The sequence below is a fragment of the Candidatus Omnitrophota bacterium genome, assembly GCA_028699255.1.
Classification (GTDB): domain Bacteria; phylum Omnitrophota; class Gorgyraeia; order 2-01-FULL-45-10; family 2-01-FULL-45-10; genus FEN-1322.
Map to the genome: position 1 here is coordinate 113,367 of JAQVUX010000004.1, position 54,975 is coordinate 168,341.

Annotated in this window: 60 protein-coding genes, 4 tRNA genes, 1 other RNA gene and 1 riboswitch (1 of these 66 cut by a window edge); of the genes, 61 read left to right on the forward strand and 4 right to left on the reverse strand. The window is 46.0% G+C overall.

Annotated features, from left to right (window positions below):
- The 40 genes from PHS46_04630 to PHS46_04825 form a co-directional block, all read left to right on the forward strand.
- Nucleotides 1-105 carry the 3' portion of an Lrp/AsnC family transcriptional regulator gene (locus tag PHS46_04630; protein MDD3905805.1) on the forward strand. The gene continues 381 nt to the left of window position 1, outside the view, so only the last 105 of its 486 coding nucleotides appear in the window; its start codon lies beyond the left edge, outside the window; the stop codon is at nucleotides 103-105.
- A gap of 40 nt (nucleotides 106-145) precedes the next feature.
- Nucleotides 146-1,327: an aminotransferase class I/II-fold pyridoxal phosphate-dependent enzyme gene (locus tag PHS46_04635; GenBank protein MDD3905806.1), complete on the forward strand. Its 1,182-nt coding sequence runs from the start codon at nucleotides 146-148 to the stop codon at nucleotides 1,325-1,327.
- A gap of 72 nt (nucleotides 1,328-1,399) precedes the next feature.
- Nucleotides 1,400-1,846, forward strand: coding sequence for a peptidoglycan-binding domain-containing protein (locus PHS46_04640; GenBank protein ID MDD3905807.1), 447 nt, complete (start codon nucleotides 1,400-1,402; stop codon nucleotides 1,844-1,846).
- A 16-nt stretch (nucleotides 1,847-1,862) separates the two neighbouring features.
- Entirely contained in the window at nucleotides 1,863-2,216 is a 354-nt protein-coding gene (locus tag PHS46_04645; protein MDD3905808.1) for a hypothetical protein, read from the forward strand.
- Nucleotides 2,213-2,647, forward strand: a complete 435-nt coding sequence (locus PHS46_04650) for a hypothetical protein (GenBank protein MDD3905809.1) — start codon at nucleotides 2,213-2,215, stop codon at nucleotides 2,645-2,647. The genes PHS46_04645 and PHS46_04650 overlap by 4 nt, the downstream gene beginning before the upstream one ends.
- A gap of 19 nt (nucleotides 2,648-2,666) precedes the next feature.
- Nucleotides 2,667-3,488: a DUF4912 domain-containing protein gene (locus tag PHS46_04655; protein MDD3905810.1), complete on the forward strand. Its 822-nt coding sequence runs from the start codon at nucleotides 2,667-2,669 to the stop codon at nucleotides 3,486-3,488.
- 5 nt (nucleotides 3,489-3,493) lie between these two features.
- A complete protein-coding gene (locus PHS46_04660; protein ID MDD3905811.1) occupies nucleotides 3,494-5,083 on the forward strand; it encodes a DUF1957 domain-containing protein in 1,590 nt (529 codons plus the stop codon).
- Nucleotides 5,084-5,095: 12 nt separating this feature from the next.
- Nucleotides 5,096-6,742 (forward strand): glycoside hydrolase family 57 protein, encoded by a 1,647-nt coding sequence (locus PHS46_04665; GenBank protein MDD3905812.1) that lies wholly within the window; start codon nucleotides 5,096-5,098, stop codon nucleotides 6,740-6,742.
- A 50-nt stretch (nucleotides 6,743-6,792) separates the two neighbouring features.
- Nucleotides 6,793-6,978 (forward strand): DUF2934 domain-containing protein, encoded by a 186-nt coding sequence (locus tag PHS46_04670; GenBank protein MDD3905813.1) that lies wholly within the window; start codon nucleotides 6,793-6,795, stop codon nucleotides 6,976-6,978.
- An 85-nt stretch (nucleotides 6,979-7,063) separates the two neighbouring features.
- Nucleotides 7,064-7,660, forward strand: coding sequence for a MarC family protein (locus tag PHS46_04675; protein MDD3905814.1), 597 nt, complete (start codon nucleotides 7,064-7,066; stop codon nucleotides 7,658-7,660).
- Between the two features lie 7 nt (nucleotides 7,661-7,667).
- Entirely contained in the window at nucleotides 7,668-8,684 is a 1,017-nt protein-coding gene (locus tag PHS46_04680) for a hemolysin family protein (protein MDD3905815.1), read from the forward strand.
- Nucleotides 8,685-8,703: 19 nt separating this feature from the next.
- A complete protein-coding gene (gene nikR / locus PHS46_04685; protein ID MDD3905816.1) occupies nucleotides 8,704-9,159 on the forward strand; it encodes a nickel-responsive transcriptional regulator NikR in 456 nt (151 codons plus the stop codon).
- A gap of 61 nt (nucleotides 9,160-9,220) precedes the next feature.
- Nucleotides 9,221-10,195, forward strand: a complete 975-nt coding sequence (rfaD, locus tag PHS46_04690; protein ID MDD3905817.1) for an ADP-glyceromanno-heptose 6-epimerase — start codon at nucleotides 9,221-9,223, stop codon at nucleotides 10,193-10,195.
- Nucleotides 10,196-10,213: 18 nt separating this feature from the next.
- A complete protein-coding gene (locus PHS46_04695; GenBank protein MDD3905818.1) occupies nucleotides 10,214-10,561 on the forward strand; it encodes a hydrogenase maturation nickel metallochaperone HypA in 348 nt (115 codons plus the stop codon).
- Between the two features lie 29 nt (nucleotides 10,562-10,590).
- Entirely contained in the window at nucleotides 10,591-12,018 is a 1,428-nt protein-coding gene (locus PHS46_04700) for a carbohydrate porin (GenBank protein MDD3905819.1), read from the forward strand.
- A 14-nt stretch (nucleotides 12,019-12,032) separates the two neighbouring features.
- Entirely contained in the window at nucleotides 12,033-12,716 is a 684-nt protein-coding gene (gene cbiM / locus PHS46_04705) for a cobalt transporter CbiM (protein ID MDD3905820.1), read from the forward strand.
- Nucleotides 12,716-13,051 carry a PDGLE domain-containing protein gene (locus PHS46_04710; protein MDD3905821.1) on the forward strand — a complete coding sequence of 112 codons (336 nt, stop codon included), beginning with the start codon at nucleotides 12,716-12,718 and terminating at the stop codon, nucleotides 13,049-13,051. Before cbiM ends, PHS46_04710 begins: the two co-directional genes overlap by 1 nt.
- Nucleotides 13,051-13,908 carry a cobalt ECF transporter T component CbiQ gene (cbiQ, locus tag PHS46_04715; GenBank protein MDD3905822.1) on the forward strand — a complete coding sequence of 286 codons (858 nt, stop codon included), beginning with the start codon at nucleotides 13,051-13,053 and terminating at the stop codon, nucleotides 13,906-13,908. Before PHS46_04710 ends, cbiQ begins: the two co-directional genes overlap by 1 nt.
- Nucleotides 13,905-14,723: an ATP-binding cassette domain-containing protein gene (locus PHS46_04720; GenBank protein MDD3905823.1), complete on the forward strand. Its 819-nt coding sequence runs from the start codon at nucleotides 13,905-13,907 to the stop codon at nucleotides 14,721-14,723. The genes cbiQ and PHS46_04720 overlap by 4 nt, the downstream gene beginning before the upstream one ends.
- A 74-nt stretch (nucleotides 14,724-14,797) precedes the next feature.
- Nucleotides 14,798-15,346, forward strand: coding sequence for a sigma-70 family RNA polymerase sigma factor (locus tag PHS46_04725; protein MDD3905824.1), 549 nt, complete (start codon nucleotides 14,798-14,800; stop codon nucleotides 15,344-15,346).
- Nucleotides 15,343-15,783, forward strand: coding sequence for a zf-HC2 domain-containing protein (locus PHS46_04730; protein MDD3905825.1), 441 nt, complete (start codon nucleotides 15,343-15,345; stop codon nucleotides 15,781-15,783). Before PHS46_04725 ends, PHS46_04730 begins: the two co-directional genes overlap by 4 nt.
- Nucleotides 15,784-15,801: 18 nt before the next feature.
- Nucleotides 15,802-16,359 carry a hypothetical protein gene (locus PHS46_04735; GenBank protein ID MDD3905826.1) on the forward strand — a complete coding sequence of 186 codons (558 nt, stop codon included), beginning with the start codon at nucleotides 15,802-15,804 and terminating at the stop codon, nucleotides 16,357-16,359.
- A gap of 15 nt (nucleotides 16,360-16,374) precedes the next feature.
- Nucleotides 16,375-17,040 (forward strand): DUF6515 family protein, encoded by a 666-nt coding sequence (locus tag PHS46_04740; GenBank protein MDD3905827.1) that lies wholly within the window; start codon nucleotides 16,375-16,377, stop codon nucleotides 17,038-17,040.
- A 134-nt stretch (nucleotides 17,041-17,174) separates the two neighbouring features.
- Nucleotides 17,175-18,839, forward strand: coding sequence for a glycosyltransferase family 39 protein (locus PHS46_04745; protein MDD3905828.1), 1,665 nt, complete (start codon nucleotides 17,175-17,177; stop codon nucleotides 18,837-18,839).
- Nucleotides 18,836-19,534 (forward strand): glycosyltransferase, encoded by a 699-nt coding sequence (locus PHS46_04750; protein MDD3905829.1) that lies wholly within the window; start codon nucleotides 18,836-18,838, stop codon nucleotides 19,532-19,534. The genes PHS46_04745 and PHS46_04750 overlap by 4 nt, the downstream gene beginning before the upstream one ends.
- Before the next feature lie 180 nt (nucleotides 19,535-19,714).
- Nucleotides 19,715-20,566 carry a ChbG/HpnK family deacetylase gene (locus PHS46_04755; GenBank protein MDD3905830.1) on the forward strand — a complete coding sequence of 284 codons (852 nt, stop codon included), beginning with the start codon at nucleotides 19,715-19,717 and terminating at the stop codon, nucleotides 20,564-20,566.
- Nucleotides 20,567-20,629: 63 nt separating this feature from the next.
- Entirely contained in the window at nucleotides 20,630-21,082 is a 453-nt protein-coding gene (smpB, locus tag PHS46_04760) for an SsrA-binding protein SmpB (protein ID MDD3905831.1), read from the forward strand.
- Between the two features lie 15 nt (nucleotides 21,083-21,097).
- Nucleotides 21,098-21,545: a transfer-messenger RNA gene (ssrA, locus tag PHS46_04765) on the forward strand.
- Between the two features lie 353 nt (nucleotides 21,546-21,898).
- Nucleotides 21,899-21,983: transfer RNA gene (locus tag PHS46_04770), tRNA-Leu, on the forward strand.
- Between the two features lie 305 nt (nucleotides 21,984-22,288).
- Nucleotides 22,289-23,398, forward strand: coding sequence for an N-acetylmuramoyl-L-alanine amidase (locus tag PHS46_04775; GenBank protein MDD3905832.1), 1,110 nt, complete (start codon nucleotides 22,289-22,291; stop codon nucleotides 23,396-23,398).
- A 1-nt stretch (nucleotide 23,399) separates the two neighbouring features.
- Nucleotides 23,400-24,197: a glutamate racemase gene (gene murI / locus PHS46_04780; protein ID MDD3905833.1), complete on the forward strand. Its 798-nt coding sequence runs from the start codon at nucleotides 23,400-23,402 to the stop codon at nucleotides 24,195-24,197.
- A 2-nt stretch (nucleotides 24,198-24,199) separates the two neighbouring features.
- A complete protein-coding gene (queD, locus tag PHS46_04785) occupies nucleotides 24,200-24,556 on the forward strand; it encodes a 6-carboxytetrahydropterin synthase QueD (GenBank protein ID MDD3905834.1) in 357 nt (118 codons plus the stop codon).
- A gap of 21 nt (nucleotides 24,557-24,577) precedes the next feature.
- Nucleotides 24,578-25,285 carry a 7-carboxy-7-deazaguanine synthase QueE gene (locus PHS46_04790; protein ID MDD3905835.1) on the forward strand — a complete coding sequence of 236 codons (708 nt, stop codon included), beginning with the start codon at nucleotides 24,578-24,580 and terminating at the stop codon, nucleotides 25,283-25,285.
- Between the two features lie 4 nt (nucleotides 25,286-25,289).
- Entirely contained in the window at nucleotides 25,290-25,679 is a 390-nt protein-coding gene (gene queF, locus PHS46_04795) for a preQ(1) synthase (protein ID MDD3905836.1), read from the forward strand.
- A gap of 33 nt (nucleotides 25,680-25,712) precedes the next feature.
- Nucleotides 25,713-26,555, forward strand: a complete 843-nt coding sequence (locus PHS46_04800; GenBank protein ID MDD3905837.1) for a fumarate hydratase — start codon at nucleotides 25,713-25,715, stop codon at nucleotides 26,553-26,555.
- Entirely contained in the window at nucleotides 26,552-27,100 is a 549-nt protein-coding gene (locus tag PHS46_04805) for a FumA C-terminus/TtdB family hydratase beta subunit (GenBank protein MDD3905838.1), read from the forward strand. The genes PHS46_04800 and PHS46_04805 overlap by 4 nt, the downstream gene beginning before the upstream one ends.
- Nucleotides 27,072-27,815: a ribonuclease PH gene (rph, locus tag PHS46_04810; protein ID MDD3905839.1), complete on the forward strand. Its 744-nt coding sequence runs from the start codon at nucleotides 27,072-27,074 to the stop codon at nucleotides 27,813-27,815. The genes PHS46_04805 and rph overlap by 29 nt, the downstream gene beginning before the upstream one ends.
- On the forward strand, nucleotides 27,800-28,393 hold the full coding sequence (rdgB, locus tag PHS46_04815) for an RdgB/HAM1 family non-canonical purine NTP pyrophosphatase (protein MDD3905840.1): 594 nt from the start codon (nucleotides 27,800-27,802) through the stop codon (nucleotides 28,391-28,393). The genes rph and rdgB overlap by 16 nt, the downstream gene beginning before the upstream one ends.
- Nucleotides 28,394-28,517: 124 nt before the next feature.
- A tRNA-Pro gene (locus PHS46_04820) sits at nucleotides 28,518-28,594 on the forward strand.
- A 760-nt stretch (nucleotides 28,595-29,354) separates the two neighbouring features.
- Nucleotides 29,355-29,600 carry a GIY-YIG nuclease family protein gene (locus PHS46_04825; protein ID MDD3905841.1) on the forward strand — a complete coding sequence of 82 codons (246 nt, stop codon included), beginning with the start codon at nucleotides 29,355-29,357 and terminating at the stop codon, nucleotides 29,598-29,600.
- Nucleotides 29,601-29,692: 92 nt separating this feature from the next.
- On the opposite strand, the gene PHS46_04830 is transcribed toward PHS46_04825, so the two are convergent.
- The 4 genes from PHS46_04830 to PHS46_04845 all read right to left on the reverse strand — a co-directional run bounded on the left by PHS46_04830 (nucleotide 29,693) and on the right by PHS46_04845 (nucleotide 31,553).
- Entirely contained in the window at nucleotides 29,693-30,316 is a 624-nt protein-coding gene (locus PHS46_04830) for an ImmA/IrrE family metallo-endopeptidase (protein MDD3905842.1), read from the reverse strand.
- A 3-nt stretch (nucleotides 30,317-30,319) separates the two neighbouring features.
- The gene (locus tag PHS46_04835; protein MDD3905843.1) at nucleotides 30,320-30,688 is read right to left on the reverse strand and encodes a helix-turn-helix domain-containing protein; all 369 of its coding nucleotides are present in this window, start codon (nucleotides 30,686-30,688) and stop codon (nucleotides 30,320-30,322) included.
- Between the two features lie 105 nt (nucleotides 30,689-30,793).
- Complete coding sequence (locus tag PHS46_04840) at nucleotides 30,794-31,168, reverse strand: hypothetical protein (GenBank protein ID MDD3905844.1); 375 nt, start codon at nucleotides 31,166-31,168, stop codon at nucleotides 30,794-30,796.
- The gene (locus PHS46_04845; GenBank protein ID MDD3905845.1) at nucleotides 31,146-31,553 is read right to left on the reverse strand and encodes a zinc ribbon domain-containing protein; all 408 of its coding nucleotides are present in this window, start codon (nucleotides 31,551-31,553) and stop codon (nucleotides 31,146-31,148) included. Before PHS46_04845 ends, PHS46_04840 begins: the two co-directional genes overlap by 23 nt.
- A 36-nt stretch (nucleotides 31,554-31,589) precedes the next feature.
- A riboswitch (cyclic di-AMP (ydaO/yuaA leader) is annotated at nucleotides 31,590-31,759 on the forward strand.
- A 146-nt stretch (nucleotides 31,760-31,905) separates the two neighbouring features.
- Here PHS46_04845 and kdpF point away from each other — a divergent pair.
- The 21 genes from kdpF to PHS46_04950 all read left to right on the forward strand — a co-directional run bounded on the left by kdpF (nucleotide 31,906) and on the right by PHS46_04950 (nucleotide 54,706).
- Complete coding sequence (kdpF, locus tag PHS46_04850) at nucleotides 31,906-31,998, forward strand: K(+)-transporting ATPase subunit F (GenBank protein ID MDD3905846.1); 93 nt, start codon at nucleotides 31,906-31,908, stop codon at nucleotides 31,996-31,998.
- Between the two features lie 76 nt (nucleotides 31,999-32,074).
- On the forward strand, nucleotides 32,075-33,820 hold the full coding sequence (gene kdpA, locus PHS46_04855; GenBank protein MDD3905847.1) for a potassium-transporting ATPase subunit KdpA: 1,746 nt from the start codon (nucleotides 32,075-32,077) through the stop codon (nucleotides 33,818-33,820).
- Nucleotides 33,817-35,880: a potassium-transporting ATPase subunit KdpB gene (kdpB, locus tag PHS46_04860; GenBank protein ID MDD3905848.1), complete on the forward strand. Its 2,064-nt coding sequence runs from the start codon at nucleotides 33,817-33,819 to the stop codon at nucleotides 35,878-35,880. The genes kdpA and kdpB overlap by 4 nt, the downstream gene beginning before the upstream one ends.
- Nucleotides 35,881-35,941: 61 nt before the next feature.
- On the forward strand, nucleotides 35,942-36,520 hold the full coding sequence (gene kdpC / locus PHS46_04865) for a potassium-transporting ATPase subunit KdpC (protein ID MDD3905849.1): 579 nt from the start codon (nucleotides 35,942-35,944) through the stop codon (nucleotides 36,518-36,520).
- A gap of 14 nt (nucleotides 36,521-36,534) precedes the next feature.
- The gene (locus PHS46_04870) at nucleotides 36,535-38,721 is read left to right on the forward strand and encodes a sensor histidine kinase KdpD (GenBank protein MDD3905850.1); all 2,187 of its coding nucleotides are present in this window, start codon (nucleotides 36,535-36,537) and stop codon (nucleotides 38,719-38,721) included.
- A gap of 188 nt (nucleotides 38,722-38,909) precedes the next feature.
- Nucleotides 38,910-39,392 carry a WbuC family cupin fold metalloprotein gene (locus tag PHS46_04875; GenBank protein MDD3905851.1) on the forward strand — a complete coding sequence of 161 codons (483 nt, stop codon included), beginning with the start codon at nucleotides 38,910-38,912 and terminating at the stop codon, nucleotides 39,390-39,392.
- Nucleotides 39,392-40,801 carry an HD-GYP domain-containing protein gene (locus tag PHS46_04880; GenBank protein ID MDD3905852.1) on the forward strand — a complete coding sequence of 470 codons (1,410 nt, stop codon included), beginning with the start codon at nucleotides 39,392-39,394 and terminating at the stop codon, nucleotides 40,799-40,801. The genes PHS46_04875 and PHS46_04880 overlap by 1 nt, the downstream gene beginning before the upstream one ends.
- Before the next feature lies 1 nt (nucleotide 40,802).
- A complete protein-coding gene (locus PHS46_04885) occupies nucleotides 40,803-41,582 on the forward strand; it encodes a DUF4239 domain-containing protein (protein ID MDD3905853.1) in 780 nt (259 codons plus the stop codon).
- A 37-nt stretch (nucleotides 41,583-41,619) separates the two neighbouring features.
- Entirely contained in the window at nucleotides 41,620-43,284 is a 1,665-nt protein-coding gene (locus tag PHS46_04890) for a GH3 auxin-responsive promoter family protein (GenBank protein MDD3905854.1), read from the forward strand.
- Nucleotides 43,285-43,324: 40 nt separating this feature from the next.
- The gene (locus tag PHS46_04895) at nucleotides 43,325-45,376 is read left to right on the forward strand and encodes an ATP-dependent helicase (GenBank protein ID MDD3905855.1); all 2,052 of its coding nucleotides are present in this window, start codon (nucleotides 43,325-43,327) and stop codon (nucleotides 45,374-45,376) included.
- Between the two features lie 51 nt (nucleotides 45,377-45,427).
- Nucleotides 45,428-45,503 (forward strand) — tRNA-Arg (locus tag PHS46_04900).
- An 83-nt stretch (nucleotides 45,504-45,586) separates the two neighbouring features.
- A complete protein-coding gene (locus PHS46_04905; protein MDD3905856.1) occupies nucleotides 45,587-46,657 on the forward strand; it encodes a hypothetical protein in 1,071 nt (356 codons plus the stop codon).
- Between the two features lie 17 nt (nucleotides 46,658-46,674).
- On the forward strand, nucleotides 46,675-47,133 hold the full coding sequence (locus PHS46_04910) for a hypothetical protein (protein ID MDD3905857.1): 459 nt from the start codon (nucleotides 46,675-46,677) through the stop codon (nucleotides 47,131-47,133).
- Between the two features lie 19 nt (nucleotides 47,134-47,152).
- Entirely contained in the window at nucleotides 47,153-48,229 is a 1,077-nt protein-coding gene (locus tag PHS46_04915) for a DUF362 domain-containing protein (protein ID MDD3905858.1), read from the forward strand.
- Nucleotides 48,226-50,658 (forward strand): AsmA family protein, encoded by a 2,433-nt coding sequence (locus tag PHS46_04920; GenBank protein ID MDD3905859.1) that lies wholly within the window; start codon nucleotides 48,226-48,228, stop codon nucleotides 50,656-50,658. The genes PHS46_04915 and PHS46_04920 overlap by 4 nt, the downstream gene beginning before the upstream one ends.
- A 659-nt stretch (nucleotides 50,659-51,317) precedes the next feature.
- A tRNA-His gene (locus PHS46_04925) sits at nucleotides 51,318-51,392 on the forward strand.
- Nucleotides 51,393-51,826: 434 nt separating this feature from the next.
- Entirely contained in the window at nucleotides 51,827-52,399 is a 573-nt protein-coding gene (locus PHS46_04930) for a nucleotidyltransferase domain-containing protein (GenBank protein MDD3905860.1), read from the forward strand.
- Entirely contained in the window at nucleotides 52,389-52,856 is a 468-nt protein-coding gene (locus PHS46_04935; protein MDD3905861.1) for a HEPN domain-containing protein, read from the forward strand. The genes PHS46_04930 and PHS46_04935 overlap by 11 nt, the downstream gene beginning before the upstream one ends.
- A gap of 21 nt (nucleotides 52,857-52,877) precedes the next feature.
- Complete coding sequence (locus PHS46_04940) at nucleotides 52,878-53,141, forward strand: hypothetical protein (protein MDD3905862.1); 264 nt, start codon at nucleotides 52,878-52,880, stop codon at nucleotides 53,139-53,141.
- 583 nt (nucleotides 53,142-53,724) lie between these two features.
- Nucleotides 53,725-54,045 (forward strand): hypothetical protein, encoded by a 321-nt coding sequence (locus PHS46_04945; protein ID MDD3905863.1) that lies wholly within the window; start codon nucleotides 53,725-53,727, stop codon nucleotides 54,043-54,045.
- Entirely contained in the window at nucleotides 54,026-54,706 is a 681-nt protein-coding gene (locus tag PHS46_04950) for a GSU2403 family nucleotidyltransferase fold protein (protein ID MDD3905864.1), read from the forward strand. The genes PHS46_04945 and PHS46_04950 overlap by 20 nt, the downstream gene beginning before the upstream one ends.
- Nucleotides 54,707-54,975 lie beyond the last annotated feature (269 nt).

The window sequence follows — 54,975 nt, forward strand, 5'->3', positions numbered from 1 at the left end:
AATGTCCGCGGGACCGCGACTCATTTCATATTAAAAAAATACAAAGAAGACGGGGATATATTAAAACAGCCGCAGTCCTCGAAGCGCCCGGCGATCACATTGTAAATGTAAAAGATCTATGTTCGTAAAACGATAAGGTTATTTTATGAGTATGAAAATATCTAAACTGGTCGAACAGATACCGCCGTCGGGGATACGGGTATTTTTTGAGCTCGTCCTTGGCATGAAGGACGTCATATCTCTGGGCGTCGGCGAACCGGATTTTGTCACGCCATGGAATATCAGAGAGCGGGCCATATATTCTCTCGAGGAAGGCTACACGTCCTATACCTCGAACAAAGGTATGGTAGAGCTTCGCCGCGAGATATCGCGCTACCTTAAACGCAAACACGGACTGGACTATGATCCGGAGGAAGAGATACTGGTTACGGTCGGTGTGAGCGAAGGATTTGATCTGGCCGTAAGAGCGATAACCGACAGAGGCGATAAGATACTTATCCAGGAGCCTGCCTATGTTTCATACGGGCCTGTTTCGACTATCTGCGGCGGTAAGCCCGTTCCGATAAAGACATTCCCCGAGGATGATTTTAAAGTAACATCGCGCCAGATATTGAAGTCCTGCGATAGGAAGACGAAGGCGATGGTATTAAGCTATCCAAACAATCCTACGGGCAATTCCTATTCGAAGAAAGAATTAAAAGCGATCGCAGGCGCGGTTGTGAGAAAAAACCTTATTGTTATAAGTGACGAGATATATTGCGATCTCACTTACGATTTTGAGCATACAGCTTTTGCTACATTGCCCGGGATGAGGGCTCGGACGATATATTTGAACGGATTCTCGAAGGCATTCGCGATGACCGGATGGAGGATAGGCTATGCCTGCGGCCCAAAAGAAATAATAGCCGCGATGACAAAGATACATCAGTATACTATGATGTGTGTGCCGATAACCTCGCAGATGGCCGCGATGGAGGCTCTGAGGAACGGGGAGAAGTCCGTGCAGGAGATGAAGCGCGAATACAGGCGCCGTCGCGAATTCGTCATCGCGCGATTGAATGAGATGGGTCTTTCGTGCCACAAGCCCGAGGGGGCGTTTTACGCTTTCCCGTCCATAAAGAAGTTCGGGCTGTCATCGCTTGAGTTTTCGAGCCGTCTTCTTAAAGAAGAGAAGGTGGCGGTTGTGCCCGGCACGGCATTCGGCAGTTGCGGTGAAGGATATGTAAGAATATCCTACGCTACCGGTTTTGATAAACTGAAAGAGGCCATGAACAGGATGGAGAGATTTTTACAGAATGTTACTAATGCGCCGCCTTCTGCCAGATAGGGCTTGACAAAGCGATATGTCGGGGTATAATTTTATTGTATATTATGACAGTATATAAAAAAGGAGGAGTAAATGAACAAAGCATTTTTAATGATAGCCGTCGCGGCATTGGTCATTATGCCGCTTGCAGTTTTTGGTTGTAAGGGTAAAGTTGAGAAAGCTCAAGGCCTGGAAACGAGTGCAGTGATGCCCGAAGCGATGACTCCGGCCGGCGATACGCTTGCCACACCGGAACCATCTCAGGTAGTAGCGACGGAAACTATACCTCCGTCTGCGGCCCCTCAGTTATCCACAGAGCCGGTTGTACAGCCTGTTAAGACGAGCGTCGATAATAGGAATAAGGATATTCAGACTGCATTAAAGAACGCGGGATTTTATGCCGGCTCCATAGACGGAAAGATAGGACCTAAGACGAAAAAAGCTATAGGCGAGTTCCAGAAATCTAAAGGATTGAAAGCTGACGGCAAGGTTGGGCCTAAGACATGGGCCGAACTCGAAAAATATTTAGTCCAACAGTAAAAAGGAGGAGTTTTTAATGAAGTCCCTGAAATTATTCCTGGTGTTTGTACTTGCCGCATCTCTCGTATCGCTGGCGGGTTGCGGTGTACCGAAAGATAAATACGAAGCGCTTCTTAATGAAAAGATTGCGCTGGAAGAAAAAGTATCCGTTCTGACCGCCTCAAAAGATGCGCTCAGGAAAGAGTATGACAGTCTGTTGCAGGATAAAATGGACCTGGCGACCAAACTGGAGACGATTAATAACGAGAAGACCGCGCTTAAGGGCGAATACGATAAAATACTCGACGAGAAGGTCGTTCTCAAGGCGGCTTATGATAAGCTTGTAGCCGGCACTAATAAAGACGCTGTGAAAAAGGAGGGGTCTTTATGAAGAAGTACGTATTAAGCGTATTATTACTCGCGGGTTTGTTTGCCATCCCGGGGTATTGCCAGGATAACCAGCCACCCGCAGAAACTGTCGGGCAACCTCCGGCAGTTATTCAACCGGTTCAACCTCAGGAAATGGCTATTTATGGAGAGGTCAAAACTGTAAATACTGCGGCTGATTCTATCACTGTCCAGTATTATGATTACGACAGCGACGAAGAGAAGATTATAGAGATAGCTATTGATGGCACTACAAAGATAGAGAATGCATCTACTGTAAATGACATAAAGCAAGGGAATTGGACCGATGTTATTTATTCAGTTGTGGATGGAAAAAATATTGCCAGATCTGTAATAGTAGAGAAAGAGGAAGAGATTCCGCCTGTAGAGATGCCGTCCGCGGACGCGTCACAGGAAGCGCCGAAAGCCCAATAATTTAAAAGGAGCGTTCACTATGGCGTCCAGTCCTTCAAAAGCCGGACAGAGGAAAGAATTCAGATTTCCTGCCGGCTACGGTGATAACAAGATAGTTCTTCTTGTAAGGGATCCTTGGTGGCTCTTCGCGTATTGGGAGATCAGGAAGGGCAAGGAAGACGAAGTAACTGGCAAGATGAAGGCGTCTGGCGAAAAACCGGCAAAGTCTATCCTCCGGGTATATGATGTCACAGGTATAAAGTTTAACGGGCGGAACGCCCGTTCTTTTTTTGACATAGACCTGAAGAATATGGCAAGCACCTGGTATATAAACGCGAACTCTCCGGACAGTTCGTGGGTTGTCGATATAGGTATCGTCTCTAACAAAGGTAATTTTTATCTTCTGGCCAGATCCAATATAGTAACAACTCCGCGTTTTGGGATATCCGACCAGATTGATATCGAATGGAAGGCTCCGGAAGACGATTTTTTGAAGATGTTCGGTTTATCCGGAGGCATGGGTGTCGGGAAGGGATCGTTGGAAGTAAGGGAAATGTTCCGTAAACATCTCGAAGAACAGGTAACATCCGGTAACATATCAAGTGGCGCCTCTTTTTACAGAAAGCCGTCGGATCGGAAGTTTTGGCTCGTTGTGAATTGTGAGCTTATCGTCTATGGAGCTACGGAGCCGGATGCCAAACTGAAGGTACAAGGCAAAGATGTGAAACTCAGGCATGATGGCACGTTCACCATGAGATTCGCTCTTCCCGACGGAAAGCAGGAGATCCCGGTCGAGGCTACCTCAAATGACGGCAAAGACCGCCGTCGCATAACCCCTATAGTAACGAGAAAGACAGAGTAGCTATTATGCCAAAAGGTTATCTCGCGATAGTCCTTCACGCGCATCTGCCGTTTATACGCCATCCGGAATTTGACGATTTTCTCGAAGAAGATTGGCTTTTCGAGGCTATAACGGAAACCTACATTCCTCTCATAAAAGTCTTTGAAGGCCTGGCGCGCGACAAGGTCGAATACAAACTTACGATATCGCTCTCCCCGACATTGATGTCGATGCTCATGGACCCTCATCTGCAGTGGAAATACATAAAACATATTGATAAGCTGATCGAGCTTTCCTCCAAAGAGATAGACAGGACCAAATGGCAGGGGCAGTTCAATAACCTCGCCCATATGTATCACGATTCATTCCTGGATGCGAGACGCATATTTGTCGATGAATATCAGTCCAATCTCGTCAATGCTTTCAAAAAGTTCCAGGATTTAGGCAACCTGGAAGTGATCACGTGCTGTGCCACGCATGGTTACCTGCCTCTTATGGAAGTGGAGAGAGAGGCTTCCGTACGGGCTCAGGTTAAGGTGGCCGCGGATATGTACAAGAAAATATTCGGTCATCCGCCCGCGGGTATGTGGCTCCCGGAGTGTGGATATAAGCCCGGTGATGAGGAGATGTTGAAGAAAGAAGGGATAAAATATTTCTTCGTCGATACGCATGGTGTGCTCTTCGGCAGTCCACGGCCAAAGTTTGGAGTATTCAGCCCTTACCTTACAAAATGCGGCGCGGCGGCTTATGCTCGCGATACCGAGTCATCCAAAGCCGTATGGAGCGCAGTAGAGGGCTATCCGGGCGATTATAATTACAGGGAGTTTTACAGAGATATAGGTTTCGATCTCGATTACGATTACATAAAACCTTACATAAATGCCGACGGTGTCAGGATAAATACCGGTATAAAATATTACAAGATCACCGGTACTACGACTCATAAAGAACCGTATGTTCCGGAAGCGGCGCGTAACAGGGCCGCCGACCAGGCCGGCAATTTCATGTTTAATAGGGAGAAACAGATCGAGCACCTCGTCGGCCAGATGGATGGGCGGGCGCCTATAATCGTCGCGCCGTATGACGCCGAATTGTATGGTCATTGGTGGTATGAAGGCCCGCAGTGGCTCGATTTCCTTATAAGAAAGATACGCTATGATCAAAAGACGATAGCACTTACCACCCCGGGTGAATATCTCAAGTTATACAAAAAGTACCAGGTCATGACTCCGGCCGCTTCAAGCTGGGGGTGGAAAGGCTACAGCGAGGTATGGCTCGAAGGATCTAACGACTGGATATATAGGCATACACATAAGATGGCCGAGCGCATGGTCGAAGTTGCTAAAGAGCATAAAAATGCGAAAGGGCTTATGCGCAGGGCGCTGAACCAGATGGCGAGGGAGCTTCTCCTGGCCCAGTCGAGCGATTGGGCATTTATAATGAAGACGGGTTCTCACGTGCCGTATGCAGTCGAGCGGCTCCGTCAGCACGCGGAAAATTTCACAGAACTTTACGAGGAAGTGAAAGCGAATACGTTCGACGAAGAGTATATAAAAAAGCTCGAAGACAAGTTTAACCTTTTCCCCGACATAGATTATTCCGTTTACGGGACATAACCATTAAAAATCATGGATACGAATAAGACGCTGGGTGTCGCATTTTTATGGCATATGCACCAGCCGTTCTACAAGGACCCGTTATCGGATAAATACATGATGCCGTGGGTTCGTTTGCGCGGCGTCAAAGATTATTTCCCTATGGCCGCGCTCGTCGACAGGGCTGAGCGTTTTAAGGCCACATTCAATCTGGTTCCGTCGCTTCTCGAGCAGATAAACGATTACGTCTATAATTCCGCAACCGATACTTTTCTCGATCTTACCGTAAAGAAAGCAAGTTCGCTTTCGTTCCAGGATAAGGTTTCGATCCTGGAGCATTTTTTTAAAGTCAATTTTAACCGGTTTATAGAACCGAACCCCGCTTATTCGCGCCTTCTCATGAAGAAAGGCGTAAGGCCGCTTTCCGGCGCCGCCTTGAAGTCTACGGTGAAAGATTTTTCCGACCAGGATTTTCTCGATCTTCAGGTTCTTTTTAATATGGCCTGGTTTCATTCTATCAATATCGACGAAGATAATAATTTAAAAACTCTTGTGGACAAGAAGAATTATACCGAAGAAGACAAGGCCTACGTTGTATCTAAACAGCGCGAGATATTGGGCCGGATAATACCTTTATACAAAAAGCTTCATTCCGAAGGGAAGATAGAGATAACCACGACGCCTTTTTATCATCCGATACTTCCTTTGTTGTGCGATACATCGGTTGCTTCTGTATCGACGCCGGATATGGAACTTCCCAAAAGATTTCGTCATCCCGAAGACGCCGGATGGCAGATAGCGGAGGCCGTCAAATACCATACCGCGCAATTCGGCGTGAAACCACGCGGGATGTGGCCGTCAGAGGGTAGCGTGTCCGATCAGGCGGTAGATGTCATGATCTCGAAAGGAATAAAATGGGCCGCTACCGACGAGGATATTCTTTTCCGTACCCTTTCGTCTTACGACAGAAGATACAAGGGCGTAGAGTTATTCGATAGAAGGATCATATATCGTCCTTATAAGGTGAAGAGAGATCGCGGTAGTATGACGCTTATATTCAGGGATAAGAACCTCTCGGACATGATAAGTTTCAGCTATAATTCATGGAACCCGCGCGACGCGGCATGGGACGTGATAGGGCATTGCAGGACGACGGCGCATAATTTGAGGCGCGACGCCGATATAGGGCTTATGACGATAGTTATGGACGGCGAGAACGCCTGGGAATATTACGAGGACAATGGCAGGAGATTCTTCGAGACACTCTACGCCAATCTCGATTCTCAGGAAGAGATGTGCTCCACCACTATAAGTGGCTACCTCGCGGTCGATCCTCCAAAGAGAGTGCTTTCTAATATTTTTCCGGGCTCATGGATAAACCACAATTTCCGGATATGGATAGGCACGGAGCAGGATAACGTGTCATGGGATTACCTTGCCAGGGCGCGCAAAGACCTTGTCCGGTTCTCGAAAGAGCCGGGCGCGAAAATATCCGATGTTACACGGGCCTGGAGAGAGTTGTATATAGCGGAAGGCAGTGACTGGAACTGGTGGTATAACGGCAAGGCGCATGTGGGCGGGGATAATCCCTTCGATGAGCTCTACCTCACGCATCTTCAGAATATATATAAGATATTAAAAAAACCGGTTCCGGATTTTACAAAGATTTTTATTGCATAAAACATAGTAGTTGGTATAATTAAAATCAACAGTGAAAGGGGGGATATGTCATGGTCAGAAACACGACGTTTAAATTGGGTAAGTCCTCGAACCCAACGATGACAAAAGAGGATGTGTGTAAGCTTGTTCAGAAGAAAGCTTATGAGCTTTACGAGAAGAGGGGTCGCAAGCCGGGTCATTCGATGGACGACTGGTTAGAAGCGGAAAGAATCATAAAAGGCAAGCTTTCCAGATAGAAGTTAGCGATCAAATTTTATAAAGGCAGGGTAACGGTGTGGCCTGTGGGTCCAACGCCACCCTGCCTTTTTGCCCGGAGGGCGTATGAAAGCATTCCTGCTGTCTTTTATACCTGTATTTGTGGCTATGGACGCTATAGGCGTCCTGCCGATGTTTATCGGATTTACCGAGCATCTTAAGAAAGACGCTCAGCGCCGGATATTGACTCAGTCGATAATAACCGCTTTTGTCGTAGGTATATTCTTTCTCTTCCTGGGTAAATGGATATTCGAAGTTCTGGGAATAATGGTAGCCGATTTTAAGATAGCCGGCGGCCTGGTGCTTTTAGCGATATCGTTGCGCGATCTGCTTCGCAATGAGAAGACTCAGCGGATATCCCAGGATACGATAGGTGCGGTTCCGATAGGCACGCCTCTTATAACCGGCCCGGCGGTATTGACTACCATAATCATACTGCTTGATTCCTATGGTCTGGTTCTTACCGTATCGTCATTCGTGATAAATCTGCTGATAACGTGGATAGCGTTTTACTACGCGACGGCGATATCCAATTTTCTGGGAAAGGCGGGCTCCAAGGCTTTTTCCAAAATAGCGAGTTTGCTTTTGGCCGCCATCGCGGTTATGATGATACGAAAGGGCGTGCTTGACACGATAGCTTTTTTTGTAACTCAGAAAGTATAAGTGCTATATGTTTTTAGCAATAATTTTAATAATAATACTTCTCGGCATAGCGGCGCTTACCGCCGCGGCTGAAATATCGATAATCGCGGTATCGAGAATAAAGCTCCGCAGGCTTGCCCTGTCCGGGTCTAAGTCTGCACAGCTCGTCATGAAGATGCTCGAGACGCCGGAGAAGTTCTTCAGCACGATCCTGGTCGTGAACAACATCGTCGATACGCTTATCGCGGCCATCGTTACTGTAATAATGATCGAGGCCGTCGGCAATGAAAGTACCGGAATAGTGCTGGCCACGGTAATAGGTTCTCTGGCGATAATAGTTTTTGAGGTCGTGGCGAAGACGCTGGCCGCGACGCACTCGGAGAAGCTTGCCACTATCCTCGCGAAACCAGTTTATAGCTTCATAGTCATATTTTCCCCAGTAGTAAAAGGGCTTATCTATGTAACGAACTTCATACTTCATCTTGTCAGCGCACAGGCTCCGGCGAAACCCGCTCTTGTTACGGATGAGGAGTTGAAAGCTCTTATAAAGATAGGCGCGGAAGAAGACATTCAGCATAAAGAGAAATATAAGATGCTCTCGAAGGTTTTTGATTTCAGCGACGCGATCGTAAAAAATGTGATGACACCAAAAAAAGACATGGTCGCGATAAATATGGATTCGCGATTTGAGGATATTGTCGAAAATGTCCTGGAGTCCGGTTATTCAAGACTGCCGGTATATAAAGGAAGTCCGGAAAACATAATCGGCATAATAAATATGAAGGATCTGCTTAGCATCTCGCTCAACAAAGAACTCGTCGTGCTTCAGGATATAGTGTATCCGGCTATATTTTTTCCCGGGACGAAGAAGGTGTCCGAGCTTCTCAAGGAGTTCCAAAAAGGACATACCCACATCGCTCTTATAACAGATCCCGCCGGCAAACTTATGGGCCTTGTTACGCTCGAAGACCTCCTCGAAGAGATCGTCGGTGAGATTGAAGATGAGTACGATGTCCGCGCCAACTACTATAAAAATCCGCAATAATACTTGACAAAAAGTACGCCTGTGTTACAATTTTAAAAAATGTAACACGAAGGAGCAACCGATGGGGCTTGTAAGGTTTGGTGTTTCGCTCGAAAAAAATCTTCTCGATAAATTCGACAAGCTGTGCGCCGGCAAGAATTATTCCAACCGCTCGGAGGCATTCCGCGATCTTATCCGCCAGGAACTCGTCAAAAAGGAATGGGAGGCGGACGAAGATGTTGCCGGGACAATTACCATTATTTACGACCATCACCAGCGTGAACTCGTTACCAAGCTTATGGATATCCAGCACGATCAGGGTAAGGATATCATATCGACCCAGCATATTCACGTAGACCACCATAATTGCATGGAGATAATAGCGGTGAGGGGAAGCGCAAAGAGTGTCCGCAAACTTGCCGATACCCTTAAAGCGGTAAAAGGCGTTAAGCATGCGACTCTTGGGATGTCGAGTACTGGAAAACATATAGGATGATTTTTTTGGAGTATAGTAGCACGATTATAATATTAGTAGCACTATAAGGATGGGGTATAGCATGAAGTCCGGCAAGATAATCGTAACCGGCGGCGCAGGTTTTATCGGGAGTTGTTTCTTGTGGAAACTGAACCGGGAAGGTATTACGAATATAATAGTCGTTGATAATCTCGGGTCTTCCGATAAATGGCGGAATTTAGCAGGAAAGCAGTTTTTGGATTATATACAGAAAGACGATTTTCTGGGATTACTTGAAGGGGGCGTTAACATCGATGTTTCGGCTATCGTTCATTTAGGCGCCTGCAGTTCTACCACAGAAACCAATGCCGTGTATTTTATAAAAAATAATTACGAATACTCTAAAGCGCTTGCCAGGTGGTCGGAAGCCAACAAAGTAAAATTTATTTACGCCTCGTCGGCCGCTACATATGGGGACGGAGAATTCGGATATGACGATTCCGATAAAACTACCCGTATACTGCGCCCGTTAAATATGTATGGTTATTCCAAACAACTTTTTGATCTGTGGATATTGAACAATAAGCTTAATCGGACTATGACGGGTGTTAAGTTTTTTAATGTATTCGGACCTAACGAATACCATAAAGGCGAGATGATGAGCGTTGTTTGTAAAAAATTCATGGATGTGGATCGAACCGGACGAATAGAATTATTTAAATCTTACAAGCATGATTATAAGGACGGCGAGCAAAAGAGGGATTTTATATACGTAAAAGACGTGGTGGATGTTCTGGCATATTTTCTGGAACACTCGAAGCAGTCGGGTATATTTAATCTGGGATGCGGCGCGGCGCATAGCTGGAATGAGCTTGGGCGTGCTATGTTCACCGCTCTTGGGAAAAAGCCCTGTATGGAATATGTTGACATGCCCGAAGGTTTAAGGCCGAAATATCAATATTTTACGCGAGCAAAGATGGATAAATTAAGAAAAGCCGGCTACAAAGCTCGTTTTACACCGTTAGAAGAAGCGGTTAAAGATTATGCCGGTTATTTAAACGGGAAAAAATATTTATAAGATTGGGAAGGACATACAATGCATGATTTAAAATACGCGAATGAGATTTTAGCGGCTTTAAATAAAGCCGCTGTTAAAAAAAATAAGGCCTGCGCGATCGTCGTAAATGTCAGGCTGAATCCTTTCAGCCATGTTACAGCCGAAGGGCTTGACGCTACCTTTAGGCTCCTTGCGGAGAGTGAGGGGTACGGCGATATACGGCTCAATGTGCGAACTCTCGAATTTATCCTGCGTTGTAAAAGTTGCAGAAAAGTTTCACGGCATGGGGAGCCTATTTTTAAGTGCCCTGATTGCGGGAGTCCCGATTTTGACATAGAAAAAGGCGATGATTTTTGCATAGACTCGATAGATGTGAACAAGAAATAATAAGGAATAATAATGAAAGGAGAAATGTAATGTGGCGTAGTGTAATGAGAATAGCGGTGGTTATTATAGTTGCATCATTTTTATTACCGCCCATATCATGGGCGAGCGAGGATGAGCTTCGACGGGAAATAACCGCGCTTAAAGCGAAAGTTGCGGAGATGGATCAACTAAAGGCTCAAATAGCGGAGCTTCAGAAGCAGATGAGCGAGCAGAAGTGCAGTATACTGGCGCAACAGGGTACCGTTAATGAGGTAAAACAGTCTTTGATACAGGCGGTGCCTTCCGAGGGTCTTATAAAATATGCGCCGGGCGAGGGGGTCGAGTTGCCGTGCGGGTTTAAATTGCAGGCAGACGCTACCCTTATAATACAGGGCACTCCGAATGCCAATAATCCGGGCAGTGGCAATAAGTCCCAGTGCGATGCGTCGTGGTCAGCCGATATATTCATCGAAAAGGCGTTTGATGACTGGGGGCTCGCGCTTATGCATCTCGAGCCCGGGCAGTCGGACACGGTCGAGGGCGTTATGTCGCTGTATAGCAATGTCAATAGGGACACTAACGATACCAGCGCTAATATACCGATAACGGAATTATGGTACGAGCATTATCTATTCGACAAGCAACTGACTATAACGGCCGGTAAGCTGGATCCGGCCAATTATTTGGATCAAAACGAATACGCATTCAATGAGTGCACGCAGTTTTTAGGCCGAATATTCAGGAATTCGCCCGCGATAGAATGGCCTAACGATAATACGCTCGGCGCCTCTGTGACAGTGGCCCCGGAAGCCGTGCCGTATATTGCGGTGAACGCTTCGTATTTTAACGCCGATAATACATATAAAAATATATTTGATAAGCCGTTCATATCGGCGGAGCTTACATTCATGCCGGCAAAGGCGTTCAAATATGATGAAAATATGTGGGGCGGAAACTATAGGTTTTATTGGTGGTATAACGGCCTCGAGCATTCTAAATTGGTGAATGTGGGCGAATCGGCGGCTGATGTTTGCAAGGAGAAGAATACCGGTTTCGGCATAAGCTTTGACCAGATGATAACCGACATTTACGGAGTGTTTGCCCGTCTGGGCTGGGAGAGGCACGATATAAATATAGTCAGTACCAATCCCAATGCCGCGCCGTTGGAGGGCATGTGGGCGCTTGGTGCTCAGATGAAAGGTAAATATTGGAAGAGACCAGATGACGTGCTCGCCTTCGCTATAGGCCAGGCGGTTCCGAGTAGCCAGTATAAAAATTCTGACGATGCAATAGCCGCCGGCGCCGGCGGGGCACCCGAGGGGCATTTCGAAGTTTATTATAATATGAAACTTACGAAGAATCTTGCTATAAGCCCGGACTTCCAGTGGATATGGAATCCGCATGGAATAAGCGAGTCATATCAAGGCTACGCCAATTCAATATTCGTTTATGGCGTAAGAGCGCAGTTGGACTTTTAGAAAGGAGAGAGAGTATGCATATACCAGACGGATATTTAGGGCCTGTGACATGCGGGTTTTTTTATGCGGTCATGGTTCCTGTATGGGCTTTTGCTTCAAAAATAGTTAAGAAAACTTTAAGCGTAAAACAGGTGCCGCTATTGGCAATCGGCGCGGCGTTCAGTTTTATAATAATGATGTTCAACGTGCCGATACCGGGCGGTACAACAGGACACGCGGTAGGCGGCGTGCTCGTAGCGATATTGCTGGGGCCGTGGGCGGCATGCATAGCTATTACGGTGGCGCTTGTCATACAGGCGCTTCTCTTCGGAGACGGAGGGATTACCGCGATAGGCGCGAATTGTTTTAATATGGCCGTCGTCCTGCCGTTTGCGGGATATTATATATATAAAATAATAGCGCACAACGCCCCCGTCGATTCTAATAGACGGGTTATAGCCGCCGGCATGGCCGGATATATCGCGATTAATGTCGCGGCGGGGCTGACCGGGTTTGAATTCGGCATTCAACCGCTTATGCATCATACCGCGACCGGACAAGCGCTATACTGTCCTTACGGGTTAAATGTAGCGCTTCCCGCCATGTTAGGTGAACACATGCTGGTATTCGGGTGGGTAGAGGCTATAGTTACCGCGCTCGTTATTAAGTATTTACAGAAACAGGCTCCGGAGCTTTTGAATGAAGGGAGGGTACAATAATGAAAATAGTAACCAAGTTTTGGATCGCGTTGGCGATACTTATTGTGCTTTCGCCGCTCGGGCTGTTATTGCCGGAACATTTTAAGGCAGGCGCCGCATGGGGCGAGTGGGGAGCCGAAGAGATGAAAGAACTCGTAGGATATGTACCGCAAGGGTTGCAAAAACTGGCCGCTCTCTGGAACGCGCCTATACCCGACTACGCCTTTAAAGGTTGGGAAGAAAAAGGGTTGCCCCATCTCAGCTTAGCCTATATAATATCAGCTGTAGCAGGTATAGGTATTACCGTTATCGTGGTGATGTGTATAGGCAGGATGTTGACCAAAAAAGAGGACTGATGGCAAAAGTAAAGAATGCGGATTTCATAGAGCGCTCTATAATGGGCGCTCTATCTTTCTTGAAGGAAGCGGTTTTCTCCGACGAGTACGCTTCGAAAAATGGGCTTCTGCAGTCTCTCGATCCCAGGATAAAACTCGCGACATTCGCCGTATTTCTTTGTGCGGTACTTTTTACAAAAAGCATCCCGGCAGTATTATCTCTTTACATTGTATCGCTGGCGCTCGCGCGCCTATCCGGTATCGATCTCGGCTTCTTCCTGAAAAGGACGTGGATATTCATACCGCTATTCTCTTTCTTTATCGCGGTGCCGGCCATATTCAGCGTGTTTACGCCTGGGGATGCTATGGCAAATTTTAAAATTATCGGGTTAAATTTTGTGATAACGCGCCAGGGTTTTTTCGGCGCCGTCCTATTTTTAGCCCGGGTTATAACCTCGGTATCGTTCGCGGTACTCCTCAGTATAACCACGAAACATTTCGAACTTCTTAAAAGTTTGCGCACCTTCGGGGTACCGCAGGTTTTTGTCATGATACTGGGTATCTGCTACAGATATATATATCTATTTACGGACGTGGTGCAAAATACCTATCTTGCCATTAGAAGCCGCGTTGGTGCCCGCATGCACCATAAAAAGGGCAGACAGATTGTTGCCTGGAACATGGCTTCGTTGTGGCACAGATCCTACCGCATGAACGAGGAGGTTTATAATTCCATGCTCGCGCGCGGGTATACGGGCGAGCCGGTTACAGTGAGCGATTTTAAAACTAAGACAGCGGACTGGGTATGGTTATTTTTCGTTATCTTTTTATCCGCCGCGGTTCTTTATTGCGGCAGTGCCTGGGAAATAAAAATATGAACGAGAATATATTTGAATTAAAAGACGTGTATTTTTCATACCTCGATAAATATCCCGCCTTAAACGGTATTGATCTTGATATAGTCAAAGGGCAGAGGGTGGCTATCATAGGGGCTAATGGTTGCGGTAAGTCGACGCTTCTGCATATTCTCGACGGACTTTTCTTTCCCCGGCGCGGCACTGTAAAAGCTTTTGGTGGAGACCTGAGCGAGAAAGCGCTCGCCGATGAGCGGTATGGCCGCCATTTCAGGGGGAAGGTTGGGCTTGTTTTTCAAAACCCGGATGTTCAGCTATTTTGTCCGACGGTAAAAGAAGAGATATTTTTCGGTCCGCTTAATTTTGGTTTTAAACATACGCAGATTGAACAGACATTCGATGTAATTACGGAGATATTCGGGATAAAAGAGCTTACCGGCAGAATGCCGCACCAATTAAGCGTGGGTGAGAAACGCAAGGTTGCTATGGCGTCAGTCCTGATATCGGGGCCGGAAGTGCTGCTCCTCGATGAGCCGACCGCAGGCCTTGATCCCAGAACTTCCAGGGATTTGGTCGACCTTTTAAACCGTTACCATGCCGACGGGAAGACTATAGTGACCGCGACGCACGATATGCACATAGTAGGCGAGATCGCGGATATTATTTATGTCTTCGGTCGTGATAAAAGGATAATAAGGAGCGGTCCTCCGGAAGAGATATTGGCAGATACCGGATTTTTGCAGGAACATAATCTTATACATACTCACATGCATACTCACAGCGGCAAGACGCATGCGCATCCGCATCAGCATCCGCTTCATGATCATCCGCACGCATAAGACGAAAGCAGAAAAATATTTCAAATTTCCGGGAATAAAATTCCATTTTACGCGTCTAATATACGAGAGCTCAAATGAACGAAGATATCCTATGCATCGACAGATTTCTTAAAGGCGAAGAGAGAGGTTTCGAGGAACTGGTAAGAAGATACCAGGATCGGGTTCTCAACATAGTCCGTTCGCTGACCGGTAAAGACGCCGAAAGCGAAGACATAGCGCAGGAAGTGTTTATGAAAGTGTACTACGGGTTAAAATCTTTCAAGAAGGATTCCCGGTTTTCGACATGGCTTTACCGGATCACTGTAAACACGACATATAGTTTCCATCGCGGCAAGAAGGTTTTTTTCGAAGGCGCTGAAGCGCTTGAAAATAGTCCGGATCCGCGTAAAGATCCAGGGGCGGCGCTACTCGCGAAAGAGAGAGAGGCAATGCTCCGCAAAGCCATGGATGATGTGCCCATCAATTTCAGGACGGCATTGGTGCTTAAAGACGTAGAAGGATTAAGTTACACCGAGATTTCGGAAGTTTTGGGTTGCCGGATAGGAACGGTGGAGTCAAGAATATACAGGGCAAGGCAATTTCTTAGAGAGAGCCTGCTAAAATTAAAGGGAGGAGCGGTATGAGAGAATGCGCGAAGGTGAAAAAACTCTTATCCCGGTACATAGATAAAGAGGCGAATTTCGCGGAGGATAGCCTTGTCAGAACGCATATAGCGAATTGCGCTTTTTGTGAAAAGGAGCTTTCCGAACTCGCCGGCGTGAAAGCGCTTGTTTCCGGAAATAAGAGGGTAAGTCTGCCGCAGGATTACATGGTGTCGCGGTTGCGTACGGAGATCGGCCGCATACGTCAGGTAGGAGATAGGCTGTCATGGGCCGCGATGGGAAATTTTGCGCGCAGGCTGATACCGATCCCTGCCGTCGCCCTGGTAGCTTCGATAGTATTCTTAGTTATTATATCCGGTCAGCCCGTAACTGGGGATAGCCTGGAAGAGCATATATTCAGCGGTAATGCCGCTACGATGGATACGGCATTAAAGGTAGTGTTGGGTGCGCGAAACTAAAGAGAGGAGATGTTTTGTATGAATAAGAATATGCTATATGTTGTTGGCCTTGCGGTACTGTGTGTCCTGGCCGGAGTGATTGTCGGCGCCGGCATAGTTAAAAAAGCGGGATTTCCGCCGTCATGTCATGATCGGGCGAGCTTTACCGCGCGGGCGGAGGGGTTCATGGGGCGTACCCCTGGAAATTTTGAGAGTCGCGGTGCTGGCCGGCATTTTGGCAAAGGAACTGAAGGAAAACGCCATCCGGACCTTATCAAGATCTTCGTGGATAAATTGACTCTTACAAAAGAGCAGGAAGCCAGGACAAAAGAAATACTGGACAGGACGCGGCAGGAGATCGATGAAGTTGGCAAGAGTGTCCGCGGCGCCATAACCAGTATCAAGGAGAAGAGTGACAAGGCGATCATGGATATACTCACCCCGCAACAGCAGGAGAAGTTCAAAGCCATGATAGAAGAATTCGAGGCCAAGAAAAATAGCGGTCCGTGTGGTCAGAAAGGTGATCATGGCCCCATGGGGATGGAACAGCACAGGATGGGCCCGGACGGAGATAGTCTTCCGCCTCAAAACGAATAATTGACGGAGAGGCATATGATAAGCAATGGCGCGTTGAAAAAAATATTGAGCGTAGCTTTGTTAACGGTGTTTCTTTTGAACCAGGCGCCGCAGGCATATGCGTGGGGACGGGGTAACCCACGCCATCGCCCGGAGGACCCGAATCGCGGCGGTTATTACACGCCTAACTATTCTCCGCATGGCAGGGCTGTGCTGGATCTGCCCGATGGGTACATAAGGACGATAATAGGCGGGCTCGAATATTTTTATTGGCAGGGTATGTTCTATCGGATGATGGAAGACCGATATGTGGTCGTCCCGGCGCCAGTGGGGGCGGTTGTTACGACCATACCTCAGGGGTCTCAGCCTGTTATAGTCGATGGTATCCCGTACTATAACATCAACGGCGTTACCTATATGTACACGCCCGAAGGATATCAGGTTGTACCTCAACCCAAGACGATCATAGTAAAAAAATATATCGTCGAAAAGGAAGATTCTGCTAAAACGGTAAATATTAAAGGAACGACTACTGCCGTGTCAGATTCCGATGAAGCATTCACTATCAATATTCCCAACTCCAAAGGAAGTTATACTGCCGTAACCTTGAAGAGATCCGGCGCCGGTTTTGTCGGGCCCCAGGGCGAATATTACGCGGAATTCCCAAGGGTCAAACAATTAAAAGTAATGTATGCGAAATGAGGCATGCATTGAATTACTGTTCGACGAACTATTCCCGGACGGATGGGGTGTCGTGCTTATGTTTATTGCCTGCTCCGACGGCTCTGACCATGCGCATTGACATGCCGCTTGTTTTATAGTAATCTTGTTCTAATATGAATAAGATAATAGAGCGGCCTGTTCTGGCCATATCAATCCTCACAGTCCTTTGCGCGTTTATATTCTTCTTCCGCCTTGGCGGAATGGCGCTGACCGATCCCGATGAGACTTTTTATGCCCAGACGGCAAAAGAGATGCTTCATAGCGGTGATTGGGTTACTCCCAGCCTGTACGGAAAACCTCAATTCGAAAAACCGATACTCATTTACTGGCTCGTAGGCGCTTCCTATAAAATATTCGGCGTAAATGAGATGGCCGCCCGGTTTCCATCGGCAGTCTTTGCCTTTGCTGGGGTGATAGCCATATATTTTCTCGGCTCGCTCCTTTTTAACAGGCGCGCGGGTTTTCTCTGCGCGGTTATACTGGCCGCAAACATAGAGTATGTCATACTTTCGCGGGCGTGTATAACCGATATGGCGCTGACCGTATCCATGCTCTTCGGCGTGCTCTTCTTTTTCTATGGTTATCTGAAAAATAAGCGGTATTTTTACGTCCTGTCATCGGCGGCGTTTGGCCTGGCCGTCCTCGCGAAAGGCCCTATAGCTATAGCGTTGCCCGCAGTGATTTTTTTCGTATTCCTTCTTTTGAATAAGGACCTGGGCCGTATAAAAAAAATGCCGCTTTTGTTATGCATAGCGGTGTTTGTGCTGGTTGCCGGGCCATGGTATTACACGGCATATAAACTGCATGGGCGGGAATTCATAGACGCATTTTTTGGATTTCATAATATCACCAGATTTATGCAGTCGGAACACAAGATAGGTTCTCAGGTCTATTACAATATTCCCGTCATATTTGCCGGATTTTTTCCGTGGAGTGTATTTCTTCCGCTCGGTTTCTGGCATATGTTTAAAAAGAGTTTTTCCGGTATTGCTACCGAGAAGAGCCGCTCAATATTTATCCTGACATGGTTTTTTGCGATATTTTTATTTTTCTCCGCTTCGCGCACGAAACTACCGACGTACGTATTCCCGTGCTTTATATCGCTGGCGCTTATTGTGGGCGCGCTATGGGATGATTTTTTACACGCAGGGAGGTTTAGCCGTAAATTTGCCATAGTATTTAAAGCATCGCATTATTTCCTCGTGTTTGCCGTAGTGGCCGGAGCGATCGGTGTAGCGATTTATGCATGCTTTAAAATGCCGGAAGTATTATATGGCGCTATGATATCAGGCGCAGTGCTTGCCGCAGGTTTTTTTATTTCAGCAGTAGCATTTTTCAAAAAAAGATATATGGCGGCATTTTTTCTCATAGTTGTTGCGCTCATGGTATTCCTACTGCCGTTGAGTAAACTTGTTTTACCCGTTATCGATAGATACGAGGCAAGCAAAGAAATATCCGGCAAGATTTTACCGATGATTAAAGGCGGTGAGGAATTTGGGGCGCAGAGTAATTATATTCCGGGATTGGCATTCTATGCGGATAAGTTCGCGAAAGACCTGGATAACCATGAGGTGCTTGTAAGGTTCCTGAATTCGGATAAACGTGTATGGTGCGTCATAAAAGAGCAGAATCACAGGGGTCTTTACGATCCGGAAATAAATAGCGAATATGTGAAACCTTCATACCTGGTTTACAGAGTGGGCAAGAGGTCGATCATTACGAATCAGGTGCCGGAAGACGGCGTCTATATACTCAAACGGGAGTTTGCCGGTAAATGACCGCGACCAAATATAACATATCTTTCGTGTTTCCCATGTTCAATGAGGCCGAGAATATTGCCGAGACCATTCGCAGGACGACGGCCCTGGCATCGCAGATATGCGATGACTATGAGATAGTGATTGCCGATGACGCGTCAACCGACGGAAGCGCGGATATCGTGGCTAAGCTGGCGACCCGGGATGAGCATATTAAACTCGCCCGCCTCAAGGTAAATACAAAGTTTGGAGGAGCGCTTAAAGAGGGGTTGAAAACCGCGGCAAAGGAGATAGTTGTATACACGGACTCGGATCTTCCGGCAAAAGAGGATGATATAAAAGGGGCGTTGGAGCTTCTGAGTGGGACGGATATCGTAACAGCGTACAGTCTTGTATTAAAAGACGCGAGTCTCAAGCGTATCATAATGTCGAAAGGCTATAATTTTCTTGTCCGCATTATGTTTGGATTAAAGATACGCGACATCAATTCCGGGCTCAAAATCTACAGGAGGAAGGCGATCGAGGGGCTGGACCTGAAGTCGCGAAGCCCTTTTGTGGATGTGGAGATATTTACCGAAGCCCAGAGGCGCGGATTTAAGATAAAACAGTACGGCCTTATTTTCGACCTTCGCATCAGGGGTGAATCGACCATATCGCGCATGAGTGTCGTTATGCGTACATTCTGGGATATGCTACGCTACAGACTTTCACGGTGAATTTTTTTCGTCTGACGCAGGCGGCGACTTTTGGGTGGTGCCTCCGCTTGTCGCGAATCGCATTAGGTATACGATTCGCTGTCAAAAATTTTAAGAGTCGCTTCGGCACGCACCCAAAAGTTCCGCCACCTCGTGTGTGAACATAATAAGTTTTAGGTTCTGACTGGAGTGGAAGGCAATATGAAATATCTGATCGTGAGCGCGGATGATTTTGGATTATCAGATAGTATAAATCACGGGATAATGCGCGGCTGTGAAGAGGGGATAGTGACATCGGTTAATGTTATCCCCTCCGGCGCGGCATTCTACGACGCGGCTTCTCTTCTGCGGATGTGTGGCATAAAAGAGCTCAGCGCGCATCTTGCGCTTACCGAAACAGCGCCGGTTACAGACCCGGATATGATTCCAGGGCTCTTGACGCAGGAAGGTGATTTTCATAAAAGTTACATGGGGTTCTGTTTCTATTTTTTACGTGGGGCTATAGTCCGCGATGAAATATATCTGGAGCTTAAGAATCAGCTTGAACGTCTTAAAACCTGTGGTTTACCTATAACCAGCCTAAGCAGTCACCAGCATATACATATACTTCCCGGGATACGGGAAATATTTATACAACTTGCCAAAGAATACGATATTCCCTCGATACGGTATCTGCACAATGACAAGTTATATTATCCGTATCGTGCGAAGAAGATATTCCGCAAGATGGTCCTGAAGTTTTTTGACAGGGGTATGAAGAACGCATTTGATAAGGCAGGTATTTGTCATACCGACAACCTGCTCGGGTTTTTCGATTCCGGGGATATACGGGAAGAGCTTTTATTGGAGATGATAAACAGCTTAAAAAGCGGGGTTACCGAGCTTGTAACCCACCCCGGTTTTATAAGCGCCGAAGTACTCGACAGATGCATATTCCACAGAAACTGCGAAACCGATCTCGCCGCGTTGACCAGCCGCCGTGTTAAAAAAGAAATAGCCCGCAAAGGTATCAAGCTCATCTCATTTAGCGATCTCGCCAAACTACGTAAATAGAAAAAAGCGGGTCAAACCTAAGGTTGATTTAAGACGGAAATTATGCTATATTAAGTGCCGAAAATGACCGATAATATAGTCGCCACCAACAGGCGGGCAAGATTCGAATATAGCATCTACGAGAGCCTTGAGGCCGGCATAGCGCTTACAGGCACCGAGGTTAAGTCATTGCGTACCGGTAAGGCGAGCATTGCCAATAGTTTCGCGAGGATCGAAGGCGATGAGGTGTTCCTCCATGGTATGCATATAGCGCCATACGAATTTGGTAATATTGCTAACCCCGATCCGTTGCGGCCAAGAAAACTGCTCCTGCATAAAAGAGAGATAAAACGGCTTGCGGAGGACGTTGGAAATAAGAAATTAACGATTATCCCGCTCAAAGCTTATTTTAAAGGCGGGATAGTTAAAGTAGAAATAGGCCTTGCGAAAGGCAAGAAGCTCTACGATAAGCGTGAAGCGATAAAGAAGAGAGATTCCGATAGAGAAATTAAGCGGATATCGAGAAGTACCAGGTAGGGCCGTTCTTTTATAGGGGGTGAAAGGTATCGACTCAGATACGCAGAGCACAAGCAGCATGTAGAGGTTGCTAGGAGGCCTCTTGGCGCAAGCCATTCCTACGGTAACGTGGGGATAAAACACCTGGCAAAAAATCAAATGCTGAAAACGTAAAAGTTCCAGCAACGGTGAACGAACTCCTAAGCACCATGCAAGTGGTGCCGGGGCCAGTTCTACCGGTAGCGTTACCTTTATAAGGTAACCCGTCAGCCGGCCTATTTCCGCGGGGCCGGGTCTGGCGACACTAGCGGGATAGTCCGACGGTGTTTAGCCTTTGGCGCTTTCGGGCGAAGCTTTCAAAGGATACCTTTTCGAAATTCCGCCTACTGAAGTTCGAAAGGGGAAATTAAAGAGCAGGATAAACATGTAGCGGCTTATGTTTTGATGTTTGAGGACGGCGGTTCAAATCCGCCCACCTCCACCATACTCTGAAAATCTTTCGAAGAAGATTTTCAGGTCCTGGCGTCTAAGATACTTCGATTTTGTTCCACAAAATCGAAGGACTCAGGAAACAACGCGAAGAAAGTTTTCAGGTCCTGGCGTCTAAGATACTTCGATTTTGTTCCACAAAATCGAAGGACTGAAGAAGTATTTGTCGCGAGAGCGTTCCGACTACTGCAACCGCGTAGGTTTGCATGCGATAATCACAGGTAACCTACGCGGTTGTTCAAGAGCTTTAGCGGGGCAATAGATACACAGTTGGGCGGAAGTGGCCCGCCTTCGCAATCAAGGCTTAATATGTTCGATGCTTTGGCGGGGCAAGAGATATACAGTTGGGCGGAAGTGGCGGAACTGGCATACGCGCAGGTCTCAGAAGCCTGTGCCGCAAGGCTTGAGGGTTCAAATCCCTCCTTCCGCACCATACTCTGAAAATCTTTCAAAGAAGATTTTCAGGTCCTGGAGTCTAAGATACTTCGATTTTTCTCTGAAAAATCGAAGGACTCAGGAAACAACGCGAAGAAAGTTTTCAGGTCCTGGAGTCTAAGATACTTCGATTTTTCCTGAAATTTTCTCCGAAAATTTCGAGAAAAATCGAAGGACTTTAGGAAGCAACGCGAAGAAATTCAATCGACTACTGCAACCGCGTAGGTTTGCATGCGATAATCACAGAATAACCTACGCGGTTGTTCAAAATTACATAGAGGCCATATTACTACTTATAGATATTTGCATTTAATCGTAGTAATCATATCAGTCGCGGTATTGACAGCCGGATGCGCTACTCAGGCAACGCATTTCCGGCTCGACACTTCTTTGCAGAAGGATATAGCGATGCTGAGCGGGGCGGAGTATATATCACTCGCGAAACTGTGTGATTTCTATGGAATAGAATATAAATACGACACTTTTACCGGTCGCGCCGATGTCAGGAAGGGGCCGAATATAGTGGTCATAAGGACGGGCGGCTCCGGCGTACTTGTAAACGGTGAATTTGTGAAATCCGATAATCCTGTCATAATGCGCGATGGCGTGCTTTTTGTGCCGATGGCACTTGTAAAAAACAACATGGGCCCTGTGATGGGCCGTCCAGCCGTTGCTATTCTACCTAAGGAGGAGGCGGGCCCGAAGAGGTTTTTCATAAAATCAATAGTGATAGATGCCGGCCATGGCGGCAAGGATCCGGGCGCTTTGGGCAGGCGTAGCCGTTTAAGAGAGAAGGATATGACCCTCCGGGCCGCACGAAAGCTTAAATCACTGCTGGAAGACGCCGGTATCCGGGTAATCATGACAAGGGATAGTGATGTTTTTATACCGCTTGAGACGCGCTCATCCATCGCCAATCGCAGTGGTGCTGATCTTTTTGTAAGCGTACACATAAATTCCTCGCGCGCGCGTTCAATGAGAGGTTTCGAGTGCTACTATCTTGCGAATACGACGGACGATAATGCCCGGGCCCTCGAGGCTATGGAAAATTCTTCGCTACGCCTGGATAGCGCGGCTCTGGTCGAACATTCGCGCCGTTTGGATAAAGCGCTCTGGGATCTGACGCTGACCGAAAACAGAATAGAGTCGGCAGAGCTTGCCGGTTCGATATGCGATTCCATCGATTCCGGGCTTACGATGGGCAATCGCGGTGTGCGCACGGCGAGATTCTATGTGCTTAAGTTCACGCATATACCGGCGGTTCTGGTCGAGGCGGGTTATTTAAGCAATAAATATGAAGAATTGAAATTGAAGGATCCCGATTTCTTAGACAGGGTTGCGGAATCCGTAGCGCAGGGCATATTGAGATATAAGCGGGAGTACGAAAGAACCCAGGGGTTTACGAGGATATAATATGAGTGATCAGAGGCCTATAGGAGTATTCGATTCCGGCGTCGGCGGGCTTACGGTAGTCGATAAGATGCGCGGGATACTTCCAGGTGAGAGTATCGTGTATTTCGGCGATACCGCCAGGGTACCTTACGGCACAAAGTCGAAAGATACGGTTACGAAATTTTCGGTCGAGAATGTGGAATTTTTGATGAAGCATAACGTTAAGCTCATCATAGTCGCGTGTAATACCGCCTCGTCATTGAGCCTGGATTTTTTAAAGAGATGTTTTAAAGTTCCGATAATAGGAGTGATAGAACCCGGCGCCAGAGAAGCTGTGAGTGCCACCCGCAATAATCGCATAGGCGTTATCGGTACTCACGCGACAGTGTCTTCCGGAGCCTATGAAAAAGCGATAAAAAAAATGGGCAGTAAGTATGCGGTGGTTACTCAGGCGTGTCCGCTCTTCGTGCCTATTGTTGAGGAAGGGTGGGCCGGCAGGGACATAGCGGGCCAGGTGGCAGAGATTTATCTCAAAACACTTAAATCGAAAAACGTAGATACGCTTATCATGGGCTGTACCCATTACCCCGTTTTAAAGAACATGCTCGCGAAGGTTATGGGTAAGCGTGTTGTCCTGGTCGATTCGGCAAGAGAGGTCGCCAGGGGCGCCAGGGATATACTGGATGCAAACGGTATGTTGAACTTATCGCGCTCCAGGGCCGAATACAAATTCTTCGTGAGCGACGAGCCGAACAGATTCGTTAAGATCGGCGAGAGATTCTTAAAACAGCGTATAAAATGCGTAAAGAGGGCCGGTTAAACATGTTTGAAATAAAGGTTAAGACAGATTTCAGCGCGGCGCACAACCTGCGGAATTATAAAGGCAAGTGCGAAAATCTGCATGGCCATAACTGGACGGTCGAGGCGGTATTCCGGTATAAAGATGTGGATAAAAACGGACTTGCGGTTGATTTCAGGATCGCGAAGGACGCGTTGAAAGGCGTTGTCGAGTCGCTCGATCATTCGTATCTAAATGGGGCGAAGTTTTTCAAAAAGGCGAACCCGACCTCCGAAAATATCGCGAAGTTCATATATGACGGTTTGAAGAAAAACTTGGAGAGTATTTATTCCGTAGCTGTGTGGGAGAATGAAAAGTCGTGCGCCGTGTATTCTGAGTAAGATACCGGGAAAGAAGAGACGATGAGTGATGTAAAAGGCCAGATAACCGAAATATTTTCATCGATACAGGGAGAAGGTATATTCCTGGGCGCGAAACAGATATTCGTCAGATTCAAGAAGTGTAATTTGAACTGCGTATTTTGTGACGAAGCTAAGGGTTTGGCCTCGAAAGAATATGCCCCGCTGGAACTGCTTAAAGAAATCAAGGCTATCGATGTGGCCCGCGGACCGCATCACTCCGTGTCGCTTACCGGCGGCGAGCCTCTTCTATACTGGGATTTTCTGAAAGTTTTTCTGAGAATAGCGAAAAAGAACAGGCTATTCAAGGCGTATCTTGAGACGAACGGAACCCTGCCGCACGAACTTTCGAAGATTATCGATCTGGTCGATATAGTGGCTATGGATTTCAAATTGCCGTCATCTACCGGCGAAAGAAGCTATTGGCACGAGCATGCGGACTTCCTGAGGATAGCTTCCAAAAAGAATGTATTCGTAAAAGCGGTTGTTACCGCCAATACCGACAAGGAAGATATCGAGAAGGCGCTTCTTTTAATGAAGAAAGCGCGCAAGAATATACCTTTTATCCTTCAACCGGTATCTCCTGTAAAATCCGACGATAGACAGATAGGGCATGACAGGCTTATGGGATTTTTAGAGATAGGGTTAAGGAACGAGATCGAAACCATGAGGGTCATTCCGCAGATACACAAAATATTAAAGGTAAAATAATCATATGAAAAGATCGCCATACGAAGGATTGCAAAACAAGGTTCGTGTCATGAAGACGCCGGTGATAGAGACATGGCAGAATCGTTATTCCGACAGGGATTATATTATAAGGATCGACATTCCGGAGTTTACATGCATATGCCCAAAGACGGGATTGCCGGACTTTGCGTCGATCGTTATTAAATATATACCCGACCAGGCATGCATAGAATTAAAATCGTTCAAATACTATACTATATTTTACCGCGATGTAGGTATATTCAATGAGCACGTTGTGAATAAAATGCTCGACGATCTGGTTAAGGCGTGCCGACCCAGGTGGATGGAGATTGCCGGTGAGTTTAACGCGCGCGGCGGGATCAAGACGACGGTGAGCGCGGAGTATAAAGGGTAGTATAAAAAGAGCGCAAGCGCCGGACGGGATAGCATGAGAGAGATAAATGTTTCTAAAATAAAAGATGCAGTTGCTGAGCTTTGCCTTAAGGCGAACTTTGAACTCCGGCGGGATGTATTAAAATCTCTCAAGACGGCCGTAGCGAAAGAAAAGAACCCCAGGGCTAAGAATATATTGAAGGCTATCATAGATAACGCCCGCCTTGCCAGGACGAAACGGATTGCGATCTGCCAGGACACAGGCATGGTTATAGTTCATCTTGAGATCGGACAGAATGTGGCTCTGCGCGGCGGAGCGCTCAAGGGCGCCGTCAACGCGGGCGTCGCGGAGGCTTATCGTAAAGGTTACTTGCGGAAGTCGATCGTCTCCGGCGCGTTATTTCGCGAGAATACAAAGACCAACACTCCCGCTGTTATATATGTCGATATCGTCGACGGCAACAATGTAAAAATAAGCGTTTCCCCTAAAGGTTTTGGCAGTGAAAATAAGAGCGCTATAAAGATGTTCAAGCCTACCGATTCGGCCGATGAGATAAAAGAATTTGTCATCGATGTTGTGAAGAAAGCCGGCCCCGATGCCTGCCCGCCGATGGTTTTGGGTATAGGCATGGGCGGCACTTTTGAAAGATGCGCCTACTTGGCGAAGAAAGCGCTTCTGCGTCCGGTTGGCAAGCGTAGCCGGCAGAGGCATATCGCGCGGCTTGAAACAGAACTGGAGCGCGCGATCAATTCGCTCGGGATTGGCCCCATGGGGCTCGGCGGTAAAACTACGGTTCTCGGCGTGAATGTGCTCGAAGAGCCAACGCATATAGCGGGACTACCGGTCGCGGTTAATGTCAGTTGTCACGCGACGAGAAGCGCGGAGAAAACTTTGTGAAGCCGGTTAAGATAAAGACGCCGTTGACAAAACAAGCGGTTGCTTTTCTCAGGGCAGGCGACGAGGTTCTTTTAAGCGGGACGATATTTACGGCAAGGGATATAGCTCACAAACGATTGCATGACATGATCGCGAAAGGCCATCCCATTCCGCTGAAATTAACGGATGCGGTGATATATTACGCGGGCCCTGCGCCGGCGCGTCCCGGACGGGCTATCGGATCATGCGGGCCGACGACCTCCTCGCGCATGGATTCTTTTACACCGGAACTTTTGCGCTTAGGCCTTGGCGGCATGATAGGAAAAGGCGGCAGATCTCCGGAGGTAAGAGCGGCGATAAAAAAATACAGACGTATATATTTTATCGCCATAGGAGGCATAGGGGCCCTGCTTGCGGAGAGAGTAATATCGGCGAAGCCCGTGCTCTTCAGCGACCTCGGCCCGGAGGCGATTTATAAAATGGAGGTCGTGGATTTTCCAATTATTGTAGGAATAGACTCGAAAGGAAACGATATATATGACCAGGCCCGACGGAAGAAAAAGTAACGAATTACGGCATCTCAAGATAACCAAGGATTACATAAAATACGCGGAAGGTTCGTGCTTGATAGAACTCGGTGACACCAAAGTCATAACGACCGCGACGATAGAAAACACCGTTCCGTCTTTCCTGAAAGGCAAGGGCACCGGATGGATAACCGCCGAATACGGCATGATACCGCGTTCCTGCAGAACCCGTGTTCAAAGGGAGGCGGCGAAGGGTAAGCTGGGCGGCAGGACCATGGAGATACAGCGCCTTATAGGCCGTTCGATGAGATCCGTGGCCGACATGGCGAAGATAGGCGAGAGGACGCTTTGGATCGACTGCGACGTCATACAGGCCGACGGCGGCACCAGATGCGCCAGCATAACCGGCAGTTTTATTTCGGTCATTCTTGCCCTCGAGAAGATGCGCGCTCAGAATCTCATTAAAGAGATACCGGTTTCCGACTATGTCGCGGCCATTAGCGTAGGAATGATGGACGGTAAACCGATCCTCGACCTGAATTATGATGAGGACTCGAACGCGGATGTCGATATGAATATCATTATGACCGGCGACGGTAAATTTATTGAAATACAGGGTACCGCCGAGAAGGAGCCATTCAGTAAAGAGGATATGAATAAGCTTTTAGCGTTGGCGAAGGAAGGGGTAGATGATCTCATCGCGGCGCAGAAGAAAGTTTTAAAGGGGATTATAGGCAAATGCGAGAAATTGTAATAGCGACCAAAAATGAAAAGAAGCTCCATGAATTAAAGCGTTATCTCAAAGGCGTAGACGCGAAAGTGGTTTCACTCAAAAATTTTACGCACGTACCGCGCATAGTCGAGAACGGCGTGACATTTAAAGCGAATGCCGTAAAGAAGGCGCTCGTCATATCGCGTTTTACGAAAGGGCTCGTAATAGCGGATGATTCCGGCTTGGCGGTCAATGCGCTCGGTGGACGGCCGGGTGTGCGATCGTCGAGATTTGCCGGGCCACGGAAGAGCGATAAGCAGAATAACAAAAAATTGCTGGAAATTTTGAAGAAGACTCCGCCCGAAAAAAGGCAGGCGCGGTTTGTTTGCGCCGCGGCAATATGCGATAACAACAAGGTGCTTAAAGTCATCGAGGAGTCGTGCGCCGGCGTTATAGCGTTCTCCGAAAAGGGCGGATACGGATTTGGATATGATTCGCTATTTCTGATACCAAAATATAAAAAGACCTTCGGTGAGCTTGGATTAAAAGTAAAAGATAAAATGAGCCACAGGTCTAAGGCGCTCAAAAAGGTTCGCGAGTTTTTAAAAAAGTACTTGTAGTATGATATAATCGGGGCGTAGCGCATCCCGCCCGGAAGCTGACAGGGGGCGGGACCCCGCCTTGAGTAAAACAGATGGCGGGGGCTGGCTAATAACCGGTAGTCGTGTAGATATTTGTAATTTTCGGGGCGTAGCGCAGCTGGCTAGCGCGCTTGGTTTGGGACCAAGAAGTCGACAGTTCGAATCTGTCCGCCCCGACCACTGACTTTGCCGTTGTTCTCTTAGGGCATATTTTATTTTTACGCGTCCCTGTAGCTTCCCGCCCGGAAGCTGACAGGGGGCGGGACCCCGCCTTGAGTAAAACAGATGGCGGGGCAGTTGGATATTGATTAACAACGTCCCTGTAGCTTCCCGCCCGGAAGCTGACAGGGGGCGGGACCCCGCCTTGAGTAAAACAGATGGCGGGGCAGTTGGATATTGATTAACAACGTCCCTGTAGCTCAGTTGGATAGAGCATCTGCCTTCAATAGGAGCGTCTATGCGGAATATGAACGCATAGAATGAATGCAGCTATATGCAAGGAACCCCTGTCATACACAGGGCAATTTGCAGGCAACCAAGCGAGCTACAGATAAATCGGTCCATGGGAAGGAGGTGAAGATTGCAACATTAATAACCAAAATCTTCACGTTAAATGGGCCGACGATTATCTGAAGCTCGAATGGGAGTCCTCAGAGACTATACGCTGCACACCTGAAATGGTGAAGACATAGTCCAGACCGCAACGTAACAACGGCCGGAGTAATCCGGTGCGGTAAGCTAAGCAGAGGGTCGCCTGTTCGAATCAGGCCAGGGACGCCATCCGCCTTCGCATTCAAGGCGTAAAAGAGAGAATGCTTCGGCGGATTTTTATCCGCCATAGCCAGCATGTCGTAAAAGGCAGAAGGCGACGGCGGATGAGCCCGCCGAAGCACCTTATCTATTAAGCGTTGATTGCGAAGGCGGGCCATTAAACTCCAATATGCACTACGTCTATATACTAAAAAGCCTCAAAACCAAAGATAAGCTCTATGTCGGATTAACCGGCAATCTTGAGCGTCGCCTTAAAGAACACGACGAGACATCAAGCGATCATTACACATATCGCCATCGTCCATGGAAACTCGAAACATATATTTCATTTCAAAGTAATTTGGCTGCTAAGAAATTCGAGGCTTATTTAAAAACAGGTTCAGGCAGGGCATTCATTAGGCGGCACCTTATTTAGTTGTTCGCTATCAGTTAACCGATTTCTCTATTTCCAATCTCTTCTAAATATCCTGCCAAAATCTCTTCTTAATCCCTCTCTTTATCTCTGGTTTACTTTTCGGGTGGTTTAGTCGTAAAATCAGGTTTTTTGGCGTCTTTATCAATCCTTCTTAATATAACTTCTCTTGAAACCACAAAATCCCGGGCTAATAATTCAACGACCCTATCCATGATAACATCATCATTTTTGATGCCCAAAGCCCTGATCTGCTTTGAATGATATTTTAACCTCTTTTCCAGATGATGGCTTGGCACCAGGACTAATCCGGCAAATTGATTCGCCTGCCATTCAAGCCATGACCATTCATCTTCCGGAAAAGTCTCCATAAAATCCTTCCAATCTCCGGTCGTATTGAATCCGCGATGCTTGTAAACAGCCTCGTGCATAATAGCATGGCCTACCTCATGGGCTAGAGTAAAGCGATATCGGCCTTGTCTATGCTTATATACGTATTCATCTATGGAGATATTCGACAAATCTGAGGATATGAAACCGTCGATTTCTATTATTTCGTGAAGTCCGGGGATCGGAATGATATCAATGTTGAGCTTAAGCTCTATGATCTCTTCGATCGGAGTGGGGAAGGCATCCCTTGGATGGTATTTGTGCAGGAAATCCGAAGCTATCTTCTTTATGTGGTCGTAGTTTTTGTAAGGAACAAATACATCTGACATTCTTTACGATTCCTTGATCAATTTTATCAACTTATCGAGCTTCTCTTTCGAGATCTTTTTACCCCTGATGGTGCGGAATAAAAATGGCATTCTCGCGACGATCTCTTTTTCCCTAAGCTCCTTTGGCAGCCGGCCTGATTCCGCGGCCGCAAGGTCAAAGAATTCATACCACTCGTTCGACGCCTCTTTCAGTTTGAGATAATGAGCGTATTTCTTCAATATCTCATCTTTTGGCGGCGGCAACACGCCTCTTTCAATCTTACTTAAATTTCCAGGATCCATGCTGTGTTTCTCGCAGAATTGGCGCAGCGTCATGCTCAGCTTTATTCTTCTATCTTTAAAATACGAGCCGAATGTTTTACGTCCGTCCATTTTAGTCGCCCCCCTCCTTGTCTATTATAAGTATACCATGTAGTAATAAAATTACAACACTTAAATGCAAAATATTTATTTTCTAACATTGGGAAGGGTGATGGGTTAATGCGCTAGCTTATTCCAAGCCTCGAGTTGCTTCTGCCAGTAGATTTCTTTGGCTATGCCGCGGATTTTACGCTCTGTAACCTTACGGATTTTGTCGGTGTTTAGCAATAATATCTCCTTCTGTATTCTAGGACACAGGAGGAGCAGGCTTGTTATCTGTTTTATCCTCGTATAAGTTATACCAAGCCATTCGGCGATTTGGCTCAGATCCTTTGCCTTCTCTTCACAAAGCGCTCCTTCTATTTGATTAGATAGCACCAGATATTGTCGTAGCTTCGGCTCGTTTGCTATCTTGGCCATATGATATCGATAAGACTTATGCCTTACGGGCTTTATATCAACTTTGAATTCATATTTTAGATTCGTATTCATAAAATCTATAATTATTTAAGACCATATCCAGCTTACCAGTCGTTCCGTCGTATTTTACTTCTTTAACCATGCGTTTTAATGCCTCATGTTTTAACTGTGGGAATAGCGCATCCCAGATGGCGAGAATTTCTGTCAGTTCTTTTTGTGGCATCTTGCCAAGGCAATCTATTACAGAGTCCTCTATAGCCTGTGCATTTACCGATTTGGTAGGGCACGAATTTGAGCCTTGTTTTTGAACACTTTGGCAGACATAATATCTGTATTTATATTTACCTCGCATCGCATAGGTATGGAACATTGCTTTGCCACAGGCCTTACAACGCAAGATATCGCTGAGTGGGGCTGTATTTCTCGAATAACCAGCCTTCTCGCGTGTTACGCGCATCTTATATTGACACCATATCTCTCGAGGCTTATAATTAACATAAATAAGCTATATTCCTTTGGCTACATATAAAAGGAAGCGGGGGAACCAAGCCACGGTCTACGATAGATCTTGGGGCGAATATCTAAAATATCTACAATGTAGTAGATTAGGGTCACTCAACCCGAGCCCGACAGCTAACCCCGTAAGCTAACATGAGAGAATGCAAACCAGAGATAGGCATCCTCTGGTTTTTCTTTTTAAGGGAATCCGTATTATGGATATTTTATTTATAGGAATAATTTTGGGTCTCACGATAATATCTTTTGCATTTGTCGCAGTATGCGGCAGATTATAAGGCTGGGGTAGTAATATGACTATTATTTATTGGATAGGCGGCATAGTTTCACTGTTTTTATTTGCCTATTTATTGATCGCTCTATTGAAGCCGGAGATATTTTCATGATCCTTCGGCGTGGCCAACAGTCTGACAATAGCCTTGCTCAGGATTATTATGGTGAGCGAGCGAAGCGAGTCGAACCATGAATTGGAATAATATTATTCAAGGCGGGATCTATCTTATAGCGCTAATCCTATTAGTTAAGCCGCTTGGGACATATATGGCCCGCATATACGAGGCAAAACCCGTTGGTCTTAACGTATGGTTTGGGCCTATTGAAAGATTAGTTTATCGCGTGTCAGGTATTAATCCTGAAGCAGGTATGTCTTGGAAGACATATGCTTTGGCAGTAATGATGTTCAATATTATTGGCATAGTCGTTGTTTACGCTATTCAGAGACTTCAGCCACATCTTCCCCTAAACCCAATGTCCATACCACAAGTCCCCCCAGACTTAGCTTTCAATACCGCTGTGAGCTTTGCTACAAACACCAACTGGCAAAGTTATGGTGGGGAGGCCACATTAAGCTATTTTACTCAGATGATGGCTTTAACAGTTCAGAATTTTGTGTCAGCGGCAACGGGCATGGCAGTGCTTGTGGCTGTGATAAGAGGATTTATCCAAAAACAAACGGAAACCATAGGTAACTTCTGGGTAGATCTTGTTCGATCTACATTATATATACTGCTTCCACTAGCTATAATACTTTCCGTTGTATTGGCTTCCCAGGGTGTTGTTCAGACATTTGCTCCGAGCGTAAAAGCTACGCTTATCGAAGCAACTAAAGATGCTACTGGAAAGATTGTTCCTGAACAGGTGATAGCTCTCGGTCCTGCCGCTTCTCAAATAGCTATTAAACAGCTAGGAACTAATGGGGGAGGGTTTTTCAATGTCAATTCTGCCCATCCCTTTGAGAACCCCACGCCTCTGTCAAACTTCGTGGAGGTTTTGGCCATACTTTTAATAGCTGCAGCATTATGCTATACATTCGGATACATGGTTAAAGACAGGCGCCAAGGATGGGCGATTCTGGCCGCTATGTTAATTATCTTTATCCCATGTCTCTGGTTATGTACGCACATTGAACAACAGGGGAATCCTTTGTTAAGCAAATTAGGAATTGATCAGAGTGCGAGTGCTATGCAGCCAGGCGGTAATATGGAAGGCAAGGAAGCACGTTTTGGCATCGCGAATTCAGCTTTATGGGCAACAGCTACGACTGCCGCCTCCAATGGTTCGGTCAACTCAATGCATGATTCTTACATGCCTCTTGGCGGGATGATATCGATGTGGCTTATGCAATTAGGGGAGGTTATATTTGGCGGGGTTGGTTCAGGTCTTTACGGTATGATCGCATTTATTATTGTCGCTGTATTTATATCGGGCCTTATGATAGGGCGCACTCCCGAATATTTAGGAAAGAAAATCGAAGCGTATGAAATGAAAATGGCTTCTCTTATGATTTTAATACCTCCGATGATTGTTCTTATGGGCACAGCCATTTCGGTAATTGTGCCTGCTGCTAAAAACTCAATTTTAAACCCTGGGCCGCATGGATTTAGTGAAATATTATATGCTTTTTCATCGGCAGGAAATAACAACGGAAGCGCGTTTGCGGGTTTAACTACGAATACGTTTTTCTATAATATCGCTCAAGGATTAGCGATGTTTTTCGCTAGATACTGGCTTATAATACCGGCTCTTGCGATAGCCGGATCACTTTCTAAGAAAAAGATAGTGCCTGTAAGTCAAGGAACTTTGCCTACACATACGCCGCTTTTTATTGTATTTCTGGTTATGGTTATATTGATTGTAGGTGCGCTCACTTTTTTCCCGGCATTGGCTCTTGGGCCTATTGTTGAGCACTTAACCCTTACTTCTATATGAAAACAAAATCATTATTCGACCTCGCTATTGTAATTCCGGCGATTGTGGATTCTATAAAAAAATTGAACCCCAAGCATCAGATTAAGAATCCAGTTATGTTTGTCGTGTTGGCGGGAAGCGTGCTTACCACAGGCTTATATATTCAGGCCATTGTTGCGCATGGGGAAGCACCGGCAAGTTTTATTCTGGCTATAACGCTGTGGCTTTGGTTCACGCTAATATTTGCTAACTTCGCGGAAGCTATGGCTGAAGGTCGCGGTAAGGCGCAAGCCGCAAGCTTAAGGAAGGCAAGACGGGATACCCCAGCGAAGAAACTCTCAAGCCCTAAATATGGCTCAAGCTATGAAACAATTTCAGCTACGACAATAAGGAAAGGAGATATTGTTTTAATCGAAGCGGGCGACATTATACCGATGGATGGTGAGATTATAGAAGGAGTAGCTTCGGTTGATGAAAGCGCGATAACAGGAGAAAGCGCGCCCGTCATACGCGAATCAGGCGGGGATCGCAACGCTGTTACCGGGGGAACGCGAGTACTTTCAGACTGGATAGTAGTACGAGTTAGTTCAAATCCTGGCGAGACATTCTTAGATCATATGATAGCGATGGTCGAAGGCGCGAAACGACAGAAGACGCCCAACGAAATAGCGCTTAGCATTTTACTTGCGGTATTTACGATAATATTTCTTTTAGCCACAGTAACGCTCCTTCCATTTTCTATCTATAGTGTTGTTAGCGCTGGCCATGGTGTACCTATTACAGTAACAGTATTAGTGGCGTTACTCGTATGCCTTATACCGACTACTATAGGAGGCCTTTTGCCTGCCATTGGTATCGCTGGAATGGATAGGATGATCCAGGCAAACGTTATAGCTACTTCAGGACGTGCCGTTGAAGCGGCAGGGGATGTTGATGTTCTACTGCTTGATAAAACAGGTACTATAACGTTGGGTAATAGACAGGCGGTTGCTTTTATACCGGCCCAGGACGTCAAAGTCGAAGCATTGGCGGATGCGGCACAACTGGCTTCATTATCTGACGAAACTCCGGAAGGCAGAAGCATAGTGATATTAGCTAAAGAGAAATACAATATTAGAGAACGCCAAATCCATGAGCTTGAAGCGAAATTTATCCCTTTTACTGCCCAAACAAGAATGAGCGGAGTAGATTTAGGTGATGGACGGCAGATCAGAAAAGGCTCAGCCGATGCGATAGAAGATTATGTGAAAAAGCTCGGAGGACTTTTCCCTGAAGATTTGAAATTAAATATTCAGAACATATCCAAGACTGGCGGCACGCCGCTAGTAGTAGCGGAACATAAGAATGTATTAGGTGTTATTCAGTTGAAGGATATAGTGAAGGGTGGTATCAAAGAACGTTTCGCGGAACTGCGACGTATGGGAATCAAAACTATAATGATCACAGGTGATAACCCATTGACAGCTGCGGCCATAGCTGCCGAGGCAGGTATGGATGATTTTTTAGCGCAGGCGACACCTGAAACAAAACTTAAGCTTATCCGGGAGATGCAGCTTGGCGGTAGACTTGTCGCAATGACAGGTGATGGTACTAATGATGCACCCGCTCTCGCGCAGGCGGATGTCGCAGTTGCTATGAATACAGGGACGCAGGCCGCGAAGGAAGCGGGCAATCTCGTAGATCTCGATTCTAATCCTACAAAATTAATTGAGATCGTTGAAATTGGAAAACAATTACTTATGACCCGAGGATCATTAACTACTTTTAGTATCTCTAATGATGTTTCAAAATACTTTGCGATCATTCCGGCGGCTTTTGTAGGAACATATCCTCAGCTAGACGCGCTTAATATAATGCACCTTACCACGCCGTCTAGCGCTGTTCTATCTGCGGTTATTTTTAACGCCATTATCATAATAATGCTAATTCCACTGGCTCTGCGCGGTATACCTTATAAGCCGATGTCGGCAAGTCGCCTTCTGAGAGACAATCTTTTGATCTATGGCATAGGCGGCATTATCGCGCCATTTATAGGGATAAAACTAATTGATATGTTGTTGGCTGCCTTGCATTTGGTATAAAGCCGATGTCGGAGACATCGGCACTTAGCTGGCACCGTGGCTTAATAAACTTGGGATAATTATGTTTAGAGAACAGTTAAAATCTGCCATTCTTGTTTTTATAATATTGACGATAATCACAGGAGTTCTCTACCCGCTATTTGTAACAGGAATTGCTCAAGCTTTTTTCCATACCAAAGCTAACGGTAGCCTTATATATCGAAATGGAAAAATAATTGGTTCAGCCCTTATAGGACAACCATTTGATGATCCTAAATATCTATGGGGACGGCTGTCGGCCACATCGCCCGTGCCTTATAATTCTAATTCGTCATCGGGCTCAAATATTGGGCCGTCGAATGGAGCACTTTTAGAAACTGTAAAGTCCCGTATTGAAAAACTGCGTGCAGCCGATCCTAAAAACAAGATGCCTATACCCGTAGATTTAGTGACATCATCGGCGAGCGGGCTTGATCCGCATATAAGTAAGGCTTCCGCTTATTATCAGGTTCCTCGAATAGCGAAACAACTAGGGCTCTCTGTAAATATTGTAAAAAACATTGTTGATCAAAACGCAAAAGGGCGTCTCTTTGGTTTAATCGGAGAGCCGGTTGTAAACGTATTGAAGGTAAATATGGATTTGGATTCATACAAAAAATAGAGTATATTATAGACATGACAAACGAAAATAATAATATCGACGAAATTCTGGCGCGGGTAAAGAGCGAAGGATCTAACCGCGGAAAGCTTAAGATTTTCTTCGGGGCAATGGCCGGAGTAGGGAAAACTTATTCCATGCTTGAAGCGGCAAGAGTTCTGAAAAAAGAAGGAATTGATGTTGTTGTCGGTTACGTAGAGACGCATGGACGCGCAGACACAGACGTTTTATTAGAGGGCCTTGAAATCCTGTTTCGTAAAGAAGTGTCATATAAAAACATCAAACTTAGTGAATTCGATGTTGATTCGGCCTTAAAGAGGCGTCCCTCTACGATATTGGTTGATGAGTTGGCTCACTCGAACGCCCCCGGTTCTCGTCATCCTAAGCGTTGGCAGGATGTAGAGGAGCTCTTGGACGCAGGCATTAATGTCTATACGACTCTAAATGTCCAACACTGTGATAGCGCCAATGACGTTGTGGCCCAGGTTACAGGGGTAACAGTGCGCGAAACCGTCCCTGATACCTTTGTTGAAAAAGCAGACGATATAGAATTAGTAGATCTCCCTCCAGAAGACTTACTTAAGCGCCTCAAAGAAGGCAAAGTTTATCTTGGTGAGCAAGCCCAGCGGGCAATCCAGAATTTCTTTCAGATAGGAAATCTTATTGCACTGCGCCAATTAGCACTACAGTATACAGCTAGGATCGTAGACGCTAAAATGCGATCCTATAAACAGGCGTATTCTATAACAAAGGTTTGGAATGTAAGAGATCGACTTTTAGTATGCATAAGCGCCAGCCCTCGAGCCACACGGCTTATACGGGCAGGAAAGCGCATTGCTTCCAGCATTGGTGTTGAATGGATTGTTGCTTACGTTGAGCCGATTTCTCAAATACCTAATAGAAGGGGCAAGGCCGATATAGTAGAGACAATGCGCTTTGCCGAACGATTGGGCGCTGAAACGGTTACACTTACCGGGTTAAATATAGCGGAGACTATAATCGAATACGCTCGGTCAAGGAACATCACAAAAATTATTATTGGAAAGCCTGGCAAGCCCAAGTGGCATGAATTTATTTTTGGGTCCGTGATAAATGCGCTTGCGAGAAAATGCGGTGAGATAGATTTGTATCTTATGAGTGGAGAAACGCAGGAGCCGCCTGCCAAATACGAAGCGCCCACTTTAAAACCATTCCCATGGAAAGGTTTATTATGGGCTATGGGCGTCGTTGCAATTTGTACCATAGTAGATAGTTTTTTATTTAAGCACTTAAGCCTTGTAAATTTAATAATGATTTATTTATTAGGAGTTACCTGGATTGCTTATAAGTATGGCCGCAGAGCGTCAATTATAGCCTCGATCTTAAGCGTCTTATCTTTTGATTTCTTTTTTGTCCCGCCTTATTTCACATTTGCCGTAGCCGATGTAGAATATTTTATAACATTCACAGTTATGTTAGCGGTAGGCGTTATAATAGGAAGTCTTACAGGACGACTTCGGCAGCAGACTACAGCTATGCGACTGCGGGAAAACAGGACTCAGGCATTATATTATCTGAATAGGGATTTGGCCAAAACATCCAGTCTGGATGAAATCTTTCAGATATCGGTTCATTATGTTCAAGAGTTTTTTAAATGTCCGGCTGTTATTTTTACGCCCGTAAAAGGGAAGAGTATCGCAATTCGTTTTGGCGATACCAAAGTAATGCCATTAAGCCCAAACGAAGAAGCTGTGGCCCAGTGGGTATATGAGCATAGAAAGATGGCGGGGAAGGATACGGACACACTTCCAGGCTCACGAGGTATTTATTTGCCGTTAACCGGTGCTGAAAAGACCGTAGGCGTTATTGGGCTATTTCCTAGAGAAGAGAGGCAGTTAAACGATCCGGATCAATTGCATATACTCGAAATATTCGTAAAACAAACTGCCTCGGCGGTAGAAGGCGCTCAGCTTGCCGCCGCCGCGGTTAAAACTGATGCGGAAATCGAAAGCCAGCGTCTGCGAAACTTGCTTTTAAGTACATTTTCTCTGGATCTTCCCGCGCCGTTAAAAATAATTTCTGAAGCCACTGCGGAATTGTTAAAACCCGAGAATATGGATGATAAATTAAAACGTAGTGAATTAATTCAGAAGATCCGCGAACAGGCACAGCGCTTGAACGACCTCTCCTCCGAAATGACAAAGATAATTAAATCGGAAGAGTAAAAATTGTATTAATCACAAAAATGTCCGCCTATCAAAATTTCAAAATCTCTCGCCAATAATAGATAATTGTTATATAATAGCGTTGCCTACATCAGAGATAAGTATCAGAAAGCCCTATAAAGGGGACGCCAACATTCTTCACCCTTCCGTGATTTTGCTACGGAAGGGTTCCGGAGAAAAGTCTAACTATGATAAAAGTTACGACCGAACTTATGAAGGACATCTCGGCCAAAGCAAAATCGTCCGCCAGGAAGCGGACGAACTACAATTTCCACAAAAATCTCTCCGATCCTATCCAGCGCATGCTGAACGCGGCGGAGCCCGGCACTTATATCCAGCCGCACAAACATGAATCCCCCGACAAGATCGAGGTTTTTATCATACTTAGCGGAAGGGCCGTCATGGTTGAGTATGACTCTGCCGGCAACATAGCCGATCATATTATTCTCGACGCGAAAGACGGGGCAAAAGCGGTAGAAATACCGCCGAGACATTGGCATTCTTTTATAACGTTAAAGCCCGGCACAGTATTGTACGAAGTAAAGGAAGGCCCGTACGACGAAAAAGCCGACAAGCATTTTGCCTCATGGGCACCTTCGGAAAGCTTAAAAGAAAAAGCGCTGGAGTTTAATAAATCGGTTCTTGTGAAATTAAAAATAGAGGAAAGGTGATGCGCATAGGCAAACAATTGGTGTTGGTAAAAAGTTTCCGCGCGAAGGTAACGATCGTTCTCGTCCTATTCATGTGCCTGTCCGCGGCCATTACCAACGTTCTTATCTACCAGTATGTCATAAGATCGCAATTCGGCCAATTGCGCGAAAAACTTATGACTATAGCGCAGGCCGCGGCGATGACGATAGATGTCGAAACCTTAAATGAAATACCGCTTAATCCAAACGGTGTAAATAGTCCCGCCTATAAAATCATCGAGAAAAAAATAAGGCGCATCAAAGAGATTTCCCCAAATCTTGCATATATTTATATCCTAAAACGCGGCGATCGTTTGAATCTTCTGAAATTTGTGGTAGACGTTAACTTTGAAAATTATAAATCTAAATTGAATCCGGCCTATCCCGGCCAGGCCTACGATGGCAAGGTTTATCCGGAGCTTCTTATGGCTTTCATGACACCTTCGGCGGATACGAAGATGGCGGCCGACAAGTGGGGAGTATTTCTGTCGGGCTATGCCCCTATATTTGACAAAAATGGCGATGCTATGGCGATCCTGGGTGTTGATCTTGCCGCGAACGATGTATACAGAATGCAGCGTGAGGTAAAAATTCGCGCCGGGATTATCCTGATATTTGGCGTCATATTTTCAGCGCTCTTAAGCTTGGTCATATCGGACGCCGTAAGCTCACCTATAAAACGCCTTGTAGCCGGAACCAGGCATGTCGCTTCAGGTGACCTTAAGTATCGAGTGAAGGTTGAGAATCCGGATGAGATAGGAGAGCTCGCCTCCGCGTTTAATATGATGAGTTCGAGTTTATATAAATCGAAGAGCGCGTTGTTAAACTATTTTTATCAGATCGCTCAGTCACTTATTCGGGCATCGGAAGCCCGGGATCACTACTCTAAAGGTCATTCCGACAGGGTGGCTAAGTATTCGGAACAGATCGCGCGAAAAATGGGTTTGCCGGAAAATAAGATAGGACTACTTAAGAACGCGGCGCTTTTGCATGACATAGGAAAATTCGGGATCCAGGAGGCCATATTAAACAAAAGTTCCGCCTTGACCGACGAGGACGTAGAAATAATCCGCAAGCATCCTGTTATAGGCGAGGATATACTTAAGCCTGTTTCTCTTGACAGGGAACTGCTTGCCGTAGTTAGAGAGCATCACGAACGCTATGACGGCACAGGCTATCCGGACAAGCTCAGGGGCAGTGAAATAGATATGCTGGCTTCGATAGTGTCCGTGGCCGATTCGTATGACGCCATGACCTCGCATAGGGCGTACAGAAAGAATCTGACAAAAGGGGAAGCGATCGCGCAATTGAAACAGTCGAGCGGGACGCAGTTTGATCCTAAAGTTGTAGAAAGTTTTATAGAAGTCCTTAATAGCCAAGAGGAGGAGTAAGATGTCTTTTACGCAGGCGCTGACTTATTATGTACCGACGACGGCGTTGGGATTTATCGTTGTATCCCTGTTCGTGGCGATGTCCATAGGCGGGCTTTTACTGGTTCGCCGATTAGTGCCGCATCATAGGCTGAAAGTGCACAACGATGTTGCCGCCGCCATCTTTAATACACTGGGTGTAGTATATGCTGTCCTGCTTGCTTTTGTCGTGGTCGTGGTGTGGCAGAATTTCGACAAGACGAAACAGAATGTGGAAGGCGAAGCAAATTATATCATGGATATTTACAGGGACTCTTCGGCCCTTCCGGAATCTTTCAGGGCAGAGGCTCGCGCGATGATGAAAAAATACGCCGACAGTGTAATAAATGACGAATGGCATCTGATTGCCGTGGGAAAGCAGAGCGCTAAAACGTTTGAGCATCTGAATAAGCTATGGGCGGTATATGCTTCATATGAGCCGAAGACGGAAAAAGAAAAAATATTTTTTGCGGAATCGGTGCGAAAGCTTAACCAGGCCGGAGAGCTACGGCGAACCCGCCTTATGGATTCCAGGGCCGGCATTCATCCAATATTATGGATCGTGCTGGTAGTCGGAGGCGTGACAACGGTCAGCTTCACGTTTTTCTTCGGGTCGGAGAATCTCCGGGCGCAGATTGCGATGGCCTCCATGCTCGCCATGCTGGTTGCGCTGATATTATTTACGATCCTTTTGTTCGATTTTCCGTTTACGGGAGCATTAAAGATATCTTCCGAGGCTTTTACGAAAATGCCGTGTTTTTGAATAACCGTTTTTATCAACAAATAAGGATGTGAACAAGATGAGTTTAGCTTCTATAGCATTAAATGCATTTGCGATTAACGCGATGACGTTCGAGAACTCTACGAAAGATCCTTTGAAAGCCCAGGAGCGGACGCTTCTTAAATATCTGCGCCGGAATAGAAATACCGAGTTCGGCATCGAGCATGGCTTTGCCTCGATCAAGTCGATACGGGATTTTCGTTCTCGTGTCTCGTTATCTAAGTATGAAAAAATCCGACCATACATAACCAGGATGGAAAACGGCGAAAATAACATACTCACCAGAGATAAGGTTGTTTTTTTCGGGATAACGAGCGGTACTACCGGCAAGCCGAAGCTCATCCCCGTTACGAAATATTCGCAGGATAAAAAAGCGGGCTTGATGGCCCTGTGGGCGTACTACCTCGCCAGGAAGCACCCGAAAGTCATAGACGGTAAAGTTTTGGCGATAATAAGTCCGGAGGTAAAAAATCATACGGAAGCCGGCATACCGTACGGCCCGGAGGACGGCCACGCCTACAACAATCTCCCGCCCGTAATAAAGAAAAAATATGTCCTGCCGTATGAGCTTTTTTACATCGAAAATTACGACGCCAGATATTATTGCATACTGAGAATCGCGATAGAGCATAATATCTCCACCATAGCGACGTTAAATCCGAGTACACTGGTAATATTATGCGACAGGATAGAGCTTCTCAAGGACAGGATAATAAAAGATATCGCCGCCGGTACTCTGGATAATAGCCTGGAGATCGAGCCGGAGGTTAGACGTATAATCGAAAAAAAATTAAAACCGAATCCGAAGCGGGCGAAAGAATTAAAAACTATTCTGGATAAGACAGGCAGTCTTTTACCTAAAGATGTGTGGCCGGCGCTTGATCTGATAGAATGCTGGAAGGGCGGGACGGTAAAGGCATATTTAAGGGAACTGCCCAGGTATTTCGGCGACGTCGATATCTGGGACTTCGGGTGCCTTTCGACCGAGGCGCGTAGTTCGATACCTATGACCGGCGACGGCGCCGGCAGTGTCCTGGCTATAGAGACGAATTTTTACGAATTTATACCGAAAGAGGATATCGACAAGGAGGACAAGAGGGTTCTTTTATGTAATGAGCTTGAAAAAGGAAAAGAATATCTTCTGGTCGTTACAACTCCTGGCGGGCTTTACAGGTATGATATCGATGACGTGGTAAGGGTGGACGGGTTTTTTAACAAAACGCCGATCATAGAATTTGTACAGAAAGGACATAACGCCGTTTCGTTAACGGGGGAGAAGGTGTACGAAGCGCATGTAATCGAGTCGGTCATGAGCGCTTTGAACGTACATAAACTGCAGATCATATCATTCAGTGCGTGCACCGAAAGCGGCAATCCTCCCCGATATGTATTCTTAGTCGAATTTTCCGCTGAACCTTCACGGGATGAAAAGATGAAGTTTTTGAGTTCGGTAGAGAAAGAGTTGTGCATTCGAAATAGTGAATATGATGATATCCGTAAGCAGTTTTTACTTGGCCATCCCATCCTTAAGGTAGTTAAAAAGGGAGAATTTGAGCGTTATCGCAGAGGCAGGGTCAGTCTTGGAGCGCACGACAGCCAGTTTAAACTGCCAAAACTTTGCGGACAGGTGGATTTTGACAAAAATTTCGCGGTGATCGAAGAAATAGCTGTCGATGTAAGATGAAAAAATAGCCATCGCCGGTGTTTAATGATATAATGGCGCCATGCTCGACCTAAAAGATAAATTAAATCCGTCTCAACTGTCCGCGGTATCCGCCACAGACGGTCCGGTGCTTGTAATAGCCGGCGCTGGAAGCGGTAAGACGCGCGCGATAGAATATCGTGTCTTGAATCTCGTTTCAAAAGGCGTAAGGCCTGAGTCGATACTCCTTCTTACTTTCACGCGTCGGGCCGCGCACGAGATGGTCTCCCGCGCTTCCAGGCACGACCCGCGATGCAGGAACATCGACGGCGGCACATTCCACTCTTTCGCGTTTAAAATCCTGAAAAAATATTCGAAGGCGCTGGGACTTTCGAACCAGTTCACGATTCTCGACGAGTCCGACAGTTCAGAAGCCGTACATCGCTGTGTAACAAAGCTCGGCCTTCTCGAAAAAAGGGAAAAGTTCCCGTCCAAGGATACCCTGCGTTCCATCCTGAGCATGTCGGTCAATAAAGGAAAAACTATTTGCGAGATTCTCGAGAAGGAGTACCCGCATTTTCTTGAGCTTGCCTCCGACATAGAAGCGTTGAGAAAAGAATACGCCGCTTATAAATTAGGAAAATTATACGTCGATTATGATGACCTGCTCGTATATCTTAAATTATTGCTTGAGATAGAAGAGATGCGCGGGGCGATATCATCCAGATATACACATGTGATGGTCGACGAATATCAGGACACGAATACTCTCCAGGGCGACATAGCGCATCTATTGGCCTCCGGCCATAAAAATATAATGGTCGTTGGCGACGACGCCCAGTCGATATATGGCTTTCGCGGCTCATCCCACAAGAACATAATGGATTTTCCGCAAAGGTTTCCCGAATGCCGGATAATCAAGCTCGAGGAGAATTACAGGTCTACGCAATCTATCCTCGATGTGGCAAATTCCGTTCTCGAGAACATGGATAATAAATATTCCAAGTGCTTAATCTCGACCAGAAAAGACGAAGGCGACAGGCCGAAGCTTAATTACTTCAAGAATCATTACGATGAGGCCGGGTGGATAGTCGGGAAGGTGCGTGAATTGCAGGATGAAGGTGTGGGGCTGGAGCATCAGGCGGTTCTCTTCCGTTCGGCGTTTGTGTCCATATCCCTGCAGGCGGAGCTTAGCAAAAACGGCGTACCTTATCAGGTGTTTGGCGGATTGAAGTTTTACGAAACGGCGCATGTCAAAGATCTCCTGGCGCATCTCAAGATAGCGGTAAACCCGAAAGATGAGATAGCGTGGCGCAGGGTGCTTGCACTGATAGACGGGATAGGGCCCAAGACAGCCGGCGTAATAGCGGAAGCTATTTTCGCCAGGACGTCGCTCGACGATATAATAACAAAAGCCCTCGACGATAAGCATATCCCTAAGAAGTCGGTGGGCGGGATCGCGAGATTGAAAAAGTTTTTGCGAGCGGCGGCAGTTCACACCGCCGCGGATCCGGGCGCTGTGTACGATCTGGCGCTCGACTACTATTCGCCGCTCTTCAAGCTGAAGTTTGACGACTGGAATATCAGGGTAAATGATCTTGAAGCGCTCAAGCAGATAGCGTCGAGGTATGACGCGCTCGAGGATCTCCTCGCGGATTTTGCCATAGAACCGCCGGACAGGGGCGTATTGCGCGTAGAGCCGAAATCCGGTGATGAAGAAAAGCCGCTGACATTATCTACGATACATTCGGCTAAAGGGCTCGAATGGGATTCAGTGTTTATGATAGGGCTTATTGACGGCGTCCTGCCATCCAGTTTTTCGCTCGATAATCCTGAGGAGATAGAAGAAGAGAGCCGCCTTTTTTATGTGGGTATAACGCGCGCTAAGAACCGCCTTTTCTTATCGCTGAACCATGAAGGCACGCGCGGAGGCATAACGCAGTTTAATAAAGTATCGCGTTTTGTCGAAATGCCGAATGTCTTATCCGGGCTCGACCAGAAATTCGCGCTTGAGAAAGATTTTGCCGATGAAATAGACCTGGACGATTCGGACGGGATAACGCCGTTCTATAATAAAGAATCGCTCCTGGAAGAGTTGATTGGCCGAGGCAGGTCAAAGAAGCCTCGTTTTTGAAGACTCAGATAGAATTATATCGTGGTATTGTTTTTTCGGAGAAAAATCCAAGTCCCCGTAGCTCAAATGGATAGAGTACTGGCCTCCGAAGCCAGCCGTGGCAGTTCGATTCTGCCCGGGGACGCCATTCTACTTCGCTACGGCAGTCATACTGTAATGGAGCTTCGTAGGAATGGCGACGGAAGCAGTAAATTTTGCGAAAAGCTACCTATGGATGACAAATTATACTTACAGAAACAGGTTGCATGGCAGAAAGAGTTCGAGGCGCTGTGTCTAAGGTGCGGCGAGTGCTGTGGGCTACGCGAAGACCCGTGCTCGAACCTCATAAAGGCACAGGACGGCAAATACGCCTGCGCCATCTATGATAAAAGGCTGGGCGCGCAGAGGACGGTTTCCGGCAAGATCTTTACGTGCGTGCCGATACAGGAAGTTCTTAAAAAAGGTATGCCTAACAAATCCTGCGGTTATCTTATGCCGGCGGTAGCCGTGTTTACGGCGATAACCCTTTTGGCCGGCACAGTATTTCCGCTGGAAATGATAGGTCGGGAAGAGATGTCTTACAAAAAATTCAAACTCGAGAAGGCGACGTGCGAGGCGGCGGTATTTTACAAAGAGACGTCGAAAGGTATGGATATCGGGGTATCCGCGATAGCTACGGGAAAAGGGGCCGATTTCAGGAAGTGGCGTGTTACAGATATAAAGATCCATGCCGGCGATGAAAGGATACGTCCCGACCAGTCGGATAATTTTTACGTCAAAGAAAAATCGCTTTGGAGAGTTCCGGCGGCTATACTTTTTGCCGCTATCGGCACACAGATAAATGTTTCCGGCACCGGCCTTGAACAGGGCATAGCTAAGGCCGGCGCGGCGATAGGCCTCGGGCTGTTGGTACTTGCCGCGCAGGGTGAGATAACGGGCAATAAATGCATTTTCCGTCTGGACAATGCGACCGCCGATAAGGTGTTTAGTCAGGACGGTTTTGCCGAGATACGGCTGGAGGATGCCGACCAGCATTGGCAGGATACGATAAAAATCGGCATGATACGGCCGGAGTTTAAAGCGGATGATACCGGTGAGTACAAAAAGATGAGCCCGGAAGAACTTTTGAAACTCATAGATGATCTTGGTGGCCGTGTCGACGGTTTAGAAAAAGAACAGGCGGCGCTTAAGTACGGTGTTGACCCGAAATACGACCGCCTGCAGGCGGAGATAGAAGATCTCCAGACACAGCGCGGCATAGCATATAAAATATGGTTTGAAAAGACCGAAGGTAAACGCTAAATAGGAGGCTTAAAGTGATGATGAGATTCGCGAAAGTTTTAATAATCGGGTTTTTCGTTTTAATCGCGTCCGCTTCTTTGTCTTTCTGTCAGGAGACGGCTATCGATTCGCTCGTGGATAAATATAATAAAGACACGGATATCCAGCGCGCGGCTGTTGTGCGGGAATATCTCGGCAAAAAGATAGCGGTTGCGGGAGTCGTCGATAATGTCAGCGATGAAAATACTTTCGATGTAGTCAACGACATCGGGGAGCGTTACTATAAAGTGGTAACGCAGGTGGCGAATACTCCGCAGGGCAATCCCTACAGAGCCGTTTTGATCTACAAAAATATAGATAGCGTCAAAAGCCTTAATAAAGGGCAGGATATTTCATTTAAGGGCAATATAATAAAAGTAGTCGACGAGAGATTGTATATATCTGTGTGGTTGTCCGCGGAAGAGTTGACCGCTCACGAAAAAGAGTTGTTCAAATAGCGGCTCGAATGGAGGTCGTATGGCAAGCGCGAGCAAAGTCTATTTTGTAAAAGTAAGCGAGTCCGATCCGGCAGAAAGCGTAAACGCCAAACTATCGGCTCTTATCGATTCCGGACACCTCTTCGATTTTATAAGAAAGTCGGATTCTACGGCGGTGAAGATGCATTTCGGCGAGGAAGGTAATATGGGACATGTGCGCGCCGAATACGCCGGTGTCGTATGCCGCAAGCTTTTAGATAAAGGCGCCGCGGCGTTTCTTGTGGATACGAATACCCTCTATCGCGGCCGCAGAACGAATTCCTCGGAACATATAAAGCTCGCCGCCGAGCACGGATTTACGAAAAAAACCTGTTCGGTCGATATCGTAGTGCCCGATGATACCAATGAAGAGAATGTCACGGAAGTCGCTATCGATGGAAAGTTTTTTAAAACGGCGAAAGTCGCGACGATATTCATGAAATCCGATTCGCTTGTAGGCATCGCCCATTTCAAAGGGCATGTCATGACCGGTTTTGGCGGCGCGCTTAAGAATATAGGCATGGGGTGCGCCTCGAGAGAGGGGAAGCTCGCCCAACATTCCGAGATAGCTCCGGTGCTTGACGTGAAAAGATGCAAAGCCTGCGGCGCTTGCATAAAAGCATGCCCGGCGAATGCCATATATTCGCAGGGTACGCGTGTAGTCATCGACTCATCGAAGTGCATCGGTTGTGCTACCTGTATCGCAGTGTGTGTGCATAACGCGATAGAAGTCGACTGGGAGTCCGGTGGGATGCAGTTGCAGGACAAGATGATCGAATACGCATCAGCAATCCTTCTGAATAAAAAAGGAAAACAGGGTTTTATCAATTTTGTGACAAAAATAACGAAAGAATGCGATTGCCTGGCGAAGGACGATCCCAGGATAGCTCCGGACATAGGCATATTCGCTTCACTCGATCCGGTAGCGGTGGATCAGGCCTCTTATGACGCGGTCTCAAATGCCTGCGGCAAGGATATTTTTAAGGTCGTCCATCCGGACAGGGACAGTTTAAGGCAGTTAAAACGGGCTGAGCAGATGGCCTTGGGCTCGCGCGATTATGAGCTGAAAAAATTGTGAAAAAGTTTCTTATAATTCTGTTTATCGTAATTCTTATTTTCCTGGGCGGGATAGCATATTTAAATCAGGCCATATTTCCTACAAAGATGAAAGCCGCTATCGTGGCGGGTATCGAAGACGCTACCGGCAAAAAAGTCCTTCTTGGTTCGGTTCGATTTGATCTCCTTAAAGGCCTGGTTCTCAAAGATCTGATAATCAGCGACGACCGGAACGCAATCGTAAACGTAAAAGAAGCCCGCGCATCATTCCTGATAATACCTCTTTTCAGCAGGCAAATTATCGTCTCGCGCCTTATCCTGGAATCGCCCGATATATTTGTCGAGCGCCGCAAAGACAGCTCCTTCAACATTATCGAACTCTTTCCCAAGGCCGGGCCTGCCGCCGGCGCAGGACTCAAAACATTTGTCCATAGAGTCAGCGTCAGGAACGGATCGGTAACTTTTCACGATCTCACGATGGAGCCGCTTTATACAAAAGATCTTAAAGTCGAAAAGGCCGAGATATATCTTCGCTTGCCTGCAAAAATAAAATTCAGCGCCATCTTTAGCATACCCACCGATCGGTCTTTTAAATGCGACATGACCGGCGAATATGCGTTAAGTTCCGGCTCACTCGATGCCGAGGCGAGGATAAAGGCCCTGGCCCCGGAAGAGTTTGCCGTATATTACAAAAATGCGGGTTTTTCCTTTCCTGAAGGCAGGATAGATGCGGACATCGGATTAAAATATAAGGACGGAGTTATTTTAGCGCAGACCGATGCCTCCGCGGCGAAGCTATCGATCCTGCAGGCCAAAACCTCGATAACGGTAACCGGTAGCGAACATTCAAACATCCGCTATGTTTTTACCGATAAAAAATTTGATTTTACCGGAAGCGCCAATATCGAAGATATGATGATAAACGGTGTGGATTACATCGAAAGCGTGGACAGCATAAAAGGGAGGGTTGCTTTTAGTAATCTGGGGATCTCCTCCGATAACATTACGGCCGTTGTTCTGGATATGCCGATAGAGGCGAAGATAAGCGTGAATGATCTAAAAGCGCCGGTAATTAAAATAGACGCTTCGTCCGATGTCGAGCTTTCCAATTTTCAGGGTGTATTAAAGGAGAGCTTCAGTATCGATATCCCGGCCGGGTTGGAGGGCGAAGGTAAACTGCATGTATCGATAGAATATCCTCTGGCAACTCCGGAAAAAACTCAGGTAAGCGGCTTTATCTATATGCTCAATGCCTCCGCGCGGATAAACGAAGAAGGCGGCGAGATCGACAACCTGACCGGAAAGTTTAATTTTTCCTCCAATCAACTGATCTGGGATGATATCGGCTTCCGGTATCGCGACACATATTATAAGTCATCGGGAGTCCTTACGAACTTTGACTCACCCGGGATCCAGTTGAAACTCTCGTCCGAGGATTTGTCTGTGGATGCCGTATTCGCGCTGAGAGACCGGGCGATCAACTTTTCGAAGCTTTCCGGCAAATATCTGAACTCTTCGATTTCCGCGGCGGGCGTCCTGTATACTTCGGATATGCCGTTGATGAACGTCGAAATGACAGGCAGGCTGAATGTCGATCTTGAGGATCTGAAGGGGCAGTTCAAAAAATCTCCGGAGAAATTCGAAAAGATCAAACCGAAAGGTGTTATACGAGCGGAGTTTAAATTAAAAGGCAATCTGAAAGATCTCAAAAAATGCGACATCGAAGCCGCTCTGTCGAGCGAGGAGCTTTCGCTATACGGATTGCATTTTACGAATTCGACCATGAATTATGCCCAGATGTCCGGAGAGGGGCAGATATTATTCATGCGCTCTTTCCTGTATGGTGGTTCCATGGCGGCTACCGGGAAGATCATGTGGCTTGGGAAGGATGTGCCTTATGGCCTCGATGTTAATATCGACGGCGTGCGCATAGAAAAATTCAAATCCGACACGGCGATGAAAGATAAGGATATAGCCGGCGCCGTAAAATTGCAGGCGCGGCTGAAGGGCCTGTTTGGTGATGTCGGAAAATTGTCCGGCAACGGCAGGATGGCCGTTACGGAAGGCAGGTTATGGCAGTTAAACCTGTTTCGCGGTATCGGCACCATGCTCTTTACGAGCGATTTCAGTAATATTATATTTAAGGAAGGCCGATGCGATTTTACCATAAGCGATAAAACAGTATATACCGATGAAATCATGCTGAAAAGCGATGTGTTGGATATTTACGGACCGATAACGATAGGGTTCGATAATTCCGTGAGCGCGGAGCTTAAGGCGGATTTTTCGGAAGATGCGCTCGAATCCGGAGCCCGCAAGAATATTGCCGCGGCTATCGGCCAGTACAGCATAATAGACCTGAGCGGCACCTTGAAGGAGCCGCAGTATAAGCTCAAAGCGGACGTTGCCAATATAATGGAAGACTTAGCCGATCGGTTTGCGCAGGAATAGAGAAGGTAGGCTGATCTTATGGCAGGTATGTTGTCATACGAGGTAGTCCATGCTATAATAAGCCATTATATAGTTCATTTGAAGTGAATAGTTTTATGGTGGATGTAGCTCAGCTTGGCTAGAGCACTTGACTGTGGCCACAATCCGTTCATTGACTTATTGCGGTGGTTAGTGTAGGGTATTAGTATGGTTGAGAAAAAGTGCTTGGTTTGTGGCAAGGGCATACTGATAAAGAATTACCACGCGAAAAAAGGGTGGGGAAAATACTGCTCCAAAAAATGCCAAGGCAATGCGCAATTTAATGGGCAGTGGCTTAAATGCAGTTATTGTGGTAAAAAAATTTACAGAACCCCAAAAGATTTCGAAAGGTCGAGGAGCAAAAAATATTTCTGTTCAGTAAGTTGTCATTGCTCCTGGGAGAATAAAAATAGACGTTGTGGCCCGAGTGCTCCAAATTGGATATCCGGCCAAGCGGCATACAGATCATTGCTTAAGAGGAGCGGTAGGAGAGAAGAGTGCCGAGCATGCGGCATTAAAGATAAACGGGTTTTGGCGGTGCATCATATCGACTCTGATCGGAAAAACAATAATCCGGAAAATTTGGAATGGCTGTGTAGGAACTGCCATTGCATAGTTCATTTAAAGTAGAAGTTTTCGTGGTGGCTATAGTGTAAAGGTTAGCACGACAGACTGTGGCTCTGTCCGCACGGGTTCGAATCCCGTTAGCCACCCCAGTATCTTCTGTCTCTATGTGGCACAATGAGTTAGGATAAGTCTCCGACGGAGAAATCTGTCGGAGACTTTTTATCTGGCGATGTCCCTAGGACTTAGGGCGTTTTTCCCGTCGGAGAATTTCGCGATATTTTAAAACAAGATCTCCGTCGGAGGAGAGAGTAATATTGCGAGAGAATTTGAAAGAAATTGGCCAATTCCTCTCTTAGTTTATGGGCGATAGTTTATGCTATATTCGCGCAATAACGCGCATATTTTTTGCGGCGATTCAGCCATAAACTAGAGGTGAGAACAATTTGGCCATAGAGAGGTTTAAGGTGTAGTAACATATTTTACTGTGACATGCTGTAACATATTACTATGACATAGAACATTAATTTATTTTCTTGACATTCGTTCTCAGAATGAGTACAATCGTTCTCAAAATGAGAACGACATGCTAAAAAATCTAATAGGTTCAAAAACCCGCCGAATAATACTTAAGGCATTTGTCGAATCGCCCGATGCCGAATACTACACCCGCCAACTGGCCGGTCTACACCATATATCGGTAGGCACGCTTCATAGAGAACTAACGGGGCTTAACTCTTCAGGAATTCTTAAGGCACGTAAAATCGGCAACATAAAACTGTTTTCCATCAATAAAGAAAATCCAATTTATGAGGAAATCAAAAACATCATTTATAAAACCGATGGCGTGATAAAATTATTAAAAGACATCATCCCCGGGATAAGGGGCATTGAAGTCGCTTTCATATATGGATCTTTCGCAAAAGGAGATGAAAGGCAGGATAGCGATGTTGACATGTTTTTGATAGGGAATGATATTGATGAGGGTGAATTAATACACGCGATAAATAAAGTAGAAAAAAAACTGTTTAAGGAAATTAATTATACGCAATACACGGAAAACGAATACAAAAAAGAAAAGAAAAAAAAGAATTCTTTTATCTTAGAAGTAACAAAGGGTAAAAAAACATTTATCAAAGGAGATGAAAATGACCTCTAATGGTTTCTTAAATGAATATATAGAAAAGAAGCTAATCAAAGCCGAAAAAATAGGAATCGACCAGATTGAAAAGATAATAAAGGCCGCGGAGAAAAATCTGAAAGTGGCGGAAAAATTGCTTTTGATAGACGAAGGGGTTGCCTATGAGACAGCTTATACTGCAATGCTTCATGCCGCCAGGGCATTTGTGTTTATTAAAGGCTATAGGCCAACGACAAATTTTCAGCATAAAACAGTCGTTAGCTTTACCGCCCATTTCATAGGAGATGATTATAAGGTTTTGATTGAGAAATTTGATTATATGCGCAAGAATCGCAACAAATTCATCTACGAGCCATGGAAATTCCATGTTTCTATGACCGACACAAAGGGCGCGTTAAAATCAGCTCGTGAATTCATTGATCTTATCAAAGAAGAGATTAAAAAGGAAAGTCCACAAGCCAATTTTAAATTTTAATCCGGCTAGGGAGATAGTGGATTGAAAGCAAAAACCAATAAAACATATAAAGAACCAGTTTTTTTATTTACTTCGAGTTCAATGCGGCAAGCTACCTGGGCGGGCTGGTATTCTGCCTTAGGTAATAAAAAACAAGCTGAAAGGTTTGTTCATTCTGCGCACAGTGAATGGCTAAAGGAATTAGGGGCAGGCAGAAAATATACATTTCTAGATAAATATAATAATGATATTTGGAAGCATATCCCAGACAAAAAATTAAAAATACTTATTGATAATCTGTTTTAAATCGCTTAAAGGAGAAATTAAAAAATCCAAGACCAATTCCATAAGATGTGTTGATAAGGGAGTTCAAATCCCGTAAAGGGTGGCGAGGAGACTTGAGACCTCTCTGAATTCAAATCTCTTCAGGGACCCCAGTAATATAACTCATTGTAGTGCAATGAGTTACGACAAGTCTCCGACGGAGAAAATCCGCCGGAGACTTTTTATGTAGCGCTGTGTCAAAGACTTAGGGCGTTGTTCCCGTCGGATATATTTAAAATATCTTATTGTGTTATCTCCGTCTGGGAAGAGAGGAATTTTAAGTGATAATTGTTGGAATATAGCTCAATCCCTCTCTTATGTAATGAAGTCTATATAATGCTATTTGTGACTTTATTTGCAAATAATTCATATCAAAATAGGGCATTAAATAGAGAGTTGTCCTTCCATGTTTAGAGAGGCTGGGGTGAAATCCACGAGGGGAAGCCTCTCTGACTAACCAACAAAGTCTGTAAACGGCCTATATGTTGGTTAGCTCCATCCCTTGACAATTGTTAACCAACAAGGTATACTAATTAGTAGTTTGTTGGTTAACTTCGGAGGGTATATGAGAGGCGTGATTAAAGGGGCTTTAGCTGAAGAATTAAATAACTCTTTGCGCATGAAGAAGGGGTATGAATCTGCGTTAAGAAAACTTCCTAAGGGTTGCCTGTCGATCAAGAAGATAAAAGGGCACGAGTATTATTACCTGGTCAGCCGGGAAAAGGGTCGGCTAAAATACGTCTATAAAGGCCAAGTACCGCAGGAGCAGATAAAAAAATATAAAGAGGCCAAAGAATATAGGGCTAAATATAGAAAATTATTGTCGCAGGTGAAAAAACAAATTAAATATCTAAGGAGTTCTTTGCGTGGAAAAGAAGCAATATGAGCTGTGCGTTGAAGTTCTCCATAGGCTGAATAAGGCAGGAGCCTTGAAAGATATTATTCTGGTAGGGAGTTGGTGCATACCATTCTATCAGAATTACTTTAAAGGTATAAAATATGCATTGTCTATAAGAACCAGGGATGTCGACTTCATGGTTCCCGGCCGTATTAATATAAAAACCAAGATTGATCTTGTTGAGTTATTGAAAGATCTTGGATTCGTGGTGGGTTTTCAGGGTAGGGAAGGCTATATTAGACTGGAGCACCCGGAGCTTGCCATCGAATTCTTAGTCCCTGAAAAGGGTCGTGGCTCAAATAAACCATTTCCTTTAAAAGAGCTGGGTATTAATGCTCAGCCTCTCAGATACTTAAATCTGCTTACTCAGGATATTATCCATGCAGAAGTTGATGGAATGAAAGTTTCTCTGCCGCATCCGGTGCTTTTTGCATTTCATAAGTTGATAATAGCCCAGCTGAGAAGAAACGCGGATAAAGCCGACAAGGACAATGAAGGTGCGATTAGGATTTTAAAGGCAGTGCTGGATAAAGGAGAATCAGCGATTATGAAAAGAACGTTTAATTCAATGCTCCCGAAGTGGCGAGAAAAAATCATCAAAAGCCTAAAAAAGATTGACGAGCCAGATATTTTACGATTTTTAGAGTAATGATAAGAACGGGAGCGGTGAGCGGAAAGAAAAACCCTATCTGAAATGCACTAGGTAGCCATTTCCGAAGAAATAAAACCATATTGAGCACAAAATTACACAGAGAGGGCTTCCCTCACCCGCTCTAAATCCTCTCACCGACGATAGTGTAAAATATTATGGACGCTTTTAATCGTCATTGCGAGGATGCGAAGCATCCTAAGCAATCTCAATAGTTCTTTGTAATGTAAATAAAAAAGGTATATCCTCACGGTTATTGTGAATGATAA

What these genes read in the sequence shown, in the direction of transcription:
- PHS46_04635 (MDD3905806.1), top strand. Translation starts at nt 146, where the DNA reads ATGAGTATGAAAATATCTAAACTGGTCGAACAGATACCGCCGTCGGGG.
- PHS46_04640 (MDD3905807.1), top strand. Translation starts at nt 1,400, where the DNA reads ATGAACAAAGCATTTTTAATGATAGCCGTCGCGGCATTGGTCATTATG.
- PHS46_04645 (MDD3905808.1), top strand. Translation starts at nt 1,863, where the DNA reads ATGAAGTCCCTGAAATTATTCCTGGTGTTTGTACTTGCCGCATCTCTC.
- PHS46_04650 (MDD3905809.1), top strand. Translation starts at nt 2,213, where the DNA reads ATGAAGAAGTACGTATTAAGCGTATTATTACTCGCGGGTTTGTTTGCC.
- PHS46_04655 (MDD3905810.1), top strand. Translation starts at nt 2,667, where the DNA reads ATGGCGTCCAGTCCTTCAAAAGCCGGACAGAGGAAAGAATTCAGATTT.
- PHS46_04660 (MDD3905811.1), top strand. Translation starts at nt 3,494, where the DNA reads ATGCCAAAAGGTTATCTCGCGATAGTCCTTCACGCGCATCTGCCGTTT.
- PHS46_04665 (MDD3905812.1), top strand. Translation starts at nt 5,096, where the DNA reads ATGGATACGAATAAGACGCTGGGTGTCGCATTTTTATGGCATATGCAC.
- PHS46_04670 (MDD3905813.1), top strand. Translation starts at nt 6,793, where the DNA reads ATGGTCAGAAACACGACGTTTAAATTGGGTAAGTCCTCGAACCCAACG.
- PHS46_04675 (MDD3905814.1), top strand. Translation starts at nt 7,064, where the DNA reads ATGAAAGCATTCCTGCTGTCTTTTATACCTGTATTTGTGGCTATGGAC.
- PHS46_04680 (MDD3905815.1), top strand. Translation starts at nt 7,668, where the DNA reads ATGTTTTTAGCAATAATTTTAATAATAATACTTCTCGGCATAGCGGCG.
- rfaD (MDD3905817.1), top strand. Translation starts at nt 9,221, where the DNA reads ATGAAGTCCGGCAAGATAATCGTAACCGGCGGCGCAGGTTTTATCGGG.
- PHS46_04695 (MDD3905818.1), top strand. Translation starts at nt 10,214, where the DNA reads ATGCATGATTTAAAATACGCGAATGAGATTTTAGCGGCTTTAAATAAA.
- PHS46_04700 (MDD3905819.1), top strand. Translation starts at nt 10,591, where the DNA reads ATGTGGCGTAGTGTAATGAGAATAGCGGTGGTTATTATAGTTGCATCA.
- cbiM (MDD3905820.1), top strand. Translation starts at nt 12,033, where the DNA reads ATGCATATACCAGACGGATATTTAGGGCCTGTGACATGCGGGTTTTTT.
- PHS46_04710 (MDD3905821.1), top strand. Translation starts at nt 12,716, where the DNA reads ATGAAAATAGTAACCAAGTTTTGGATCGCGTTGGCGATACTTATTGTG.
- cbiQ (MDD3905822.1), top strand. Translation starts at nt 13,051, where the DNA reads ATGGCAAAAGTAAAGAATGCGGATTTCATAGAGCGCTCTATAATGGGC.
- PHS46_04720 (MDD3905823.1), top strand. Translation starts at nt 13,905, where the DNA reads ATGAACGAGAATATATTTGAATTAAAAGACGTGTATTTTTCATACCTC.
- PHS46_04725 (MDD3905824.1), top strand. Translation starts at nt 14,798, where the DNA reads ATGAACGAAGATATCCTATGCATCGACAGATTTCTTAAAGGCGAAGAG.
- PHS46_04730 (MDD3905825.1), top strand. Translation starts at nt 15,343, where the DNA reads ATGAGAGAATGCGCGAAGGTGAAAAAACTCTTATCCCGGTACATAGAT.
- PHS46_04735 (MDD3905826.1), top strand. Translation starts at nt 15,802, where the DNA reads ATGAATAAGAATATGCTATATGTTGTTGGCCTTGCGGTACTGTGTGTC.
- PHS46_04740 (MDD3905827.1), top strand. Translation starts at nt 16,375, where the DNA reads ATGATAAGCAATGGCGCGTTGAAAAAAATATTGAGCGTAGCTTTGTTA.
- PHS46_04745 (MDD3905828.1), top strand. Translation starts at nt 17,175, where the DNA reads ATGAATAAGATAATAGAGCGGCCTGTTCTGGCCATATCAATCCTCACA.
- PHS46_04750 (MDD3905829.1), top strand. Translation starts at nt 18,836, where the DNA reads ATGACCGCGACCAAATATAACATATCTTTCGTGTTTCCCATGTTCAAT.
- PHS46_04755 (MDD3905830.1), top strand. Translation starts at nt 19,715, where the DNA reads ATGAAATATCTGATCGTGAGCGCGGATGATTTTGGATTATCAGATAGT.
- smpB (MDD3905831.1), top strand. Translation starts at nt 20,630, where the DNA reads ATGACCGATAATATAGTCGCCACCAACAGGCGGGCAAGATTCGAATAT.
- murI (MDD3905833.1), top strand. Translation starts at nt 23,400, where the DNA reads ATGAGTGATCAGAGGCCTATAGGAGTATTCGATTCCGGCGTCGGCGGG.
- queD (MDD3905834.1), top strand. Translation starts at nt 24,200, where the DNA reads ATGTTTGAAATAAAGGTTAAGACAGATTTCAGCGCGGCGCACAACCTG.
- PHS46_04790 (MDD3905835.1), top strand. Translation starts at nt 24,578, where the DNA reads ATGAGTGATGTAAAAGGCCAGATAACCGAAATATTTTCATCGATACAG.
- queF (MDD3905836.1), top strand. Translation starts at nt 25,290, where the DNA reads ATGAAAAGATCGCCATACGAAGGATTGCAAAACAAGGTTCGTGTCATG.
- PHS46_04800 (MDD3905837.1), top strand. Translation starts at nt 25,713, where the DNA reads ATGAGAGAGATAAATGTTTCTAAAATAAAAGATGCAGTTGCTGAGCTT.
- rph (MDD3905839.1), top strand. Translation starts at nt 27,072, where the DNA reads ATGACCAGGCCCGACGGAAGAAAAAGTAACGAATTACGGCATCTCAAG.
- rdgB (MDD3905840.1), top strand. Translation starts at nt 27,800, where the DNA reads ATGCGAGAAATTGTAATAGCGACCAAAAATGAAAAGAAGCTCCATGAA.
- PHS46_04825 (MDD3905841.1), top strand. Translation starts at nt 29,355, where the DNA reads ATGCACTACGTCTATATACTAAAAAGCCTCAAAACCAAAGATAAGCTC.
- PHS46_04830 (MDD3905842.1), bottom strand. Translation starts at nt 30,316, where the DNA reads ATGTCAGATGTATTTGTTCCTTACAAAAACTACGACCACATAAAGAAG.
- PHS46_04835 (MDD3905843.1), bottom strand. Translation starts at nt 30,688, where the DNA reads ATGGACGGACGTAAAACATTCGGCTCGTATTTTAAAGATAGAAGAATA.
- PHS46_04840 (MDD3905844.1), bottom strand. Translation starts at nt 31,168, where the DNA reads ATGAATACGAATCTAAAATATGAATTCAAAGTTGATATAAAGCCCGTA.
- PHS46_04845 (MDD3905845.1), bottom strand. Translation starts at nt 31,553, where the DNA reads ATGCGCGTAACACGCGAGAAGGCTGGTTATTCGAGAAATACAGCCCCA.
- kdpF (MDD3905846.1), top strand. Translation starts at nt 31,906, where the DNA reads ATGACTATTATTTATTGGATAGGCGGCATAGTTTCACTGTTTTTATTT.
- kdpA (MDD3905847.1), top strand. Translation starts at nt 32,075, where the DNA reads ATGAATTGGAATAATATTATTCAAGGCGGGATCTATCTTATAGCGCTA.
- kdpB (MDD3905848.1), top strand. Translation starts at nt 33,817, where the DNA reads ATGAAAACAAAATCATTATTCGACCTCGCTATTGTAATTCCGGCGATT.
- kdpC (MDD3905849.1), top strand. Translation starts at nt 35,942, where the DNA reads ATGTTTAGAGAACAGTTAAAATCTGCCATTCTTGTTTTTATAATATTG.
- PHS46_04870 (MDD3905850.1), top strand. Translation starts at nt 36,535, where the DNA reads ATGACAAACGAAAATAATAATATCGACGAAATTCTGGCGCGGGTAAAG.
- PHS46_04875 (MDD3905851.1), top strand. Translation starts at nt 38,910, where the DNA reads ATGATAAAAGTTACGACCGAACTTATGAAGGACATCTCGGCCAAAGCA.
- PHS46_04880 (MDD3905852.1), top strand. Translation starts at nt 39,392, where the DNA reads ATGCGCATAGGCAAACAATTGGTGTTGGTAAAAAGTTTCCGCGCGAAG.
- PHS46_04885 (MDD3905853.1), top strand. Translation starts at nt 40,803, where the DNA reads ATGTCTTTTACGCAGGCGCTGACTTATTATGTACCGACGACGGCGTTG.
- PHS46_04890 (MDD3905854.1), top strand. Translation starts at nt 41,620, where the DNA reads ATGAGTTTAGCTTCTATAGCATTAAATGCATTTGCGATTAACGCGATG.
- PHS46_04895 (MDD3905855.1), top strand. Translation starts at nt 43,325, where the DNA reads ATGCTCGACCTAAAAGATAAATTAAATCCGTCTCAACTGTCCGCGGTA.
- PHS46_04905 (MDD3905856.1), top strand. Translation starts at nt 45,587, where the DNA reads ATGGATGACAAATTATACTTACAGAAACAGGTTGCATGGCAGAAAGAG.
- PHS46_04910 (MDD3905857.1), top strand. Translation starts at nt 46,675, where the DNA reads ATGATGAGATTCGCGAAAGTTTTAATAATCGGGTTTTTCGTTTTAATC.
- PHS46_04915 (MDD3905858.1), top strand. Translation starts at nt 47,153, where the DNA reads ATGGCAAGCGCGAGCAAAGTCTATTTTGTAAAAGTAAGCGAGTCCGAT.
- PHS46_04930 (MDD3905860.1), top strand. Translation starts at nt 51,827, where the DNA reads ATGCTAAAAAATCTAATAGGTTCAAAAACCCGCCGAATAATACTTAAG.
- PHS46_04935 (MDD3905861.1), top strand. Translation starts at nt 52,389, where the DNA reads ATGACCTCTAATGGTTTCTTAAATGAATATATAGAAAAGAAGCTAATC.
- PHS46_04945 (MDD3905863.1), top strand. Translation starts at nt 53,725, where the DNA reads ATGAGAGGCGTGATTAAAGGGGCTTTAGCTGAAGAATTAAATAACTCT.